The 57,671-nt window shown below is 39.3% G+C and carries 39 protein-coding genes and 3 pseudogenes (1 of these 42 running past the window's edge); 21 read left to right on the top strand and 21 right to left on the bottom strand.

Annotation, left to right across the window (positions count from 1 at the left end):
- Both EXE09_RS08285 and EXE09_RS08280 read left to right on the top strand, forming a co-directional pair.
- Window positions 1–1,100, top strand: partial view of a GTPase gene (locus EXE09_RS08285; RefSeq protein WP_130116953.1) — the 3' portion only. 160 nt of this gene lie to the left of the window's left edge; only the last 1,100 of its 1,260 coding nucleotides appear in the window; the start codon falls outside the window, past its left edge; the stop codon is at window positions 1,098–1,100.
- Window positions 1,097–2,647, top strand: a complete 1,551-nt coding sequence (locus EXE09_RS08280) for a dynamin family protein (protein WP_171478623.1) — start codon at window positions 1,097–1,099, stop codon at window positions 2,645–2,647. The genes EXE09_RS08285 and EXE09_RS08280 overlap by 4 nt, the downstream gene beginning before the upstream one ends.
- 79 nt (window positions 2,648–2,726) lie before the next feature.
- On the opposite strand, the gene catM is transcribed toward EXE09_RS08280, so the two are convergent.
- Entirely contained in the window at window positions 2,727–3,644 is a 918-nt protein-coding gene (catM, locus tag EXE09_RS08275; RefSeq protein ID WP_130116951.1) for a cis,cis-muconate-binding transcription regulator CatM, read from the bottom strand.
- Between the two features lie 116 nt (window positions 3,645–3,760).
- Here catM and EXE09_RS08270 point away from each other — a divergent pair, with 116 nt between their 5' ends.
- The 6 genes from EXE09_RS08270 to pcaD all read left to right on the top strand — a co-directional run bounded on the left by EXE09_RS08270 (window position 3,761) and on the right by pcaD (window position 8,938).
- Complete coding sequence (locus tag EXE09_RS08270; RefSeq protein WP_130116950.1) at window positions 3,761–4,870, top strand: muconate/chloromuconate family cycloisomerase; 1,110 nt, start codon at window positions 3,761–3,763, stop codon at window positions 4,868–4,870.
- 14 nt (window positions 4,871–4,884) lie between these two features.
- Complete coding sequence (catC, locus tag EXE09_RS08265) at window positions 4,885–5,175, top strand: muconolactone Delta-isomerase (RefSeq protein WP_065992825.1); 291 nt, start codon at window positions 4,885–4,887, stop codon at window positions 5,173–5,175.
- Window positions 5,176–5,376: 201 nt separating this feature from the next.
- Window positions 5,377–6,060 (top strand): 3-oxoacid CoA-transferase subunit A, encoded by a 684-nt coding sequence (locus EXE09_RS08260; protein WP_130116949.1) that lies wholly within the window; start codon window positions 5,377–5,379, stop codon window positions 6,058–6,060.
- 20 nt (window positions 6,061–6,080) lie between these two features.
- A complete protein-coding gene (locus EXE09_RS08255; RefSeq protein WP_068974774.1) occupies window positions 6,081–6,731 on the top strand; it encodes a 3-oxoacid CoA-transferase subunit B in 651 nt (216 codons plus the stop codon).
- Window positions 6,732–6,899: 168 nt separating this feature from the next.
- A complete protein-coding gene (pcaF, locus tag EXE09_RS08250) occupies window positions 6,900–8,105 on the top strand; it encodes a 3-oxoadipyl-CoA thiolase (RefSeq protein WP_130116948.1) in 1,206 nt (401 codons plus the stop codon).
- 53 nt (window positions 8,106–8,158) lie between these two features.
- Entirely contained in the window at window positions 8,159–8,938 is a 780-nt protein-coding gene (gene pcaD / locus EXE09_RS08245; protein WP_130116947.1) for a 3-oxoadipate enol-lactonase, read from the top strand.
- A gap of 463 nt (window positions 8,939–9,401) precedes the next feature.
- On the opposite strand, the gene EXE09_RS08240 is transcribed toward pcaD, so the two are convergent.
- The 4 genes from EXE09_RS08240 to EXE09_RS08225 form a co-directional block, all read right to left on the bottom strand.
- A complete protein-coding gene (locus tag EXE09_RS08240) occupies window positions 9,402–10,646 on the bottom strand; it encodes a hypothetical protein (protein ID WP_130116946.1) in 1,245 nt (414 codons plus the stop codon).
- A 345-nt stretch (window positions 10,647–10,991) separates the two neighbouring features.
- Entirely contained in the window at window positions 10,992–12,218 is a 1,227-nt protein-coding gene (locus EXE09_RS08235) for a cell envelope integrity protein TolA (protein WP_130116945.1), read from the bottom strand.
- A complete protein-coding gene (locus EXE09_RS08230) occupies window positions 12,218–12,859 on the bottom strand; it encodes a hypothetical protein (RefSeq protein ID WP_068974779.1) in 642 nt (213 codons plus the stop codon). The genes EXE09_RS08235 and EXE09_RS08230 overlap by 1 nt, the downstream gene beginning before the upstream one ends.
- Before the next feature lie 353 nt (window positions 12,860–13,212).
- Entirely contained in the window at window positions 13,213–14,358 is a 1,146-nt protein-coding gene (locus tag EXE09_RS08225) for a helix-turn-helix transcriptional regulator (protein ID WP_130116944.1), read from the bottom strand.
- Window positions 14,359–14,831: 473 nt separating this feature from the next.
- On the opposite strand from EXE09_RS08225, the pseudogene EXE09_RS19060 reads away from it, so the two are divergent.
- A pseudogene (locus EXE09_RS19060) lies at window positions 14,832–14,957 on the top strand (IS5/IS1182 family transposase); the annotation flags it as partial.
- Between the two features lie 64 nt (window positions 14,958–15,021).
- On the opposite strand, the gene EXE09_RS08220 reads toward EXE09_RS19060, so the two are convergent.
- From EXE09_RS08220 to EXE09_RS08200, 5 genes and pseudogenes are all read right to left on the bottom strand, one after another.
- Window positions 15,022–15,798: an energy transducer TonB gene (locus tag EXE09_RS08220; RefSeq protein ID WP_171478622.1), complete on the bottom strand. Its 777-nt coding sequence runs from the start codon at window positions 15,796–15,798 to the stop codon at window positions 15,022–15,024.
- Window positions 15,795–16,241: a protein TolR gene (gene tolR, locus EXE09_RS08215; RefSeq protein WP_087553632.1), complete on the bottom strand. Its 447-nt coding sequence runs from the start codon at window positions 16,239–16,241 to the stop codon at window positions 15,795–15,797. The genes EXE09_RS08220 and tolR overlap by 4 nt, the downstream gene beginning before the upstream one ends.
- 12 nt (window positions 16,242–16,253) lie before the next feature.
- Window positions 16,254–16,952 (bottom strand): annotated as a pseudogene (gene tolQ / locus EXE09_RS08210) (protein TolQ).
- A 102-nt stretch (window positions 16,953–17,054) separates the two neighbouring features.
- Window positions 17,055–19,034 (bottom strand): phytase, encoded by a 1,980-nt coding sequence (locus tag EXE09_RS08205; protein WP_130116943.1) that lies wholly within the window; start codon window positions 19,032–19,034, stop codon window positions 17,055–17,057.
- A gap of 78 nt (window positions 19,035–19,112) precedes the next feature.
- Entirely contained in the window at window positions 19,113–21,599 is a 2,487-nt protein-coding gene (locus EXE09_RS08200; protein ID WP_130116942.1) for a TonB-dependent receptor, read from the bottom strand.
- 323 nt (window positions 21,600–21,922) lie between these two features.
- Here EXE09_RS08200 and EXE09_RS08195 point away from each other — a divergent pair, with 323 nt between their 5' ends.
- The 6 genes from EXE09_RS08195 to EXE09_RS08170 all read left to right on the top strand — a co-directional run bounded on the left by EXE09_RS08195 (window position 21,923) and on the right by EXE09_RS08170 (window position 28,750).
- Window positions 21,923–22,849 carry a diguanylate cyclase domain-containing protein gene (locus EXE09_RS08195; RefSeq protein WP_130116941.1) on the top strand — a complete coding sequence of 309 codons (927 nt, stop codon included), beginning with the start codon at window positions 21,923–21,925 and terminating at the stop codon, window positions 22,847–22,849.
- Complete coding sequence (locus EXE09_RS08190; RefSeq protein ID WP_130116940.1) at window positions 22,846–23,847, top strand: helix-turn-helix transcriptional regulator; 1,002 nt, start codon at window positions 22,846–22,848, stop codon at window positions 23,845–23,847. Before EXE09_RS08195 ends, EXE09_RS08190 begins: the two co-directional genes overlap by 4 nt.
- Before the next feature lie 321 nt (window positions 23,848–24,168).
- Window positions 24,169–25,584: an anthranilate 1,2-dioxygenase large subunit gene (gene antA, locus EXE09_RS08185; RefSeq protein ID WP_130116939.1), complete on the top strand. Its 1,416-nt coding sequence runs from the start codon at window positions 24,169–24,171 to the stop codon at window positions 25,582–25,584.
- A gap of 2 nt (window positions 25,585–25,586) precedes the next feature.
- A complete protein-coding gene (antB, locus tag EXE09_RS08180; protein WP_087514449.1) occupies window positions 25,587–26,078 on the top strand; it encodes an anthranilate 1,2-dioxygenase small subunit in 492 nt (163 codons plus the stop codon).
- Window positions 26,079–26,089: 11 nt separating this feature from the next.
- Complete coding sequence (gene antC / locus EXE09_RS08175; RefSeq protein ID WP_130116938.1) at window positions 26,090–27,121, top strand: anthranilate 1,2-dioxygenase electron transfer component AntC; 1,032 nt, start codon at window positions 26,090–26,092, stop codon at window positions 27,119–27,121.
- Window positions 27,122–27,691: 570 nt separating this feature from the next.
- Entirely contained in the window at window positions 27,692–28,750 is a 1,059-nt protein-coding gene (locus EXE09_RS08170) for an AraC family transcriptional regulator (RefSeq protein ID WP_130116937.1), read from the top strand.
- Between the two features lie 276 nt (window positions 28,751–29,026).
- Here the strand turns inward: EXE09_RS08170 and EXE09_RS08165 are convergent, their stop codons facing one another.
- From EXE09_RS08165 to EXE09_RS08145, 5 genes are all read right to left on the bottom strand, one after another.
- On the bottom strand, window positions 29,027–29,974 hold the full coding sequence (locus EXE09_RS08165; RefSeq protein ID WP_130116936.1) for a SphA family protein: 948 nt from the start codon (window positions 29,972–29,974) through the stop codon (window positions 29,027–29,029).
- A gap of 68 nt (window positions 29,975–30,042) precedes the next feature.
- Complete coding sequence (locus EXE09_RS08160) at window positions 30,043–30,579, bottom strand: flavin reductase family protein (RefSeq protein ID WP_394357211.1); 537 nt, start codon at window positions 30,577–30,579, stop codon at window positions 30,043–30,045.
- Between the two features lie 27 nt (window positions 30,580–30,606).
- Entirely contained in the window at window positions 30,607–31,845 is a 1,239-nt protein-coding gene (locus tag EXE09_RS08155; RefSeq protein WP_130116935.1) for a styrene monooxygenase/indole monooxygenase family protein, read from the bottom strand.
- A 54-nt stretch (window positions 31,846–31,899) separates the two neighbouring features.
- Entirely contained in the window at window positions 31,900–32,691 is a 792-nt protein-coding gene (locus EXE09_RS08150) for an SDR family oxidoreductase (protein WP_130116934.1), read from the bottom strand.
- Window positions 32,692–32,712: 21 nt separating this feature from the next.
- Complete coding sequence (locus EXE09_RS08145; protein WP_130116933.1) at window positions 32,713–33,960, bottom strand: dienelactone hydrolase family protein; 1,248 nt, start codon at window positions 33,958–33,960, stop codon at window positions 32,713–32,715.
- Between the two features lie 992 nt (window positions 33,961–34,952).
- On the opposite strand from EXE09_RS08145, the pseudogene EXE09_RS19055 reads away from it, so the two are divergent.
- Window positions 34,953–35,123, top strand: a pseudogene (locus tag EXE09_RS19055) (integrase); the annotation flags it as partial.
- A 97-nt stretch (window positions 35,124–35,220) separates the two neighbouring features.
- On the opposite strand, the gene EXE09_RS08135 reads toward EXE09_RS19055, so the two are convergent.
- From EXE09_RS08135 to EXE09_RS08120, 4 genes are read right to left on the bottom strand one after another with little or no spacing between them, the layout of a single operon-like run.
- Window positions 35,221–35,658, bottom strand: a complete 438-nt coding sequence (locus EXE09_RS08135) for a hypothetical protein (protein ID WP_130116932.1) — start codon at window positions 35,656–35,658, stop codon at window positions 35,221–35,223.
- Window positions 35,659–35,717: 59 nt separating this feature from the next.
- The gene (locus tag EXE09_RS08130; RefSeq protein WP_130114437.1) at window positions 35,718–36,158 is read right to left on the bottom strand and encodes a hypothetical protein; all 441 of its coding nucleotides are present in this window, start codon (window positions 36,156–36,158) and stop codon (window positions 35,718–35,720) included.
- Between the two features lie 3 nt (window positions 36,159–36,161).
- A complete protein-coding gene (locus EXE09_RS19050) occupies window positions 36,162–49,544 on the bottom strand; it encodes a hemagglutinin repeat-containing protein (RefSeq protein ID WP_130116931.1) in 13,383 nt (4,460 codons plus the stop codon).
- Between the two features lie 59 nt (window positions 49,545–49,603).
- Complete coding sequence (locus EXE09_RS08120) at window positions 49,604–51,349, bottom strand: ShlB/FhaC/HecB family hemolysin secretion/activation protein (RefSeq protein WP_130117022.1); 1,746 nt, start codon at window positions 51,347–51,349, stop codon at window positions 49,604–49,606.
- Between the two features lie 172 nt (window positions 51,350–51,521).
- Here EXE09_RS08120 and EXE09_RS08115 point away from each other — a divergent pair, with 172 nt between their 5' ends.
- Window positions 51,522–51,728: a hypothetical protein gene (locus EXE09_RS08115; protein WP_130116930.1), complete on the top strand. Its 207-nt coding sequence runs from the start codon at window positions 51,522–51,524 to the stop codon at window positions 51,726–51,728.
- A gap of 92 nt (window positions 51,729–51,820) precedes the next feature.
- On the opposite strand, the gene EXE09_RS08110 is transcribed toward EXE09_RS08115, so the two are convergent.
- Together EXE09_RS08110 and EXE09_RS08105 are read right to left on the bottom strand one after the other, a co-directional pair.
- Window positions 51,821–52,063: a hypothetical protein gene (locus EXE09_RS08110; RefSeq protein ID WP_228257190.1), complete on the bottom strand. Its 243-nt coding sequence runs from the start codon at window positions 52,061–52,063 to the stop codon at window positions 51,821–51,823.
- Window positions 52,060–52,398 (bottom strand): hypothetical protein, encoded by a 339-nt coding sequence (locus EXE09_RS08105; RefSeq protein WP_130116929.1) that lies wholly within the window; start codon window positions 52,396–52,398, stop codon window positions 52,060–52,062. The genes EXE09_RS08110 and EXE09_RS08105 overlap by 4 nt, the downstream gene beginning before the upstream one ends.
- Window positions 52,399–52,561: 163 nt before the next feature.
- Between EXE09_RS08105 and xseA the strand changes: the two genes are divergently transcribed.
- The 4 genes from xseA to EXE09_RS08085 form a co-directional block, all read left to right on the top strand.
- Complete coding sequence (gene xseA, locus EXE09_RS08100) at window positions 52,562–53,824, top strand: exodeoxyribonuclease VII large subunit (protein ID WP_130116928.1); 1,263 nt, start codon at window positions 52,562–52,564, stop codon at window positions 53,822–53,824.
- On the top strand, window positions 53,817–54,011 hold the full coding sequence (gene xseB, locus EXE09_RS08095; protein WP_130116927.1) for an exodeoxyribonuclease VII small subunit: 195 nt from the start codon (window positions 53,817–53,819) through the stop codon (window positions 54,009–54,011). The genes xseA and xseB overlap by 8 nt, the downstream gene beginning before the upstream one ends.
- 99 nt (window positions 54,012–54,110) lie before the next feature.
- A complete protein-coding gene (locus tag EXE09_RS08090) occupies window positions 54,111–56,846 on the top strand; it encodes a UvrD-helicase domain-containing protein (protein ID WP_130116926.1) in 2,736 nt (911 codons plus the stop codon).
- A gap of 110 nt (window positions 56,847–56,956) precedes the next feature.
- Window positions 56,957–57,671, top strand: a 715-nt coding sequence (locus EXE09_RS08085; protein ID WP_323052794.1) for a HipA family kinase, incomplete at its 3' end; no start/stop codon positions are given.

Here is a 57,671-nt window from a genome sequence, read left to right as displayed (position 1 = left end):
ATGAACTGATTGGTAACGATATTTTCTCTGTGGCAGATAAAAGAGAAACTGTAAATCTCTCTGAACATTTGCAACATAATATTCGTTGGTTAGATGCACCTGGCTTAGATGCCGATGTTGCAGCTATTGATGATCAATATGCTCAAGATGCCATGTGGAATAAAGCAGATATTCGCCTGATAATCCATTCTGTGCGTGAAGGTGAATTTGATCCTTTTGAATTACAATTATTTCAACAATTCGAGCAAGATACAGAGCAAACACAACGCCAAAGTATTTTGGTACTAACACAAATTGACCAAATCCCAGATCAAACTGTCTTAGCTCACATCATTGACAGTATTCAAAAACAAGCCCCTGCTGCAACTATTTTACCTGTATCTGCGACACGCCATCGTCAAGGTGTAGAAAACTCAAAACAGCTTTTAGTACAGCGTAGTGGTATCCCTGAGTTACAACAAAAACTCAGCAATATGGTTGATACGGTTCCAACTGTGCGCCAGTTTGAAAAAAGTAAGATTTTTGCAGATCTCAAAAAACAACTGTCACAACAACAAGAAACCACTGAAGCCAATATTCAACAACTTAACAATACGCTACAACAGCAACGCCAAGCCTTTGAACAGGATCTGAATCAGGTCTTGAATAAAGTACGTCAAGACTTACAACCCATTTTGCATATTTCTGGACAGGATGATTCATTAGAACCAGATTCATTTGCCAATATGTATAAGTTGACTGCGGGCAAGCGTGATCGTAACCGCATACAAGTGGCTTACTCCCGTGCATGTATTGAAATCAACAGTCATCTGGTGCGTTATGGTGTGGTGGGTTTACCTGATACACAAAAAAGTAATGTGCGTAGTTTAGACACGGTCATGGTTGCAGTACTGGGTATCTCCGTCAAACTTCGTAAAGACTTAAAGCTCATTTTTGAAGATGAATCAGGACGTGAACGTTTACGCCGTGAATTTGCCCATTATTTTGAATTATCCACTGATCGAATGCATCTGAAACAGCAATTACAGGATTTACAGCAACAGCTTCAACACATCATGCAAGCTCAACAGGCATCAAAGACGCTGGAGCAAACATCATGATCCATAACTCAATTCAAACTTTCATTCATGCCACCAAAGCCTTTGATCAACCTAAAAAAGATATTGTTGCACATTTAGATAAAATGCATGCTTGGCATCAACAGCTGGCGCGCAATCTCAATCATCAGCGTTTAAACAGTCATGGGCTAACTTCAGAAAGTTCTATAGCACTGGATATTGCGACACTCAATGCCCAACTTGACCGTTACCTCAACCATTGGGAAACCCAGTCAGATACCTTGCATGCTGCGCAATCCATCGCAGATCACTTTGACGACAAAATTATTTTGCTGATTTTTGGAAAGTTCAACGCCGGTAAAAGCTCTTTATGTAATGTATTGGCAGAATGTTTTCACAGACATCAGCAAAGTGTTGAGTATTTTTATCTTGAAGATGGTGAAATTGTTGAAAGCCAGGATCGTTTTAAAGAAGGTGCAACAGAAACCACCACACGTTTACAAGGTGTTTGTTTAGGTAAAAATTTAATCCTGTTAGACACCCCAGGATTGCATTCAGTAACACCTGAAAATGCAGACTTGACTCAGCGCTTTTTAGACAGTGCGGATGGTGTACTCTGGTTAAGCAGTTCATCTTCACCTGGTCAGGTCAAAGAGTTAGCCGCTCTGGGGCAAGAATTACGTCGACATAAACCTTTATTGCCTGTGATCACCCGCAGTGATTATTTTGAAGAAGATGAAGTTGATGGTGATATTTGTCAGGTTTTATGTAATAAAAGCCCTGAACAACGTCATTTACAAGAAAGTGATGTACATACCCGTGCGATGGATCAACTCATAGAAATGCACGTTGATCCAAGCCTGCTGCAATTCCCAATTTCTACATCTTCCCAGATGCTAAAAAATGCTGACTTTAATGATCAAGCGATGCAAAGTGCTAGTTTCGATCGTTTATTTAATGCATTAATGCATTTGATTCAACCTGCTTTAGCTTATAAGCAACGTAAACCCGCAGAAGCTTTACTACACCATTTGCAAGAACAGATTTTAACTCCATTACAGGTGGAAATTGTCCCTCAATTGCATCAATTACAACAAAATCTGAACCATGCTAGTGATACATTGGTGCAAAGCAAAGAGCAAATCATGACCCAAACTTGGCGCGGTATGATTGCAACGTTACCAAGTCTATTGGAACAATTTGCTGAGCAACAAGCTGTAGATGAGCTTTACAGCACTTTGACACAACAGGCGGAACAATCTCTGTCTCAACAGATTTCAGATACCTTAGTCGATTATCAACTGCAGAGTCTTCCATTTGAACCACTAAAATTTGCTAAGCATCTCACCTATGAAGTCATTTATGCTGATGATACAAAAGAAATCTTAGCCATTGGACATGACCGTTTGTACGCTGAAATCTCACAAAGCTTATGGCAAAAACTAGATGTGCATACAGATGAAGTTATTTCACAATGCCAAAAAATACTGAACAACATTCAAACGCAAATTGAGGTTATTCAGCAAGGCTTAAGCCATGATGAACAAGCCTTACAACAGATTGCTCATTGTTTAAGAATGAAGGATTAAAACGAATTTAATCACGATATAAAAGATGATCATTATTGAGTAAATATCATCATGAGCTTAATCAACTCAATGAACTGTATTAATCCTCATTGAGTTGAATTGGCATTTCATTTTCCTCAAATACTTGCTTAATACACTCTAAAATACCGGGAATATATGCACTTTGATCCATATTTCGAACCGATAAAGAAATTGGACTGTATGCTTCTAAATCGAGAATTGGGATATAAATTAAATTTTTCATTCCAATATCACTGGCACTCTCAGGAATTAAGCAAATTCCCTCCCCCGATGATACCAATCCAAGTGCTAAATGAATTTCACGGACTTCTGTAAACTTTTTCGGCACTAATCCCAATTCTGTAAAAACAGACTGAATTAATGTTGAAAAGTTCGGTTTAGGCGTAATTGGATAGGAGAATATCGACTCATCTAAAATCTGTGATAAATACAAACCTGTATCAATAGACTCTGCCAAATGATGATTTTTATGTACTGCAAGTTTGAGACGTTCTTTGCGTAAGAATAGCCGCTTAATGGATGGATCCGTTAATCTCAATCGACCAAAGCCAATATCAATTTTTCCTGCTTTTAAAGCTTCGATCTGATTTCGTGTCCCGCACTCAATAAGCTCCACATGAATGTCAGGGTGTCGCTGTCGGAATAAATAAATTATTTGGGGTAATAAGGCATAAAGCAACGAACTAACATAACCAATTCGTACCGTTTTATCTACCGTATTAATACGTCGAGCCATTGAAGTTGCTTGTGCAGTATGGGTCAATATTTGCACAGCATGTTCATAGAAGAACATCCCTGCCTCAGTAGTTTTAACTGGGCGAGAACCTCGTTCAAACAAGGTAATACCTAATTCTTCTTCTAATTTTTGAATTTGTCGACTTAAAGGCGGTTGAGCAATACACAACTTTTCTGCAGCCTTGGTAATACTTTGCTCTTCAACAACAGTAACAAAATATCGTAAATGTCGTAATTCCATGACTAGCCCTCTTTTATATACCTTATAAGTATCTAAAAATACCATTATCAGCCTAGTTAAAGATATTACATTAAATTAAGGTATATAAATAGTTAAACACTGAAGAAAAATTTGCAATGTATACATCCATAGAAACATTGCTTGTTGAGATTCCAACCATCCGTCCGCACAAGATGGCGGTTGCAACAATGCAAACACAAACCTTAGTACTGGTCAAAGTAAGCACGGAAGATGGCTTTATCGGCTGGGGTGAAGCGACCACAATCGGTGGCTTAGGCTATGGTGAAGAAAGTCCAGAAAGTGTTAAAACCAATATTGAAACTTATTTTGCGCCCTTATTAAAAAGCTTAAACGGCTTAAATGTCGCACAAACGATGCAAATGATTAACCGCAATATCAACGGCAATCGTTTTGCAAAATGCGCAATTCAAACAGCACTACTCGATATCCAATCACAACGATTAGGTCTACCTTTAAGCGAAGTCTTAGGCGGACGTTTGCGTGACAGCATTTCAGTTCTTTGGGTTCTTGCATCTGGCAATACTGAAAAAGACATTGCTGAAGCGCAAAAAATGATTGAAAGCAAACGTCATAATGTCTTCAAACTAAAAATCGGCTCTCGCCCTGTAGAACAAGATATTGAACATGTTTTAGCGATAAAAAAAGCATTGGGCGATGACATTTCAATTCGTGTCGATGTCAATCGTGCTTGGTCTGAGTTAACAGCGATTAAAGGCATTCAAATGCTCCAAGACGGTGGCATTGATCTAATTGAACAACCTTGTGCCATTAACAATATCGATGCAATGGAACGACTGACGCGTAAGTTTGATATTGCCATTATGGCTGATGAATCTTTAATGGGGCCACAAAGCGCTTATGAACTGGCTAAACGTAATGCTGCTTCTGTTTTTGCAGTTAAAGTCGCACAGTCTGGCGGTTTAATTGAAGGCTGCGAAGTTGGAAAAATTGCCAATTTAGCAGGAATCGACCTCTATGGTGGCACCATGCTTGAAGGTCCAGTCGGAACAATTGCATCGGCTCACGTATTTTCTACATTCAGCAACTTAGCTTATGGCACTGAACTTTTTGGTCCGTTACTACTCACTGAACAAATTTTAAAAACACCTCTTCAATATGAAAACTTTGAGCTCAAAATCCCAACAGGTTTAGGCTTAGGTATTGAATTGGATGAAGACAAAATCGACAACCTACGTCGCCAATAATTGAAGGAGTCGTCATGCTTTTCCAAGTAAAAATGGATGTTCATATCCCACTCGATATGCCAACAGAAAAAGCCAATGAAATTAAAGCTGTTGAAAAAGCATATTCTCAAGATTTGCAACGTCAAGGGAAATGGCGTCACATTTGGCGCATAACGGGTCAGTATTCCAATATCAGTATTTTTGATGTTGAAAGTAATGAAGAGTTACACAATATCTTACAAGGCTTACCCCTCTACCCTTATATGGATATTCAAGTGACTGCTTTAAATCGTCACCCGTCTTCTATTCGTGAAGATGATACCTGATCAGAAATCAAGCCACTCTAACATCTTAGGGTGGCTTGAACCCCCTTTAGAACGTAACGTCAGTTGAGTGATTCAATAACAATGCTTCCGATTTAAGGCTTAATTTCTAAAGTTATCGCAACACCACAATTTCTACGCATAACTATTCAGAAGCGATATTTATGCATAGAAATTCATGAAAATGCAGATAAGGTTAATCACATGATTGATAAAAGCACACTTGCACTTAAGCAAGTTCTCTCGCAGATTAAAGATGGTTCCACCATCATGATTGGTGGATTTGGCACAGCAGGACAACCCGCTGAACTGATTGATGGCTTGATCGAGCTAGGTGTGAAAGACCTTGTCATTATCAATAACAACGCAGGTAATGGAGATTACGGTTTAGCTAAACTTCTAAAAGCAGATGCAGTTCGTAAAATTATTTGTTCGTTCCCGCGTCAGTCAGACTCTTGGGTCTTTGATGAATTGTATCGTGCAGGAAAAATCGAACTCGAACTTGTACCACAAGGTAATTTGGCTTGTCGTATCCAAGCTGCAGGCATGGGCTTAGGACCAATTTATACACCTACAGGTTTTGGAACAATGCTTGCTGAAGGCAAGCCGACCTTAAATTATGAAGGCAAAGATTTCGTTTTAGAAAATCCAATCAAAGCTGATTTTGCTTTAATCAAAGCGCATCAAGGTGATCGTTGGGGCAATTTAGTCTATAACAAATCTGCACGTAACTTCGGTCCAATCATGGCAATGGCAGCAGATGTGACGATTGCACAAGTGTCAGAAGTGGTTGAACTCGGTGCACTAGATCCTGAACATATCATTACCCCAGGGATTTTTGTTCAACACGTTGTCGCTGTCGGTTCTACTGACAATAACGCACAGTAATTAGATACGGAGAATTTAAAATGAGTTATACAAAATTAAGCCGTGACCAAATTGCTGAACGTGTAGCGCAAGACATTCCAGATGGTGCTTATGTCAATCTAGGCATTGGCTTACCGACCAAAATTTCAAATTACCTACCATCGGATAAAGACGTATTTTTACATTCTGAAAATGGTTTATTAGCGTTTGGTCCACCACCTGCGGAAGAAGATCGTGATCCTGAATTAATTAATGCAGGTAAAGAATTCGTTACCATGCTGACGGGTGGTTGCTTTTTCCATCATGGTGATTCATTTGCCATGATGCGTGGTGGACACTTAGATATTGCTGTTTTGGGTGCATTCCAAATTGCTGAAAATGGCGATTTGGCGAATTGGCATACAGGTGCACCAGATGCAATTCCTGCTGTCGGTGGCGCGATGGATTTAGCTGTAGGTGCGAAAAAAGTTTTCATTACCACCGACCATGTGACCAAAAAAGGCGAACCGAAAATCGTCGCAGAACTGTCTTATCCTGCGACAGGTTTGAAATGTGTAGACCGTATTTATACAGACCTTTGCGTGATTGATGTGACTGCGGAAGGCATGAAAGTCATTGAAAAAGTGGATGGTTTAAGCTTTGACGAATTGCAGTCGATGACGGGTGCTAAGTTAATTGATGCAACTGCTTAAGGCTCTTTAGAAATATATAGAATCTCCTTTTTCAAAGGTAGACTTCAAAGCATAAATCTCCCCTAACCCCTCTTTGAAAAAGAGGGGGACTTTGACCAATAAATATTTATTTTTCATTGGAAAGTCTCCCTCCTTTCAGGAGGATTAAGGGAGGTAAAGGATTTAAAAATGAAAAACGCATATATTATCGATGCCATCCGTACACCTTTTGGACGCTATGCAGGCGGTTTAGCACCAGTCCGTGCAGATGATCTTGGCGCATTACCCATCCAAGCTTTAATTGAACGTAATCCATCGGTAAATTGGGAATTGGTTGACGATGTGATCTACGGCTGTGCCAACCAAGCAGGCGAAGATAACCGTAATGTCGGACGTATGTCTGCACTTTTGGCAGGTGTGCCCTACCAAGTGCCTGCAACCACAGTCAACCGTTTATGTGGTTCATCGCTGGATGCTGTGGCAATGGCAGCCCGTGCAATCAAAGCAGGTGAAGCCGATTTGATCATTGCAGGCGGTGTAGAAAGCATGTCACGTGCTCCTCTTGTCATGGATAAATCTGACAGTGCATACGGTCGTAGCCAAAAACTTGAAGACACCACGATGGGTTGGCGTTTTATCAATCCAAAGCTGAAAGAAATGTATGGTGTTGAAACCATGCCACAAACGGCTGAAAATGTGGCTGAACAATTTAATATCAATCGTGCCGATCAAGACAGATTTGCATTAACCAGTCAGCAACGTACTGCGGCTGCACAAGCTAACGGTTTCTTTGCTAAAGAAATCATTGCCGTGACCATTCCACAGCGTAAAGGTGATGCGATTGTGGTAGATACCGATGAACATCCACGTGCATCGACCACGATTGAAGGTTTAACCAAACTTAAACCCGTGGTCAAAGCCGATGGTACTGTCACTGCGGGCAATGCTTCAGGGATTAATGATGGTGCTGCTGCATTATTGATTGCTTCCGATGAAGCCATTGAAAAGTACAATTTAAAAGCTCGCGCTAAAATTATTGGTGCAACTACTGTTGGTGTTGAACCCCGCATCATGGGCTTTGGTCCTGCACCTGCAATTAAAAAGTTATTGGCTCAAACAGGTCTAAGTTTAGAGCAAATGGATGTGATTGAGCTGAATGAAGCGTTTGCCGCTCAAGCTTTAGCAGTCACTCGTGATTTGGGTTTAGAAGATGGTGCAACACACGTCAATCCAAATGGTGGTGCGATTGCGATAGGTCATCCGCTCGGTGCATCAGGTGCACGTCTAGTCACAACGGCACTGAATCAACTTGAAGCTATTGGTGGCAAATATGCCCTATGTTCAATGTGTATCGGTGTAGGTCAAGGCATCGCTTTGATTATTGAACGAGTTTAAAACAATTAATAATCCCCTCCCTTTTATAAAGGGAGGTCGGGAGGGATTTATACATGCCAAAATTTACATCCAACGATGCCGAAATCAATTACCAAACATTTGGTGATGCGAATCACCCTGCGATTGTATTTTCAAATTCGCTAGGTACGAAATACAGTATGTGGCAAGTGCAAATTGAGCATTTTCAAAAAGATCATTTTGTAATTTGTTATGACACACGTGGTCATGGACAATCTTCTGCTCCACAAGGTCCATATACCATCGATCAATTAGGGCAAGATATGGTGAATCTTTTAGATCACCTCAACATTCAAAAAGCAGACTTTTGCGGAATTTCAATGGGTGGCGTAACTGGACAATGGTTAGCGATTCATCATTCTGCACGATTTAACCATGTGATCGTCTGCAACACGGCTGCAAAAATTGGTCAGGAACAAGCATGGTTAGACCGTGCCAAACTTGTTCGTGAACAAGGCTTAAAACCAATTGCAGAAACAGCAGCATTACGTTGGTTTACAGAACGCTTTATCCAAAGCCAATCAACAATTGTAGAATCCATGAGTAACGACCTCGCAGCTGGCAGTGCAGAGGGTTATGCAATTTGTTGTGAGGCTTTGGCTAAGGCGGATTTACGTGAAGATTTAAAGAGTATCAGCGTGCCTGTTTTGGTGATTGCAGGTCAACAAGATCCTGTAACCACAGTTGCTGATGGACAATTCATGGTCGATCGTATTGCCAATGCAGAGCTATTTGAAATAGATGCTTCTCATATTTCCAATGTAGAAAAGCCTCAAGAATTTAACCAAGCTTTGGAAAAATTCTTAGCTAGATAGTCTCTATCCGTTCACGCTGTACAATAAATGTAAGGTACTGAATTGTACTTAAAAGGCTTATTCATAACTCTCTATGAATAAGCCTTTTACATTATTTTCTCTTATTGAAATTAAAAATGTATTTACAGAATCGTTTTAGATGAAAGTTGTCCGCAAAATCTATATGAATTTTTATTATAAATCTTAAATAACAATCATTTCCGAAACAGTCATTCACAACTTAAATCTATCAATAACCGCTTAAGCCTATAAAACAGTCCCAAAACTTTAAAATTAAGTTTTCAAATTTCTCTTTTATATTTATACGATGAATGGCCATTTCAAAAAAAAGGCCACATTGAGGATTAAATGTAGCCAAAAGCACATCTTAAGTTTTAATTAAAGATTCAGAATACGATCAATGATGTATCCTGAGCCTGATTAAAATTTATTTGGAAATACAAAGAATAAACTTCCTCAAAATTTAGAAAGTATAGCCTGCATTAACTGTAAAACCTCTTAAATCTTTGTCTGCATAGGTATAAGTAAAACCGAAACGATATTCATCAATCCAAGCTTTTGGCTTCTTATTTTTAAACCCTATAGAGCCAGAAAAATCATGTGACAATTCAGAAAATAGTTGATCTCCGCTAAAATCAGTACGTGCATATGCAAGTTTTGCAATCAATGGACTACCTGCAACTGACTTATGCAAAACATGACTATATTCTACGCCATTACGCAAAATGGTATTCTGCAAATCATATCCACTGTCAAAATCACCGACCTTGATTGAATCTGTTTTATAATAAGACACCATATTGATGATTGAAACTGCTGAATTTTCATTTAAAGGGAATTGAGCATTACTACTTAAACCACCACCGTAAATTAATGCCGCTGTTCCAAAATCTTCAGAACCAGTTACACCACCTCTAATTTGTGGCATAAGGTACCAGTTTACTGATTCAGTTGATGCTAATTTAAAATTTAAACCAACACCAAGATTTAAACTTCCTGATAATGCCCCATCCGATGTTTTAGAAACAGTAATCGGTAAATCTAAAACTAAACCTGTTTTATTTGATTCAAACCAATGTGAATAAGTCAGTGGCAAGTTATAAACATTAATATCATGTCCTTGCTGAGTATAACGTCCGAAACGAGGCATCATGCCGAAATTTGATGAAGAGTTTTCTTTTAGTCCATACATTTGATCAGATGCCATATCCGATAAATTATCGGTCATTGAACCTACCATCATAGAAAGTAAACTGGTTGGGTTGCCTGCAACTGGATCAATCGGTGAGTTTTTCACCCATTCTGCAGTAAGTTTCTTTAATAATTCTTTATCTTCGCCTTTTAACGCATCAAGGAACATGTCCTTACTTTCTTCACGCGTCGCACCGGTATAAGTACGTTCAATACCAAGTGAGGGTATTTTAAATGTTAAGGTCGAAGAGTTTTGTGCATAGCTTAAATTCACAGGTACATCACGTAAATTGACTTTTGCATTTACAAATGAAGTTTCTGTATATGTTGGGAACATAGCTTTCATATTGTATGAATCATACTGATCAGCCACGTCAGAAATACTGCTATAACCAAGCACCTGTGATTGGTTATCGACTTGGATTTCAGATGTAAATACATCTTTTGCATATAAATTCATTGAGCTAAACGTAACTAAAGCCATCCCCAATTTAATGATTAATTGTTTTGTATTCATTTACTTGTTTCCATTGTTTGTTCATTATTTCTTGTTTGTAATTTTATATTTATTTTTGTAATTAAAATATTCCTCAGATGAGGAGTTGACTTTTATAAAGTTTTATTTATTAAAGTTTAATCAAAAAAGTTTCAATTCGTTATAAATAAAAAGCGCGAGTCTCACTACTAGAAATTTATTCAAATAAAAACCGCAATATGCTTATTAAATTAAACTTATTGCGGTAAATTTCAAGTATCTAAAGGCTTATGACACAACCTCTTTTTTAAGATATTTAGTGAAAACTGTTCTCGTATAACACTTGTTTTATCATATCTCCCCCCCTAAACTTTTAGGACTAAATTTTTAACGGGTTGGTCTTACATCTGTGACTTCAACTGTCATATCCTTAGCTTCACAAGTCAAAACATCTTTAGGAATTTCTGCCCCCTCATTAGGGTTTGTATCACCACCGAAACATCCTGTGGTCATCCCGATAAAATTTCTAGAAACCCCATTATAACGACCACCACCAGGACAAGATGCTTGGTAATGAACATTAATACCTGAAACATGTTTTGAAAAACCTAGACCTTTGGGAATCTGACCTACAGCAAAGTTATTACCATAGCAACTCACAGCTTTAAGCCGTAAACTATTTTTCACATTCATCAGGTAATTATTTTTCTCCTGTTCCTCACGTTGTTTCTGTGCCAATTGTTCACGCTCTTTGCGTTCTTTTTCAGCCTTTCGATCCGCTTCACGTTTTTCTTTGGCAAGTTGTAATTCACGTTGCTTTTCTTCAGCTGCAACTTGTTGTTGATGTTTTTTCTCCGCTTGCTCTTGAAGTTTTTGCTTTTGTACATCATCTGATTTAAGAGCTTGTGTTTTGTCTAACTTTGACTGCGTTGTTTTTTTCACATTTTGATCATTGTTAAGAGTAGTGCTTTGCTTGCTATTTGAACTACGAGTATTAGACGCAGTTGTTGTACTCGAAGAACTATTTTTAGCAGGAGATGGTTTCGTCGTAGAGCTTGCTGATGATCGAGTTACACTTGTAGATGAGTAACTCCGTACTGGGGGTGTACTCGCCTTTTGAACCATACCAGACATACGCTGATAATCCTGTATCATCTGTTGGTTCATCCCCGTAATTGATGCCGCGAGCTGCTGTTCAGCCGCAGCTCTACTACGTGCGCGCTCACGCCTTTCCTCAGCTTCAGCACGCTCATATTCATCTTGCTTTTCACGTTCCTCCTTCAATTCTTTAGCTCGTTTTTGATTGGTAAATGCCATACTAGCCTCAGAACGGTTCTGATCTAAACGATCTATACGCTCACCCAATCGAAACTCACAAGCACCTTTTAACCATTCCGTTGTATAAACTCCAGTCATATATTTCGTACGACACTGTCCTTTCCCATCTGGAACACCGTTTTTTAACTTTCCATTAAACCAAAAAGTACTATATTTATAATAACCATCGTCATCTTTTTTCTTTTCCTGAAGCGGGAATGCAGGAATTCCTGGTGGTGTTGTCGTACACCCTGTGAACAATACAAATAGCGAAATTACAATCAAATTCTGTTGCATTATTTAGCTCCCTTCGTTAACTCAGCCATGAGACTACGTACTCGAATTTGCGCAGCAGTTTTTGCATGCGTTGCATATAAACTGCCACGTTGTAAATATTGAGGAATAAGCAACCAACCACTATTCCATGTTTGATGTTCTATGTTTACATTGCTCTGTGTAACTTCTATCCCATTTTCAAATAGAGTTTGCTTACAAAATGCGCCTCCAGTCTCAGAATATGGAATAATAAATGCTGAAAGTAATGCGGTCATAAAAACGATTAACCCATCCTCATCTGGATATGTAGTCTGTCTTTCACAAGCAACACGTATAAAATAACCATGATTTGAAGGCTGATCGAGCTTGGTTCGGGTCACCGAAGAAAATAACTGCGTAGATTGCCACGCTTCAATATCTGCATCTGCCTGACTCAAATAAGACATGCTATCAAAGTAGATTTCTAAAGGCTGTCCTCGAACAATATTCAAATTTTGGGGTGTAATTCTCTTCCATTCTGAAGGCCAAATACCTGTTGTAACCGCACAGCCTGTCAAAACGCTAAAAAAACCACAAATTGTAAAAATACGGATAATGTACTGTCTTAAAAGTTTATTTTTGAACTTTTGAATATAATTCCCAACATCTGATTTTTTATTCATATTACGTTCCTTTAAATAGTTATTTTCAAATCCATCATTGATATTTTTAAAAACAGTATTAATTAAAATATATATTTATATCAGAAAGATATAACTTTATTCCAATTCCAAAAATGGAATTATGAACTACCTTTTTCATTGATTTTTGTAGTGTTGCGGAATATCACAAGTATATTCACCATGCAAATTCTCAGACACTCCCAAATGGGAATGTCATGCATAAAAAAACATTGCTACAGTACTTAAGACTAAATTCTTTTAGTTAAGCAGTATGCTATTCAGCATTTCCCCCACATGAATACATACTGCGCTTAATATCAAAGCTTTAAGGAAAATAATAAAATGAGAAAAGGTTAAATATGCTCAAAATCAAGTGTAAGTCCCATGAGCAACTGCATCAGTTCAGTCTGAGAACTACATGCTGTTTTGGCGAAAATATTTTTAATATACATTCTAACCGTGCCATAGGTAATATTCATTTGAAGACTGATTTGCTCAAGATCCATACCATTGACAAATAAATAGCAGACTTCTATTTCCCTTTTCGCCAGTTTATATTTTTGTTGTAAATAGTCTTCTGCCAAACGTTGTGGTTGATCTGTTTGTGTTATAAAAATAATCACTTTTTTAGGATGATGACTGATATTTATTTCCGAAAACGGCAATATACTCAACATTAATGACGCTGTATTATTATGATCATAAAGTGCCAAAACACCACCAGACTCATGAGTTACATCGCCTATTTCGAATAATGAACTACGAATCAAATCAGCCAATTTTTGTTGAAATTCTAAGCACGTTTTTAAATGATTCTTTTGATCAAGCTGTAATAAGCTTGAACGTTCCAAAATTTTTCGAGCAATGGCATTACTATAACTTAGACCATAATCTTGATTTAGCAGAATCACGCCTACTTTAAAATGATCTAAGACATGGTAAATATTATCTCGATCATCTTTCAAAAACGTCATTTGACGATAAATCTGCAATGCACGTCGCATGTGGATACCTAATCTCTTAAGAATCAGGTCTTCTGTTTCACTATATTCTTTTAATTGTGGCGCACGATGTACAGCCAATACAGCCCAACTGTATACGCTACGCTCTAAAAGTACTGCAGCTACATGACTGACATTGGTCGGTTTGGCACATTTCTCATAAAAAAGAAACTCATCTGTCCCCACTGGCATATTTGCATAGCGCGCAAAGGAGTTCAGCACCGTATCCCCTAACGCTTTTTCTGCCCAATACGGTGCATGTAAACGCATGTCCAATACTTTCACTTGTTCGTCTTGATACGCATGCATGCTTTCAATAGGTATATTATGTGTAAAAACAAAGTCATAATTTGGACTGAGCTGATCCGTTGCAGTAAATATAGCCGTCGTACTTTTTGTAAAATCTGCAATTTCAGACAAGACATCTTGCCACAACATCGGATTAAGCGCGGCATCGTAAATCATGCCGATGATTTTATTCTCATGTTCTGCCAACATTTGCATTTCCCCACAAAATTGCAAAGTTATTGGCTTATATTATCGAAATTGTATAGCTTGCACATATCCCCATATGGGGAGGGGTTTTTAGTTTTTTATGCTTTTAAGGGCCATTAAATTTAATTGTACTAAGCATATGGGACATGAAGTCTTCTAAAAGACTATATCTACAGACGATAAATATAAGGATAAATATACAGAAATTGTTTGAGCGTTTTTTAGATTTTAAGAAATGAAATTTGGGGGCGTCATTTTGGGCAAGAGGTTATTTTTGTGTTACCTTGGGTATAGTACAAAAGAGATGATAAAGAATTATTTTGGGCCTAAAGGGGATGATAATTTTTGGACGGAATAACCTGACAGACGTTTGCCCCGTATCCAAACTTTAGTTCTTGTTTCACCCCACCTGTTTTAGAAACAAAAGCTAATATTCCAAAAAATCACATAATAAACATATAGTTTGGCATTTATAAAAAATCAGACACTTAGTTAAAAATGCATTTTGTGGGTTGAAGCAATTCAGAGGAATTGCTACTAGATATGATAAGCTAAAATATAGTTATAAAGGGGGCTGTTGCATTAGCAACATTTTTATTTGACTCATTTTCACGGGTAAATTCTATACTTAAAATATCAACACCCCTAAATATTCATTCAATAGAACTAACTCTCAATACGGTACTGGAAGGTATTTTTAACATTCGATACGCTGGTCGGTTTACCATCGACTAAACGAGGCTGATATTTAAAAGCGAGCGCAGCCTGAATCGAAGGTCGTACAAACATCGGATGGCAGTCACCTTGCGCCTTTGGATTTTCTACCCGCCCTTTTTCATTCACACTGTACACCACTGTACAATCCCCCTCCAGCTTGCGATCCAGTGCCGATTCAGGATATGCAGGCGCAATTTTTGAAACAGGTTGATAATTTTTAACATCAAATGATTCAGATTGAGTTTGTACTTTAGGTTCTACTGTTTTCTGGGTTTTCGTCTGAGTGATCGTTTCTGTCTTTGCCTGACTTTCAACAACTTTCTTTGTTTCCGTCGTTGTACTTTGCTCTTCCGTCACAACTTGCTGTGATTGTTTTTTGGCTGTCTTTGTGGCTGAAGTGACACTTTTGTTGCTCTGCGACTCTACAAATTTTTTTTGGGTTTTCTGCTGGGCTTCGGCAGGTATTTCTTTCTGTTTTTTGGGGACAGGCTTATTTACAACTTTTTCTTCGACTATCGGTTCAGGCTTTTCAGGTTCAGGTAGTTGTTTGGCAGGAGGTGGTATTTGCACAAATTGCAATTGAATGGTTTTCGGCTTGGGTTCCGCCAATGTTTCATGCATCTCAACCGTACATAACCATGCAATTAACGCAATATGCAATCCAGCCGTGACCGAAAGTGCCAGACCTTGATCGAGGAACCTGATTCTGGAGATGGTTGCCATCATGATTGTGGTTCCTCTGTCACCAGCCCTAGGTTCGTTACACCACTTTTTTGCAAGGATGCAATCGCCTGAGCAACCAGTTGATAATCGGCATCCTGATCAGCGCGTATATAAAACTGCAGGCTTTTATCTTTTTGAATCATTGGAATCAGCTTTTGTTGCATACTGGCTAAATCAATGGCTTGATCTGTGACTTTCTCGGTGTTCACTTCTGTACCAATATTCCAGTAATACTGACCATTGGCCTGGATCGACAATGTCACGATACGCTGCTGTTGTGACGCAGGCATGACACTGGCGTCAACTTTAGGTAAGTCAATCTGAATACCTTGTGTCAGCATTGGTGCAGTCACCATAAAAATCACTAACAGCACCAACATGACATCTATATAAGGAACGACATTCATTTCGGCATTGAGTTTTAATTTTTGAGGACGCTTAATCATGGCTTTTGCTCCTTAACGCGAAGTGCGCTCAGTGTGCCCCAACAAACGATAAATACGTGTCTGCAACTCGTTGGCAAAACCGTAATAACGACTGGAAAGCTTGTCAGCACGTGCCGAAAAACGGTTATACGCCACCACCGCAGGAATAGCGGCAAATAAACCAATGGCTGTTGCAATCAGCGCTTCTGCAATCCCTGGTGCAACTGTATTTAAAGTTGCCTGTTCAACACCAGACAGTCCAATGAAAGCATTCATAATGCCCCAGACTGTTCCAAACAGACCAATATAAGGACTGACTGAACCCACTGTTGCAAGAAAGGTCAGATTCTGCTGAAGCTTTTCTTCTTCTTCACTGATGCTGCTGAGTAAGCGTCGTTCTACCCCATCAATCACGTCACTTGTGGTGAGTTGTTCATCTTTGATCAATTGGTTGTACTCATCCAGACCATGATGAAAAATGCTGACAACACCTTTTTGCTGTTCAGGCTGCTGATAGTCCTGATGTAAAAGATTAAGATCTTTTTGCTGTCTAAAATTTTTCAAAAAGCGGTTCCAAAGCTGTTCCTGTCCACGAAGTAACATGCCGTGACGCACGATCAGATACTAGCTTACAACTGAGGATAAAACCAAAATCAACATCACCACTTTAACCAATACACTGGCATGGCTGATCAGCATCCAGACTGACATTTGATCCATTGTTGCTTGCATAACGCACTCCAATTTTTTACTGCATTGTGCAGCACATATATTTTTAAAATGGGCTGAGATTCTTTAACAGCCCATGTACTCACCCAGGTACTGAAGCGTTATTCAGTCCAGGTTCAGGGCTTGAGCGATTTTGTCCCACGGCACATATTTGAAGTTCTGATTGGTTTCAGGCATCCGTTTACGTCCATCCTGTACCACCAACATGCCTTGCTTCCATTTGCCGCCAAAGTTCTGTGAACTTACATCCAGCCCATCTGTTTCAGACACAGCGTCAATGCCTTTGTCAGTATTAATCCCGATACGAAATACACCGCGAACTGTATAAGGCGCATCAACATCCATCACCACAAAGCTGTCATTGCCCTGGCTTGAAACCACCAGATAACTTTGCTTTTTGCCGTGGTAAAGCCCCATGCCTTCAATGTCATCATGCATCACGTCTCCGACGCCAATCACCTGCTGCATAGGAAGCTGAGTTTTTGGATTGAGATCTTTTACCCACACCGCGACATCTTCTTCACCCAAGAAAATGCGTCCTGTAGCATCATCTACAACACAGCCTTCCGGTTGGGTTTTCACTGAAAAGCGTTGCACTTCTTCAGCGCTTAATTTTTGTTGTGTTGCCGTAATATGGTACTGAATGAAAGTCCCGTTTTTATCGTTTGGAATCGCATAGATTTCACCCTGAGCATCGCGGTACATGCAAATGCCATAGATATCTTCCAAAGTGGTTGGAAGCTCGCCAAGCACAGACACCTTGCCCGTTTTCGGTTGAATCGCAAAGACATGCAAGCTGTTATGATCTCGGTTCGATGCCACCGCCAGATCGACGGTTTGATTGCCCCATTTAAAACCGTGGCGTACATCAACATTATTCAAGCGCCCTACTGGCAAATACTGAACAGTTTTACCCTCTAAATCACTCACCTGTAAGCCACCTTGTTTATCTGTGGCTAAAATGCGTGATTGACTCGGCTGTGCTGCGTTATGCCAGATCGCAGGATCATCAGCTGCATCACCTGTACTTGGCACACCTTCTGTCTGCACTTCCGCAGGAATGGTGATGATATTTTTAGACTTCGTATTTGCCTGTGTTTCCCACTCTGCCTCTGTCACTTTTACAGTTTTATCATCTAAAATCAGCAAGGATTTATTGCCAAAATTACCTCGGATACTGAGCGTCTCTGCTTTTTTTAAATGATCCAGTTGCAAAGGTGCTAAGGCTTTCCAGTGCTGATCTTGCTTTTGATAACGGTAAAGCAAAGGTTTTTCTGCATCCAGTACTGCGATCTGATTATCTGTGATTGCAATTGCAGACGGTGAACCCTGAATCGAACCGAAGGGTTGCACGAGATCCACGGCTTGACGCACCATGTCTGCTTCAGAATGCGCTGGATATGCCCAGACGCCTGTATTCTCTTCATTAATGAACAGTTCCGCAGTGGCATCATTCACTTTGCACACAGTACTGGCAGGTGGAAAACTGAGACGGCGTACCAACTGTGGTTGAGCCAGAACTTTTTCCTGCTTTGCCACAAGCCACTGTTCTCCAATGCCTTCTTCACCCACCAGAAAAGCAAAACTCAGCCCCTGAGCATCGGTATACAGACAGACATCTTCAGACTTAAATGAGCGTTTTGGGATGAAGCCTGGTTTATCCCATGCTTTATTTTTTAAATTCATGCTCATCAGTTGAATTTGCTGTTGTTGCAAATCCGATGCAGCAATCAATAAATGCTCCGAACCGATCCGATAATCAAAGCGTCCGAACTGACCCTGAATCTGATGGAGTACATTCTGTTCACTATCTAAAAACTGTAGTCCTTTGTTCTTACTACTCAGTAAAACTGAAACTTCTGGCCATGCACTCAAGTTCAACCATTGCACATCCTCAGTTTTCGCCCCATCCGTGTCGAATTCACGTAATTGCAGTTTAGGTTCGCTCGGCAGGTCAATCTGCACTTCCGCGGATGTGAGCGGATGACTGCTCTGTGTAGCTTGAGACATATTGTGTTGACAACATGCAGCCAACAGCAGCAAACAACTGCTTAAAATAGACAGTTTAAACAATGAAACATTCATAGAGATACTCAAAATCTGGCAAAAAACCTCAAGGCTTTCTGCTGGAGAGAAAACCTGAGTACTAAAATTTAATTCGGTTTAAAAGTGGGTATAAGTCAGTGCCAGTTTGTAGGCTGGACCATACTCTTCGTATTGCGAGTTATGAGCTTTAGAACCCGCATAGTTGTAATAGCGTTCATCCGTGATATTTTGCACATCAAACTTGAGCTGTAAGTTTTTCGATAAATTCACATGGCTACTCAAATCGAGGAATACCTGATCATCGGTATAGATGTCTTTTTCAGGTGTATCAATGTCACCCAGTTCATATAAATAATTTGATTTATAGTTTGCTGAAAGACGGACACCAAAGCGTTCATTTTCCCAGCCAATCATGGCATTGCCCACAATATCTGATTGATTTGGCATATGAATGCGACGGCTCAACAACTCACCATCTTTCATTGAATCAATATCTGCTTCTGACTTACTGAATGTCGTATTGAAACCTAACAGAAGACCATTCCATGGTGCGCTTAAATGCTCAAACTTTTGCGAGTAAGCAAACTCCATTCCATACAGTTTGGCTTGATTACCATTTTTATAGGTAATTGCTTCATCAAAGTCAGCCCACTGCCCCGTGCCTGCAATATTGGTACTGTAAATAAAGTGATCAATATCTTTATAAAATGCATAGAAGCTCACCATACTGGCTTTGCCAAAATACTTTTCTACCCCTAAGTCAAAATTGGAGGACTCAAGTGGTTTCAGCATTGGATTACCAAACTCAGCTTCATCACCATCTATATAAACACCTGGCGCACTTTGTGCGAAATTTGGTCGCACGACACTGTTTGTCCATGCCGCACGAAGATAGGCGTTATCTGCCAGCTGATAGCGTAAATGTAAGCTTGGCAACCAATGATCATAGTCATTTTCATATTTGGTTGCGGTAATCACATCATCATTAAACTCAAACCCACGTGCTTCAAAACTGGTGTTTTCATAACGCAAACCCGCAATTACGCGCAGTTGATCAAAATCAACCGTATTCATGACATAAGCTGCCTGAATGTCTTCATTTGACTTAAAATCGTTAATGATTGAGCCGTCTGCAACAACATAGTCGTTTGGATTTAATCCGCTGATTTTGTCTTTGATGGCATTTTCATTGATCGTGGGACCAAACTGCCCCAGTTCATAATGACTGTTGTGATTAAAGCCTGAACTGGATGTACTTAGATCTTCATACTCCCACTCATCAGTATTACTGGTTTTTTCACGCTGACTGATCTTGCCACCAAACTTCAATGCAGCAGCATAATTTCCCAGCATATAGTCTTTTAAAAAGTCTAATTTACCGTTGTATTCTTTATCGGTGGTTTTAGACTTTTCCCACGACACCGAATCCAGCTCATAGTTGGTAGCATCATAGAAATCCCGATCCGCGGTAATAACAGGTTTTTGGGTATTGTTAAAACCGACATTGCTGAATTCACCTTTATATTTTGCTCCAGAAATACCACCAGGATTTTCTTCCGATGCTTCGCTATAACCAAGCTGACCTTCTACCGTCCAGGTGCCGAAACCCTGTTTGCCGCCTAGAACAAAAGACTGTATTTCCTGCGTTTCGACACGGCTTTTTAAAGCACGAGCGGCTTCGGCATCACCCTGTTGCCCTGCAAGTTGTGGATCGGCAAATTCAGCAGACACTTCCTGACGCGATTCTGTATCTTTAAAACGGCTGTATAATGTTCTTAAATAGTATTCGCCGGTATCATTCGGGCGGTAGTCAAAGTTTAAACCCGCACCGATACGTTCACGCTCAATGTCATACTGACGCATTGCAGTTTCTTCAAGTTCATCACCATCCCAGGCACCACCTGTCTCGACATTATCTGAGCCGAATTTTCGGTTTTGATAACTGAGCGCCAGTGCGACCCCAAGATTATCTTTTCCCTCACCGATACTGAAACGGTTACTGATGGCACCAGATGCTTTCGGGCTATATTTTTCCCGTTTTTCATCATAACCACCTTCAACCGTACCCGTGTAAAACAAACCGTCATGGTCAAAGGCCGATAAACTTTCAACCTGAACCGTGCCACCTAATGAGTTGGCATCCATATCTGGTGTCAGCGTTTTCACCACAGCCAAAGACTGCACCAGCTCTGAAGGTAAAACATCCAGTGCCACGCCACGGCGGTCACTTTCAGGCGCAGGAACCAAAGTACCATTGATGGTCACTGCATTCAGGTCTGCCCCTAAACCACGAACTGAAACAAAACGTCCTTCACCCTGATCACGCTCTGTAGAAACCCCTGGTATCCGTTGCAGAGCTTCTGCTGCATTGTCATCAGGTAACTGTCCAATGCCATCAGCATGAACCACACTGCTGATCTGGTCAGCACGTTTCTGTTCTTTGAGTGCTTTATCCATACTTGCAGCTTGACCAATGACCTGTACATATTCCACCGCGTTATCGTCGGCATACAGTTGAGTCATGCTGAGCATTGACAGGACCAATGTGCTGAGCTGGAAAGCCGCACGTTTATTTCTCACTGAACGGTTATTCGCATTTTTCATTTTGTGTATCCCCTCAAGCCAAAGTGGCATGGTTTGGAGGCACAATAAAAACTGAATGTGAACATGATGTGACAGTCAAAATTTAAACCCTTCAATTTGCAGGTTTTAGAGGCTTTCTTCTGAATAAATGAGCTGATTTGATCTGTACAGAGAAAAATTTGAGCTGACTGAATGCTGCATATTTACCGTAAAGGCAGGGTTTTTCAGTATTTCTCTCGACCAGAATTAAAAATAGTCTGATCTGTTTTGACTCCAGCCCTTGCCATGAAACTGTCATCTGAATCTGTTTAGCTTGGGCGAAAATAAATCATTTCCCAAATGCTATGCCTAAATACTTTGCTTACTACCGCTGGCCTCTATGTTGTATGGCGATTGCCTGTAGCTTATCGCTATGGCTATTTATCCTGCTTGGTCAGGTCAAATCATTCGCAGAATGGAACTGGGTCGATATTTTAGGTGAAGGAGGGGCAACTGTTTTTATTGGCATCTGGATTTTCTTTATTATTAAAAGCCGTCCTTTGGGTCGTGTAACTAATTATATCTTTTATGGACTCTGTTTTATTTTTTTCCATATGTGGATGGACAGTTTAGATGAATTTATTCGCATGCCCAAAGAAATCATGTGGGATGCATGGCTTGAGTCCATTCCTTTTCCAATTGGACTGTGTCTGTTTACCCTTGGGATTTATTTCTGGCATCAGGAAGAACTGGCAATTTCCAGACACATGCAAAAACGGGAACGCATCTATCGGGATCACCGTTTATTCGATGCACTCACTCCTTTGGCAGATGCACATTATTTTAAAACCCAGCTCAAAGTGGCAATCGAACAAAATCTGCATGAACCAGGCGATATGTCAGTTGTACTGCTGGATATGCATAATTTTAATCAGATTAATCAAACATATGGATTTGAGGAAGGCACATCTATTTTACAGCACGTTTCACAATTGATCAGTCTGAACTTACGCCCACATGATCTGCTCTGTCGCTTCGCTGGGGATCGTTTCATTATGCTTTTACCGGAGACCAGCCTTCAGCAAGCTGAAAAAATTGCTACACAGCTTGAGCGCATGCTGATGGTCAGTGCTTATTATCAGCGGGATTTATCGGTACAGATTCCCTTAAAAGCGATCACAACCTGTTGTTCAGTCGAGCAATATCAGTCTGTTCAGCAATTGTTAAGTACCTTAAATCAGCAATTGATCCAGAAGAAACAATACTATTCACCTAAGCGAGCGATGGTATGAACTTCGAATGCGACTACAGCTACATTCCTGCACATCATCAATTATCTATTTTAATTGATTTAGCAGCCAGCCATGAAGTCGATCATCATATTCTACTCAGCGGTAGTGGTATTTTCCTGGAAGATATATTTTCAGGACAAAAGCTGATCAATCAGCAACAGTTACAGCAGGTTTTAAAAAATGCGGAACTGCATTTCCGCAATCAGGACATCAGTTTTTTATTCGGTCAGCGTAGCTTAACTACACCCTTTAATGATGCGATTAAGTCCATGCTTTATGCATCGACCTTTGATGAAGCACTCAGCCGTTATTTAACATTTTCCGCATCCGTTTCGCCGTGGCTATGCCCCCGAATCATGTATAGCCAAGACTATGTTCATATTTACTGGTTAGATGAAAATAAATTTGAAAATCGCTTTTCAATCGAAAGCGCAATGAGTGCAATACAGGCGTTTAGCCGTCAACTGTACCAGGCCAGGTTAGCGTGGAAATTTGAATTTAACTTTTCTGAACCGGATTATATTGAACAATACTGGACGCATTTAGGCAGTACATTAGAGTTTAATCGCCCGATCAATATGATGAGCCTTCCCCGTGACATCATCCATGAAAAACTTCCCAATGCTTCTTCTACCTTAGCTGCAATCAGTTATCAACACGCGCTGAAAGAAATGACAGCCCAGAATATCCAGCAGAGTTTTTTGCTCAGTCTGCATCAATACTTAATGCAGAATATCCAGAATAATATTCAGCTCGAACAAACCGCCGACTATTTTCAGATGAGTTCAGCCACCTTAAAGCGCAAACTGAAAAAGCATCAGACCCATTTCCAGGCTCAGCTCGATCAAAGCCGTTTGCATACCGCCATCATTTTATATCGTGTGCATGGTTTTAAAACGGAACAGATTTCTCAGCATTTACAAATTAACGATGCCACCAATTTTCGACGTGCGTTTAAACGCTGGAGTGGTTTAACAGTACAAGCGGCACAGTCCTAATTACTTATTCTGAAGTTCCTCAATCACTTAATTTCTCAATATATATCCAGATTAAAACAATTCAAATTAGAGAATCTGGCAATTTACTCACACAGGTTATAACAGCACTTATTCAGGATTACGCTTAACCCTAAAAAACCATAAACAATTGAATTATATTAAATTTAAATCAAAAAACTCAAAAAATATAAGCCCCTTATTTTACAACTTGGCTGTAACAAACTGCATAAAGTGGATAAAGACACGGAAAATCTGGATAGAGCCCTTCTCAGATTCGCGGTTCAATCAGATAAAAGCACTGATTGGATAGAGGAAGATCCCATGACTGCACGTAACCTCGCCGAATGGCAAAATTTTGTACAGGGTTGTCTCGATTTCCGCCCAAATGATGGAGTCTATCGAATTGCTCGCGATATGTTTACCGAGCCAGAATTATTCGAACTCGAAATGGAACTCATTTTTGAAAAAGTCTGGATTTATGCCTGTCATGAAAGTGAAATTCCAGATCCTCATGACTTCGTCACCGTACAGATCGGTCGTCAACCTATCATTGTGAGCCGTGATGCTAAAGGTGAATTACATGCAATGGTCAATGCCTGTGAACATCGTGGTGCAACACTGACACGTGTTGCCAAAGGCAATCAGTCGGTATTTACCTGCCCATTCCATGCATGGTGCTATAAATCTGATGGTCGTTTAGTCAAAGTTAAAGCCCCTGGTGAATACTGTGAAGATTTTGACAAATCAAGCCGTGGCTTAAAACAAGCCCGAATCAGCAGCTATCGTGGATTTGTATTTGTTAGTCTGGATACTCAGGCTACAGATTTACTTGAAGACTTTTTAGGTGATGCCAAAGTATTTCTGGATCTGATGGTCGATCAGTCTCCGACAGGTGAACTTGAGGTTTTACAAGGTAAATCTGCGTACACCTTTGCAGGTAACTGGAAACTGCAAAATGAAAATGGTCTGGATGGCTACCACGTCAGCACAGTGCATTATAACTATGTATCGACAGTACAGCACCGTCAGCAAGTGAATGCTGCCAAGGGCGATGAACTTGATACACTGGATTACAGTAAACTCGGTGCAGGCGATGCCGAAACCGATGATGGCTGGTTCAGCTTTAAAAATGGTCATAGCGTATTGTTCAGCGATATGCCAAATCCAACCGTGCGTCCAGGCTATGATGTGGTTATGCCTTACCTAGTGGAAAGGTTTGGTGAGAAACGTGCTGAATGGGCAATGCACCGCTTACGCAACTTAAATTTATACCCAAGCCTGTTCTTTATGGATCAGATCAGCTCGCAACTACGGATTATTCGCCCAGTCGCTTGGAATAAAACTGAAGTCATCAGTCAGTGTATTGGTGTTAAAGGTGAGTCAAGAGAAGCACGTCGTAACCGTATTCGCCAGTTTGAAGACTTTTTCAATGTGTCTGGTTTAGGCACACCTGACGATCTGGTTGAATTCCGTGAGCAGCAAAAAGGCTTTCAGGGACGTCTGGAGCGCTGGAGTGATATCTCCCGTGGCTATCATCAATGGACATATGGTCCAACACAAAACTCGCAGGATCTGGGTATTCAGCCCGTCATTACAGGTCGTGAATTTACTCATGAAGGACTGTATGTCAATCAGCATGGACAATGGCAACGTCTTATTTTAGATGGGTTGAATAAGAAAATGCTCAAAATGCACGATGTTACTTTTGACAATCAATCTGTTACGGATGAGGTGTAATTATGTCTCTTGAACTTCATTTTGCAGTTTCACAGTTCCTCTATAAAAAAGCTGAACTATGCGATAACTACGATTGGGATGCTTACATCAACCTATACGATGAGGACAGTGTATACCACATCCCACAATGGATTGATGATCACAATTATGTTCAGGATCCAGATCAGGGTTTATCTTACGTTTATTATGAGGACCGTTCTGGTCTTGAAGACCGTGTATTCCGTATCCGTACCGGTAAAGCAGCTTCAGCAACTCCTTTGCCACGTACACAACACAATATTCATAATGTGCAGGTAAAAACACTGGATGATGGTTTGGTTGAAGCCAGAGTCAGCTGGCGAACGCTGTATAACCGTCAGGGACTGGAAGGTTGTTTTTATGGACGCGCAACCTATTTATTACGTCCAACAGAAGACAGTTTCCGTATCCGCCGTCAGCACAGTGTACTGTTGAATGACAGGATTGATTCCGTTCTTGATTTCTATCACGTTTAAGGGGAGTCAATATGGATCATTCTGTTGCACTCAACTTTGCTGATGGCAAAACTTTTTTTATTTCTGTCCAGCAAGACGAATTGTTACTTGATGCAGCAGTTCGTCAGGGCATTAATCTACCTTTAGACTGTCGTGAAGGCGTTTGTGGAACCTGTCAGGGGAAATGTGAAACGGGTGTTTATGAACAGGAATACGTGGATGAAGATGCATTAAGTGAACGTGATCTGTCCGAGCGCAAAATGCTGGCGTGTCAGACCCGTGTCAAATCCAATGCCGCTTTTTATTTTGATCACAGCTCTACCATTTGTAATACTGGTGAGACTTTAAAAATTGCGACCATTGTGACGGGTGTAGAACTCGTTTCAGAAACTACTGCTATTCTATATTTAGATGCCCGTAGTCACGCCAGACAACTGGACTTTTTACCAGGTCAGTATGCGCGTTTACAGATTCCAGAGACAGATGACTGGCGTTCTTATTCATTTGCCAATCGTCCAAATGCCAGCAATCAGCTTCAGTTTTTAATTCGCCTCCTCCCGAATGGTGTGATGAGCAATTATTTGAGAGAACATTGTCAGATTGGGCAAACTTTGATGATGGAAGCACCTTTAGGCAGTTTTTATCTTCGTGAAGCGGAACGTCCTTTGGTATTTATTGCAGGTGGTACTGGGTTATCCGCATTTTTAGGTATGCTGGATAATATTGCAGAACAACCATGTCAGCCGCCGGTTCGCTTGTATTATGGTGTAAATACAGAAGCTGATTTATGTGAACAGAACCGCTTAACTGCCTATGCCGAACGGATTAAAGACTTCAGTTATCATCCGATTATTTCCAAGGCATCGGAACAATGGCAAGGCAAATCAGGCTTCATTCATGAACATTTAGACAAAAATCAACTGACTGAACAAAGCTTTGATATGTACTTATGTGGTCCACCGCCCATGATTGAAGCAGTCAAAACATGGCTGGATGAACAAGCGATTGAAGACTGTCACATTTACAGTGAAAAATTCTTACAAAGTAACACAGCAAAAACTTAATCCCCCTTACTGGCTCAATGTCATATTCTAAGATATGACATTGACTGTCACCCTGCGCTGATACATTCGCTATTTAAGTCATATATGCATAAATAAACATAACTGATAAAAACGACACCCGCTCATTTTTCTGAAACTCAGTATGTCTTTCAACATATTTTATATAATTGATTCAATCTGTTTTTTCTGTATAAAAAAATTACAATTTAATATAAATAATGCAATAAATTTCAATTACTTAAAAAATACCATATAGCTGAAATTAATTGATCATTTTAGTCAGATTTGCTATATATTAAAGACTGATCTTAAGGAATAAGGTCATATAAAGAGCTCAAGGTATGATCATGTTTTTCTCTTTAATTTGAAATAAAAACTTCTCATTTTTAATTTGATTGATCATGTCCTGACAGGCTTAAAAATAGTATTAAAAGTATTTTAACTGGTCTATTTTTTGCTTAATTCTTTATGTTATTGCGAGCCACTTAAATGTTTAAGTATTACTGACAGTATTTCAATCTGGTTGACACAGTTGCGATATTTTCAGTGAGCCAGCCAAAAGGAATATGAATGAGTCAGGTCAATCCCACTATTGAATTAAATGGACGTCATCTACAGCAATGTTCCATTTTTTCATCACAAAACTTAGTGTTCCAGCATCAGGATCTGGGTGAAACCTGCAAAAGTGTGGGACAAATCTTTAAACCACACCTGTTAAAAATCGTGCAGCAACGTAACGATTTTTACTCGTCCATGCACCATCTGACGGCTGGGCGTTTATCCATCAGTCGTCTTGAATACGGCGCTGATGTTTATATTGAACCTGATCATCTGGATAATTTTTATCTGATTCAAATTCCAACGCAGGGCTATGCTGAAATTGAAATTAATCAGCAAAAATTTATTTCTTATACACAAGTTGCATCGCTCATTTCCCCAGATCAGTCGTTTAAAATGCGCTGGCATGCAAACTCTCCGCAACTCATTCTAAAAATAGATAAAGAGGATTTACTCCAGCATTGTCGTCAGCATCTTCCAGATGTTCCCCATCACTTACCGTTATTTGAACCAAAACTTGATTTTTCGACACAAGGTGGTGGTTACTTTTTACAGCTTATGCGTACCCTGACCGATGCTTTAGCTTGCGAACGACATCCATTACATCACCCAATGGCTTTTAAACAGTTTGAATCCAGTCTGTTCAACGCACTGATTTATGGTCAGCAAAATACGTTATTACAACGTATTGAACAAACCAAAGAACAGGCTATTTCACCTTATTTCATCAAACGTACCGAAGCATTTATGCGCGAAAATCTGCATGCGTCGCTCACCATTGAACAATTGGCCGAACATGCTGGCGTCAGTGTACGCACCCTGTTTGCAGGATTTAAAAGCTTTTTGAATACTACGCCAATGTCATACTTAAGAGAGCTACGTTTTGAACAGGCTCATATTGAATTGTTACGTAACGAGCATATTTCAGTTACGGATGTCGCATTCAAATGGGGCTTTACACATCTGGGACGTTTTTCTCAGGAATATAAACGCCGCTATGGTGAATTACCATCCTGTACTCGCCGTACGTCTATAGAACATCAAGATATTGGCTTAAAAGCATATTCATAATCGGGCTAAAATATTTCAAGACATAAAACTAAGTTATATGTGAGGGATTCTTTTTGATTAGAAGAATGGTCTTATCTTAAGCATATTCTCTATAGCCCCCGTTTTAAATTATGTTGTCCAGATTTTAGATCTCTTCATTACTGAAACATGATCAAGATATTGCGCTTATTTCTATCAAAAGCTTGTTCAATTTTAAGACAATAATAAAAAACCTATTCAGAATAACTCTAAATAGGCAAAAGAAAGTCATTATCAAACATGGTTGGAAGCAATTAATCAGAAATGATGGATATAACGTACCTGTAAACGTGTGCCTTCAGGTCGATTTTTAGCATCCTGTTCAAAATAAGCATTGGCAACTACATGGTCATTTTTTGAAAAACTGTACATGCCACCAGGTCCAATCGCCCAGATTTGCTCACGTGCATCTTTAACTTTCTCACCATTGACTTCATTATCAGTCACTTGCTTGAGCCAGTAGCCATTTACGCCTAAGCGCAGTTGAGGCGTCACTGCATAATCAGTTGCAAAGTTGGCATGAATCGCCTGCCCTGCCTGAATGTCATCCGCAACGCCATAGGTATAGTTAGGGTCATCATTTTTAAAGTTATATAAATAATGAATGCGGGTCGATGCTGTCCATTTCGGATTAAACCAGTACGTGGCTGCCCAGTATGGATCCAGTGACACGGCGTTGTTTCCTGGATTGATATTTTTGTCGCGATCATAGCGACCTGTTGGCAAGTTGACCTGGAATTCAACACGCTGTACAAATTTTGGACCATCAGTTCCCATAACTGGATCAAACTGGATAAATGGACCAATCATCAGATCACCAAAGCCACTCTGTGCTTTGATCGCTGCATTATTTAAGCCATCATCCATATCCATTTTACTTACAAATGGAACCAGAAAATTCAGCCCCAGTGCCGCATGCTCACCCACACGGACATTGGACATATAACTGATTTGCTGTACCAATACCTGATAGTTCAAATCAGTTTTAGGTAAAGGGAGCTTATCCCCTTCATTGTCCATAAATTTATTTGAATCATAATTTTGGAAATACGTTTGTGAATACCAGCCTGGTCCAGCAGGTAATCCTCCATCCATAAAACTGGTCATGCCCAGATTGACAGTTGGCAGATCGTAAGCATGTACTGCAATGGAAGTCAGGACTACTGTTCCAGCCAGAAAACCTCTTTTTATGACATTATTTTTCATCTTGTATCCTCAAGAAAATCACGACCATAACTCATCGTGATGTCTCTCGTTAAAGGTATTGTGAATGATTAAAGACTAAGCTCTGGATGTTCAGCCGCGATACGATATTTACCCGCATGAAAAACCAGTGGCTCACCAGCGCGTTGTTGATAATGCTCAATCTCACCAATAAAAATCAGATGATCACCACCTTCATACTGGTTGATGTTTTTACAAATCAGAGTCGCGAGTACATCTTCAAGTAAAGGCAGACCACGCTCGCATTCACGATGTGCAATACTAGCGAATTTATCCTCTGAACCACGTGCGAAATGTCCAGAAAGTGAATGATGCTCCTGAGCCAGCATGTGAATGGCGAAATATTCAGCCTCGGTAAAATCTGGCAAACTTGGTGCAGTTTTCGACAAACTCCACAAAATCAGTGGCGGTTCAAGCGACAATGATGAAAATGAATTGGCTGTCATTCCAATTTTCCGTCCATCACGACCACGTGTAGTGATCACAGTCACGCCTGTTGCAAACTGCCCAAGTAAATTACGGATTTCTCTTGGATTTTCTATATCAATCGGTTTTAAACCGAGCTCATGCGATGTATTGATATTCATGACATTCACCCTTTACTTTCCTTGTGTTTAAGCCACTTTCTGACAGCTTTTAGATTCGATAAAACGCTGAGTCTGCTCTGGTTCAAACCACCACGGAGAGAAGTTGCGTGGATCGTCAAAGTTATTGGCAATCGTTGAGGCAATTGCATGGTTTTGACTTGCTGCAGCTAATACTTCAATCATCTGCGGCTGCGGTGGAACCAGTAAACTGTTCGTCCAAGCCACAACTTTTTCAGCATAAGACCAGTAACGTTCAAAGGTTTGCTGCATCCACTCAGGGGTAAATGCCTGAGAGTCCTGCGCTAAAATGGCATCAAAGTAAATTTTGCTGCACTTGGCTGCATTGTTTGAACCTTGACCCGTGATCGGATCATTCACGACCAGTGCATCCGCCATACCAAACACCTGACGACCCGATGGTAAAGTCAACACAGGCTTGCGTACACTTGGTGGGAAGCGTCCTGCTAGATATCCTCCGGCATCAGTCAGCTCGATATTTTCACAACGCGCAGCTTCCCAAGGCAGATATTTGTTGAGAATGTCTTTACTCACCTGCAGATGCTGTTCAGGTGTTTTTGCATCTTGCCAACAGTCCATTGGACCACCTGGGATACCTTCAAATACCATAATTTCACAAGGGCCTGTCACGGTTAATGCAGGGAAACAAAAGTATTCCCCCACCCCTGGAATCACATTAAAGGCAACCCGCGAATACGGCGACATCGGTTTCATGCCTGTGACATAAGTCAAAGCAAGCGCACGCTGCGGTTTATCGAATGTGCTGCGTTCATCGTCGCGCACAAACTGTTTCACCACTTCACCCTTACCTGCTGCCAACAGCACCAGTTCATATTCGGCAGTCAGTTGTTCCAGTTCATCAATCCCGACATCCTGAATGATCAGTTTGCCACCACGGCGTTCAAACTCTTCAATCCAGTAAGGCATTTTTACCCGCTGATCGACCGATTGAGCATAGCGCTCCAGTCGTGCGCTCCACGAAAATGCAGGCTCTCCAGTTTCAGGGCTGACCAGTGTAAAACCAATACCTTCCACAGCAGGACATTGCTCTTCCCAAAAGTTGAGTCCAACATCACGCTCAGTCTGCAAGGCAGTATGAAACATACACTGGCTTGACATGACCTTACCCTGACGGATTTCATCTGCGGTACGGTTAGTCAGAATTGTGACATCATAACCTGTGTCCAGCAGGCTCAAACCGAGCTGTAATCCAGACTGACCCGCTCCAACAATTGCTATACGACGCATCATGGTTCTCCCATATTTTTTTAAATTCTTTAAGGTTTAAATATTGATTTGCTATCACGCTTCATCTGCTAAGCGTGGAATAGCAGGTTGATTCCCTTCTGGTCCCATGACGGAGTAACCGCCATCGACGGCATAATCAGCACCTGTCACAAAACTTGCGGCTGGCGAGAGTAAAAACAGAACAACATTTGCAACTTCTTCTGGATTGCCCAAACGACCCAGTAAGTGATAATCAGCTGCCACGGCATCTGCTTTGGCTCGGTTATTGCCACTGACTTCTGCAATGACACGTGACCATGTCCAGCCTGGTGATACGGAATTAACGCGAATACCATCAGGTGCAAAATCCATTGCCATTGATTGAGTAAGCTGACGCATCGCCGCTTTTGAAACGGGATACAACCACCGTCCCGTTTGAACAGCTTTGGCAGAGATCGATGTGAAATTCACAATCGCACCCTGATTAGCTTTTAAATCTTCATAAAAAGCACGGGTCAGTTCGACAGCTGACACCAGATTGACATCCAGTGCCTGCAACCAGTCTCCACGTGAGGATTTAAAGCCATCATCTAAATAGGTACAGGCCAGATTGACCAGGTAATCGACTTTTCCAAATGTTTCATGAATGGTCTTTACTGCGCTGGCAATGGCGGCATCATTACGTAAATCGGTTTGAATAAATTGTGCCTGCCCTTTCATGGCATCAGCGACCTGCTGCCCCTGCTCAGCAATATCGAGAATGACGACTTTTGCACCTGCATTCACCAAAGCCTGTACCACTGCCAGACCAATCAGAGTTGCACCGCCACTCACTACAGCAATTTTTTGATTTAATTCAATATTCATATTCTGCTCCTGAAGATCCGTTTAAATCGGCTTAGCTTCGCTGCTCGACCAGGACGGCATTAAAGTGTTGGATGGCATATCTTCATCCAGCAGTTTTTTGGCAGTTTCAACACCTGCAACAGGCAAACCTTCAGGATTCAATAATCCGATCTGCACCAGAACAGAAGCCTGATCCCAATAGATATGTTCATGACACAACTTTGGACCACGGAACTGAATCACGCCCAGCATCGGGATTTCGACATATTTTCCAGTTGGAGCAACCCCTGGCAGCAACCAGTCAATCTCGCTGTCATGGGTAAAACTCATAATGAACTCATCCACCACCTGTGTTGAACCGACGGTACGTGAGATCGAAGTAATCTTCATATCCTGAGGATTCTGATGGACAAAATGATATTGATAGAAACGTGCAAGCTGGCTATACCCCACACCACCTGTGAGCGTTGGAATATGGTTGACATAAGGCTGAGCAACCATCGTCGCCATCGTGGCAGGCACATCACGCGTATCAAATTCATGACGGATGTGCTCTTCCCAGAGTGCAACTAGGTCATAAACAGGCCCAATGGTTTGATGTAGTGCAGTAACACTTCGCTCATGAGCAAAACGTGCAGATGGCTTGTGATAATGTTCACTGTTTGGACGGGCAAAGGCATGATCCACGCCTTCATAAACATAAGCATTGACGTTCTTATATTGTGCAGCAGCATCCAGAATCTGTTGCCGTGCTTCTGGCGGGGTAAATTTATCCAATTCGGCTATATGTAAAACCATTCGGCCTTTAACGTTTGCAAGCTCATGCAATGCTTTTTCGATTCCCACACCGTAATAACCGACTGCACAAGCCACTTCAGGAATACGGCAACCGGACAGATAAGCCACTTTCCCCCCCAGACAATACCCAACAACCCCCAAACCAGCACCTGCATCACAAACTGCAAGTGTTTTTAAATGGTTCAAGCTATCCTGAATATCTTCCACCCCCAGGTCTTCATCGTAATTTTGATAAAGTTCAAACGCTTTTTGAAAATCCTGTTCGGTATAACCGAGTTCAATACGCGGTGCAGTACGCCAGAATAGATCTGGCACGATGACTGTATATCCCTCTTCTGCCAGAAAATCTGCTTTGGCACGCATTGCAGCGTTAATACCAAAAATCTCCTGACACAGTACGACTCCTGGACCTTTTCCACCTTCGGCAATTGCTAAATACGCAGCAAATGACTTCCCTGTTTGTGTTTTTACGTCAATATATTGACCTGCCATTTCACTGACTCCAGACCTAACTCTTGCAGTTATCATGTCTGTGAAAGGAGAGTAGCGTCTGTCCAGAATCTGCGAATATTATCCAGCTTCTGCGAAATGTTGCGTCAAACTGCAAAAAAACTTCCCTGAATCAGTCTTTTTGTTCTGATCTCATCAAAGTTAAATCAGGTGGAAAATATGGATGAAGATATAGGCTTATCGGATAGTGGCTTACGGTAAAAAAAGCTTTAATCAAAGCATATTAGAAAACCACCGCTCTTTTAATCCAGCTTAGAACAAAGTTTAGAAAACTCTCAGAATAAATTCCATGGTTCTAGACTAGTAAAATTTCACTTAATTTTATGTAATTAGGTTCCAAAGCTCTTCAGCTAGCTCAGCAAGTTTAATGTCCAATCTGAGTTTATAAGCATCCAACAAGTATGCTTCTATCCAAATTTTTATGTGGGGGTAAAAGTACACAGATAAAAAAGCCGTAATAAATATCTTACTGCTTTTTTAATACTTTATAACGACCAATTGTCACGGTCTAACAAACCATAACACAAAGTATTTTCTAATTTTAATATTGAAACTGATCATGTTTCTAGTATAGAAAAACTCAGGCAATAAAAAAGCCCTTGTAAATACAAGGGCTTTTTTAAATATTTGGCGGAAGCGGTGACAGTCACATTACAATCATAAGTTATTGAATTTAAAAATATAGATGATTATTAATTTAATTTTTTACTACTATTTTTACTACATCATGTTTTCTTTGTTTCTAGTTGTTTCGACATTTCATCCCAAATATTTAAACATCTTAAAGTTCGATTCCCTATTTATAAAAAGCCTGTCTTTCGAACTCCCACTACCACAATAAGATGGAAATTAAGACTACTATACCGTGTCTTAACCGACATTAAAACGAAATGAATATTAAAAAAGGGGCTTAGGAAGTAAACATATCTAAATTATATGGTAACTTCCTAAGCCCCTAAAAAAATACCAATACAGAGAAAGAACATTGTGTTCCACTCTCAGAACCAGCCATTGAATTATTAAAATCTATTCAAACTGATACACAATCAAAAGGCTACATTTTCCCAGCACCTCATGGTGGTAGCATGCTTTCTGATATGTCATTAACTGCTTTGATTAAACGCATGAATGAGCAAAAACTTAAATAAAATGGCATAGGCTATATTGACCCGAAGCAAAATCGAGTGATCACAATAAAAAGCCTTGAGACAAAAACTCTAGGCTTTTATAAAAAACCTTTTCTTACTTATTCTGTTCTTTTAACTTCACATATTCTTTCCAGTCTTCTAATGGAATGTTATATGTATCCAACTCATCTTCGTTTAACTCACTTACGCCTTTCATATACAATCCAGGCCAATAATCATCTTTTGGTATATATGCAAATGTAAAATCAATTTTACCCTCTTCCGTTAAAGAAATTTTAAAATGTGTCCATTTTTCTGTAAAGATTTCTAACTCCCTTAACTCTTCCATTAAAGATATTATTTTATCTCCAATTTCACTTGGCATTTTATCAAAATCAAATGATTTGCTTTTACCATCTTGAGTGAGCCATCTAAAACTATATGAATTAAGATCTAAATAAATCATACCTGTACAAAAAATAATAGTTGCTTCTTCTGCCATTATTGACCATAGAAGCTCACCTATTTTTTGATATATTTCCTGATCTTTCATTACCTATTTTCCGTAAATAAAAAGCCCTGAGACAAAACTCAAGGCTTTAAAAAACCGCTCTATAATTTATTCTGTTTTTTCAGTTCTACTCGTTTTTCCCACTCTTCCAATGGTATATTATTTTCATCCAATTCTTCTCGTTTTAAATCACTTACTCCTTTCATATATAAATTTACCCAATCATCACTTTCAGGAATATAAGCAAAATCTATATTGAATTTTCCTTGTTCAGTTAAAGAAATTTTATAATGATTCCATTTATCCTTAAACAAATCATGATTTATTAAATCGCCCATTAAATCTCGAATTTGCCATTCTATTTCAGTAGGTTCCTGGCCAAAATCGAATGAGCTTGTAATACCATTTTTTAGAGTAAAGTCAACCCCCCATCCTCGATAAGTAGAATAAAGCTTCCCAGTAAAATAAATTATTTTAGCTTCTTGGGGCATTATTGACCATAAAAGCTCCCCTATTTTTTGGTAGATAGCCTGATCATTCATAAGTTACTTTCCTGTTGCTGAATTTTTTAGCTCTAATGACTTCTGTTTAACACCATTAATACTTTGATTAACTATAAAAGAAGTAGGACGTTTGCTAGTATCCGAATAAATCGGTTGAATTGATACCTTAACTTCTTTATTTTGTTTCAATGCATCTTGCCATGTTTTTTCAAGCTGTCCCCACTCTCCACCACCACCATTAAACTTCTTATCCATCGGAACGATATTAATGCCTTCACCTGGACCTTTAAACATAGAAGCAATTAAGTGACCACCATGATCACCTGGAAGCCTACCATTATTTTTACCTGAATTTTTCTGCTGATAATTATTCCGATCATTAGCTTCCAATTTCAAATTGGCTTCTACATTATTTACACGACCATTTGCATCTGTTTTATAAGTATAACCATTATCAAGCTTATAAATTGTGTTTGCTTCGGGCTTATTGGCAATTTTATTCCAATCACCTTTCTGCCCAGATTTCAAATTCACATATCTAGCATCTATTTTTGTAATCGTAGATGGTGTTTGGGTAGATGGTTTAACTGGGCTATTTGGTACTTTAATTTCACAACAATTCGCATTATGAACCCAAGTACCAAGCCTACCTACATGGTAGGTATGGAATCCATCAACTTCGATATTATAAACAGTTTCAACTTTATTGGGGATCAATACTTGGCTAACAATTGTTAACTCGTCATTATTCCGATCTAATAAAGTCATACCAGATTGAAGTAATGAAGCCTTTAACCAACCAAAATTCTTAATCCAGAACGGGTGTTCAGCTGTTGTTTCAAGTGTTTCTTGTTGACCTGTTTTATTTTGGATAACAACTTCAAATATCGCTTGCTCTGCTGTTACTTTTGTTGCAATCACAGGACGATAGCCATATTCTAAAGTAACATCATTCCTTGCCCAAACTAGCTCACCACCCTCAAATTTCTCTACAGCTTTCAGTCCTTCACTCGTTTCAATCAGAGTACCTGCTGTAAAACATGCTCCTCCAGTACATGCTTTTACTGCATCATTCATTGCTGCTTTCATTCCAGCAACATCACCAGCTTTTTCGGCAATATCGTAAGCTTTTTGTGCTTTATGGTAAGACTTAGCCGCATCTCCAACTATAGGAATCAAACCTACACTAGCAAAGAAATAGTCTCCAAAATCTTGTGCTTCATGAAATCCCTTGATATCTCCAATAATAGGAATGAAATCTAAAGTTAGACTCCCTCCACCTTTTAAAAATTCTTGACGCTCTTTATACATTTGTGCTGAACAAGCTGTTGCTGTTAGCCCTGCACAATTTTTCTGTTTATATTGCTTGTTTTGTTCATTAACAAAGTCTTCTGCTTTTTGGGCTAATGTCTTACCTTCTGCCCTTGCTAAAGCAATGTCTTGAATACTATTATTCTCTACCGCATTCTGCCCAACTACACCTGCAAGTTGTGCATTAAATGCAGAATCCCCTACCGTTCCACCTGCTACTGCACCAATCGCTGCTGTCAAATCTCGGATTTGAGTTTTCACATCTTCAGGTAACAGATTCGGAATAAACTCTCCTTTCTCATTTTGATAGCGTGGGTCATCTTTATATTGATTTGCAAAGTAGTTCGCTGCTGCTTCGCTCGCAACTGCAGCCGTTCCTCCTGCTGCTGGGTTACCACCATTCACATAGGCTAGCGTTGCACCTAAGATCGCATGACTGACCATTTGCGCTGTGGTGTTCTTGTCCTCACCATGCCCAAACTTTTCGCCAATCACTTGCGCAGCATATGGCGCAAGCGCATTACTTACTACTTGTAGGTCAGTTTGTCCACCTAATGCACCAGTAATCGCAATTGTCACCGCATTAACAGCTCGACTCTTATCCCCACCCATTCCCCAATCTTTATTTGACTGGCTTGCTAAAGCGTAATCAGGAGAATATTGATTTAAATATTCCTCTTGGTGTACGGCATCTAAACTTTGATAATAATTTAAAGCAACTTCATTTTTGCTTATTTCATCAATAACCTTTTGCTTCTCAACATTTTTTTGTTGTTCAGCCTCTTTTTGTTGATTTTGATTATAGGTTCTTGTCGCTGCTACAATCGTCGACGTTGCATCTGCTACATTTTTTTGCTGATCCAATATATCCTGCAAGTTTGGCAAGGTATCAACTTTACGATTTGCTGTTGCGATATTACTGTGGATGCCAAGTTCTTCAACTGTCGTTTGTTTACCACCAATCGTGATATTACCCGCACTCAATGTGGCATAAGTCGTACTCTTGTCTTTGTCTGACTCATACTGAGGTAAGCTTGGACTAAATGTAGTGCTATTGCGCCAATTTTCATTACTGGTCGGTTGTGGTGCTTGGCCATTTCCATTGTTTTGTCCAACTTTTGTTCCTCCTGAGAGGGCAACAGAAGTTGCATCGTAGGCACTTTGATTTTCGATATTGCTAAATGTTAAACGATTGGCTGTGAGATCATTTTTGTCTTTACTTGCAGTAGAAACAATCGCACCACCTTTTAGGTCTACGCTATCCGCCTTAACATGGTAACCGCCTTCCCCTGCAAATAAGCCTGATTGCTGGTTGACACTATTCGATTTGCCGTTGGCTTCACTGTTGCTATAGTTCCCTGAAACTTGCCATGCGGTACCCAATGAAGCCTGTACTCGCCCACCTACACCAGTCTGGTCTATGCTTTGATCAATATTATCTTGAGTACTGATGACACTCAGTTTACCCCCCACATCTGCATCAATACGATCTGCTTTCGCTTGCGCACCATTTAACGTGGTATCACCTTTACTTTTCAGAATCAATTTATCTGACTCAAGTGTGGTCAAATTGTGTGTATTGTTATCAGTATGGTTACTGCCTTTGCCATAGCCAGCCTCACCATAGATATACACACCTGTTTGAGCACCAACTGATGCACCATAACCAACACTCAAACCTGCATTACTATTAGAACCTTTGGCTTTTTCTTGACTTTGTCCTGACTCTAAAAGAATGTCTTTGGCTGAATCTAACTGAATTGTATCGCCTGCTTTAACCTGCGTATTCTGTAAATGAATATTGCCCTCTGTACTGGTCAGGTTTACATTGCCACCTGCATTAATCTTGTTTTGTTGCGAGCTTGCATAGCTACTTGTTTGCTGATTTTCACTGGTACTAAAACCAATGCCTGCTTCCGCTTTAATTACAGCCCCACCTTTTATGTCGCTATAACTTTGGTAGGCCTGCGCACCTGTAGCTAATCCTTGTAACGCCTGTGTACGGTCATCGCCTTTACTCTTAGCAACTTTATCTCCAGCACCAAGTAAGTCTAAAATTGGTGAGCTGATACGTTTAAAGACGCCTATTTTCAAATCATCTGATGAGCTGCTTGATTGACCAGTATTGTGATCTTCTAATACATTTATTTGTTTCGCATCGATATTTATATCTTTTTTCGCAATAATATCTGCAACTTGTTGATTGTAGTTATTCCCTGCATGAATATTCACATTGCCTTCAAGACTTCCGACCTGACTGCGTTGTTGTTCTATACCATTACTACTGCTCTGGCTCTGACCTTTCATATAGCCATAGAATTGCTCCGTATCTGAAATTTGCGCACTTCCAATTCCTTTATTGGAGCTACTTTCAATTTGGCTTTGGCTATTCTGGGTAGACTTAATATTGACGTCACGAGCAGCATTAATATTGACATCACCTGTTGCAGCTACAGAACTGCCTAATATATTAATATCACCTGTTTCTGTTTGTAATGTAGTTTTTCCACCTGAAGACAATTGGGTGCCTGTGACTTTATCAATATTACCGTTGCCTTGGTTTTTATTGTTATAGACACCAGCTGGAGCAAACTTATTTCGGTTATCAAGACTAAAGCCGCTTTGCTGACTATTCGCTGTTTGTTGTTCTTGATCTGTCGCATAACTCAAATTGATATTATCTTTTGCATGCAGTAGAGCATCACCTTCTGCTGAAAGTTGTGCACCTTGGCTATTAATATTGCCTTCAGTTGCAATGATATTTAAATTACCCTGAGCTGAGGCTTGCGTAACAACAGCACTTGTCTTGGCATAATCACTCGTTTGATTAGACTTATGACTCCCTGCTGTTACTACAATAGGTGTGGTCGCTGCCTGTATTGCCTTGTCTATCGCATCTGCTCGAGACATGACTTTCCCAACAGCACTATCCGAATACTGGTCACTTTCAGCATTCTTTTTATACGTTGACGCGGCTGCTGCAATCGGTGAATAGGTCACACCTACAGAAATCCCAGAACTCTTACTCTGGCTTTCTGAGTGCTGATTTGTCGTTTCATAGCCAGCATTTAAGTTAACATTTGCACCTTGCAGATTTAGATCTTTACCCGCACCTAAAATTGCGGCTTCTGCTGTTAGATCTTTTCCAGCAAGTATGTTTGTATTGCCTTGTAGACTTACGATCTGACTCTGGGTAAGCGTTGTAGATTTATTATTCTGCTTATTTTGATTGCTCGACTTGCCATATCCGACACTTACAACACCGTCAGAGAAACTAGAAGTGAAACCTGATGTTTTTTTACTACGCTCCAACTCATTTACATAGTGATTTTCAGCCGCACTAATATTTATGTTTTCTTTTGCCTGAATCTGAGTTAGATCATCCGATACAATATTAGTGCCTCGGATATCTATATTGTTAGCACTAAGGATGACATTTTTACCATCAATACTACTTGCAATAGCTTCGTCACTCATATTACGCACACGACCTTTCTCTGTAGTCGTGCTGAATGTACTCTTGTCTTTTGTTTTATAAGCGGTTTCTGCATCTGAAATTTTTCTACCCTCAGATATATCAATTTTTTGTTGTGCAGATAAAATTGTTGAACCTTGTTCACTCGAAATTTGTGAACCTTTCACTGTGATATTTTCAGCCTGTAGACGCGTATCACCTTTACTTTGAATGACAGAACCTACATCCTGTTGCTGTTTGTTATAATTATAATTGTCCTGATTACCATAACTACGATTATTGACCGAAGTGTTTACCCCTCCAATTTTTAAGTCACCTTGCGTTTTAATGATTGATGAACCATTGCTATTAATAATTTCACTACCTTTGAGTGTGGTATTACCAGCAACATCGACAATTAATGTTGTGCTTAAATTTTCTGTATTTATTGGTGAACCAACAACATAGAGCCCAGCTTTTCTGTCAAATCCTTCACGAGTAAATTCACTGTCCCCAACTTTGTTTGCTGTTTTCTGCGTTGTACTACTTTGGTTGAAATTGCCACCAACAGTTAACTTGGCTGATTCAATCGCTGTGATCGTACCACCAATATTATTCAAATCTTTAGTTGTGGTTAAATCAACTCGATTGGCTTGCATACGCCCACCCAATTGATTAATGCTATCCGCTGAAATCTTTAACGCCTCACGCCCAGCAATGGTGGCACTGTTTAAAACATTACCATCAACCTGTAACTGAACCTGACTACCACTCAATAATGAACCATCACCTTTTAAGTCACCCTGACGTGCTTTAACATAGACTTGTGGTACCAAGGCTTTTGTCGTTGTGCCATCAGCAAGTTTGACGGTTTTTTCTTCTAACCACACAATATCTGTTGTCAGTTGAGCAATTTGAGCTGCTGTTAATGCAATACCAGGGCGTAAATTATAGAGGTTTGCAAAGGTCAATCCATTATTCATTAAGGCTTTATATTGATCTTCATCATTGGCATACCCTTGTAAGAAACGGAATCCTGTCAACTGTGCAATCTGATCTTGAACCAAACGTTGTTCATAATAGCCATCACCCATACGCTTCTGTTTCAAAGCAGGATCTATATTCATTGCATCCAACATATAGTCAGATGACAACCAGTTTTTATAATTGATAAATGCAGGATCTGTCTCAACGAGATATTTTGCTTGGCTATCTTGATTGGTACTAAATAAAGCATTACTTGGTAAATTCAACGTCTCCATAGACACTGAACGAATTTCGATTTCCCCCTGAGCTTTAGTCGCGGAAGTATTGGTATCACCCGCTTGAAGATTTTTTGCTGAATCAACAGATTGTGCTTGTTGCTGCTGGCTTTCAACATCTGAATCTACTTGTGCTTTTACATCTAATTGATCAGGTGTCTGAGGTACTTTTGCTTGCTGCCCTTGTGCTGATATCGCTTGTCCAGCATCAGTATTCACACTGTTTTGTTGACTTTGCTGTTGACGATCTTGTTGTTGGTCAGGTGTATCTACTGAACTATTAACGACAACATTTTGACTCATTGTTGTCGCTGTAATATTTTGATTAGATGTATGGTTTTGAATATTACCCAAGAATTGATTGATCGGAAGATCAATTTCTTTGATTTCATCAGATGGGTTATAAGGTTGGCTTTTATTATATTTACGTTCATGGTAGCGTTTGAACCCACCACGCCAGTTTGAATAAGTATAGGTACTTTCCCCTATTCGTTTAATGATCTGTTGACCTTTTCCATCAATACTCACAAGGTCATTTTTCAGCTCAGCATTTAATTTCCCACCAGCTAATACGACACTCTTATCATTGGTAAATGTGTCTGCAAATAAATTGATATTTCCACCAGCTACAATTTCAGCAGGTGCTGAGACTGTCACTTTACTTTCTGATTTTGTTTCTTTGACATCATACTGCGTCCAAGCTTTAATTTCGGTATTACCAAACTTTAAATTATATGCTTGAATTGCCTCATCTAACTTTTGATAAGCAGACTCATCTGACTCACTCCAAGCATCTAAGTCCTTTTTATATTGAAGTTGCGCCTGATCATAAGCTTGTTTATCTTTTTCATATTGAGTATATGCTGTTTGATACGCTGTACATGCTGTTGCATCATAACCCACACCTACCTCACAACTCGCTTGCCCTGTTGGTGGCACTGGTTCTACAAGTGTTGGTGCTTCAGGTGCATCTTGTGTTGGTGGTGTGATATTAAAATATGCCCAGACAGGATCCGCTTTTTTATAGTTCACATTACAACTTTCATCGTCCCCTGTACCCACACAATTGATAGATTCAACATTCGGGATGGGTGTTTCACCTAGTTTAATGTTTTCAGGCAAAACATTAGGGGTTGTATCATAACGATACAAACCAGCACGACTCCAATTTTTCCAATATAAGTTTTCGACCGGTATGAGAGTGGTTTTATCTTTAGGCTGAATATAAACTTTTTCCTCAACACCACCAATTTGCACAATATCAGTCTGGAAGTTTTGGTTAATATTATTAATATTTTTCGCCGTCAGCGTCATATCTCCTAATGACTCAATGCGAGCACTTAGGTTATTGATCGTGTTTGCTTGTCCATTTGCATTTAAATTCCCATCCAAACTTCCACCAACATTTAAATTCCCCGCACTAAAAATCCAAGCATTATCGCGTGCACTTTCCTTAACCACACCACCTGATTGGTTATTGAGCGTTCCAATGCCTAGATCCATATCCCCACGAGACGCAATCACTGCACCTGTGCCAGCAGTGTTAGATTTGTTGTCCAAGGTATTGGCCTGAATCGCAACATGTGTACCATAAATACGTGCACCATCATTCCACACACGATCCGCTTGAATATGTGTCAACTCACCATTGATTAAACCTTGGTTATGCACAGTATCTTGCGCTGTCAAATGGGTTTCATTCGATGAAATCGTAGCACCTACTTCATTTTTAATATTTTTAGCACTTAATTCTAGCTTCTGACCCGCTGTTAACTCTGACTGGTTGATCAAATCATTGTCAGTATTTAACTTCAATGTACCATTGGCGGCAATTTGATCGTCTTTGGTGTGGGTATAGCTTTGTTTCAGGTCAATATCAATATTACCTTCGCTGATAATTTTACCTTTGTTAATCAGTTCATTGGCTTTCAGATTCAATTGATTTTTAGCGAGTAATTCACCGCCAGTATTGTTTACATTCAGTGTCTTATCCGCTGTACCAATACTTAGAGTATCTAAACTGCTGATTGATCCAGCTTGGTTATTCAGTTGGTTGCTTAGGTTTAAATTGGCTTGATCCGTCGCACGAATTGCACCTGATTGGTTATTCAATTCTGCTGCATTGATCTCAATATTTTTGGCGTCAATTCCACCCAGTGTGGTCGCATCTTTGGTTTGGCTATTGATCAGCTGTGTGGTATTGGTAGTCAGTTTTTCCCCTGCAACCAAATGACTACCTACACCACTGTTATTGATCGTATCTGCCTTCAAGTTAACATTGTGTTGGGCTTGGATTTGTCCCGCCACATTGTCGATACGACCGCCCGTTGTAAGCTGTTGGATGTTTAAATCTGCTTGGCTATTGATTTGACCTTTGTTGTTATTCAGATTTTGTGCAGTGATGTTAGTTGAGCCTACTGCTGCAATATAGCCACTGATATTATCCAGCTGTGAAACATTTGCGATTTCAAGGCTGCCTTGACTCAGAATGCCTGCTTGGTCACCTGAATTATTATTTAACAAGGCATGATTGTGAGTATCAACTTTAACGGATTGTTCACCTTGGATTAAACCTGCTTGGTTGTCCAATGTTCCCGTTTTCAAATCGACAACTTTGGAAATGATTTTACCGCTTTGGTTGCTGAGTTGCTTTTGCTGGGTGTCAATATTGAGTTGATTTTGTGAAGCAATTTGCCCTGCATTATTGATTAAACTTTGTGTATTTAAGTTAGCATTTTGTCCTGCATAAATATCACCTTGTTGGTTAATCAATTGTCCTTGAGTATTGAGCGTTAAATCTGCTTTTTCTGAGCGTAGGGTACCTTCTGTATTATCTAAGTTTTGACTTTGCACATTAAGATTTTGCCCTGCAACGATGACACCTTTTTGGTTTTGAACATCACCTTGAACCGTAACATTGGCCGAACCTTCCGAATACACTTGTCCTTGTTGGTTATTTAATTGCCCTGCTTTTAAATCAAGCTGATTTTTAGCGTAAATCGTGCCTTGTTGATTGTTCAGCGTGGTTGCATTGATATTGGCATTAGTGCCTGCAAATATTTCACCTGATTGGTTATCCAAGGTTTGCTGTACATTTAAATCGAGTTGATTTTGTTCCGAACGTATTTTGCCCGCATTGTTGTTTAAACTGTTGGCTTGAATCTGTACTTGTTGGTTGGCCGCAATCGTACCTGACTGGTTATTAAGACGATCTGCAACATTCAGGTTGAGTTGATCTTTGGCGTAAATCGTACCTGTATTATTATCAATCTGCTGTGTGGTTGCTTTGAGTGATGACCCTGCAATCACTTTCCCGTTTTGGTTATTGAGCAACTTATTTGCAGTCAGTTCAATCGCTTTTTCTGCTGAAATTTCACCTGCCAAATTGCTTAATTCATTTTGTACATTGAGCTTTAATTGGTCTTGTTGCGAACGGATTTGTCCCGCATCATTCATCACTGAACCAGCTTTTAGGTCAGCCAATTGTTCTGCAGCCACCACACCTTTGCTATTGTTCAGCTCACCAGTAGCATTCAGTTGTAATTGTTCTGCTGCATAGATCACACCTTCGCTGTTGTCTATGCTATTAACTTGAACTGTGGCATTGGCACCTGATTGTAATTTGCCTTTTTGCGAATGAACATTTTGCGCGTTCAGTGTTAAATCTTTGTCTGCTGAAATTAAGCCTGTGTTATTGCTAATGTCCTGCGTCACATTCAGTACGGTATCAGCATTTTCTGAACGGATTTGTCCTGCATCATTCAACAATTGTTGTGCATTTAAATTCAGGTTTTGCTCTGCGGCAATCGTTCCTGCACTGTTGTCTGCTGTACCCGATACAGTCACATCGAGTTGTTTTTTAGAATAAATCGTACCTGCTTGGTTATTCAATTGGGCTACATTGATTTGACTCTCTGTACCTGAAACCAATTGTCCATTTTTATTTTCTAGATGTGGACTTTGGATATTCAATGCTTGTGCAGATTGAATACTGCCAGACTGATTATTAATGCTTTGTGTGAGGTTTAAATGAACATCACTTTGTTCAGATTGGATTTGTCCATTTTGGTTGTTTAGATTTTGCCCTTTGATGCTCAATGCTTGTTGTGATGCGATTAAGCCTTGTTGGTTGTAAATATCTTGTGTTGCTTGAAGATCTAATTTTCCATCAGCATAAACTGTACCTTGATCATTGTTCAGTTCACTGACTTGTAAATTGGCATCACGTCCAGCAATGATTTTGCCTGACTGGTTGTCGAGTTTTTGGCTCGTGATCTTTAGGTCTTTGTCCGCTAGGGTTTGAATCACGCCTTGTTGATTGTTTAAATCAGCAGTGTTGAGTGTGGCTTGACCTGCGGCACTGATCACGCCCGAGGTATTATCCAAGGCTTGCGCAACATTGACATTCAACTGTCCATTGACACCACTTTGGATCAATTGTCCTTGTTTATGGCTGAGAGTCGTTGCATTGAGGTTAATATTTTGTGCCGTCGTTGTAGCATTGTCTAAATGAGCTGTACCCAATTCAAGTTGTAAATTCTGATTACTTTGAATTTTTCCTTGTTGCCCTTGTAGATTTTGTGCAGTGACTTTAAGTTGTTGATCACCTGCATGGAGAATCTCACCTGCAACTGAGCTTAAATTTGCAGTTTTAATCTCAGTATTATTGGCATTACTGATGATCTTGCCCGCATTGTTATCAATACGATTTGCCACATTCAGGATAAAATCATTTTGTCCTGTATGTTGAATCAGACCTTGGTCATTGTTCAGTTGTGCCGTATCAATATTGACTTGCACTGCACTGTATTGACCTTGTTGGTTATTGATACTTTGCTTGCCTGTCACATCTAGTTGTTGATCTGCAATGATTTTGGCATTCGACGTATTGAGTTCTTGCGTACTGATCTTAATATTTTTTGCTTGCGTAGCACTTTGACTGAGATCAGTATTTTGTGTTGCATGAATAGCAATCGTTTCACCCGACAAAACGGTACCCGCGATTTGCGCTTGTTGTGCATCAATATTTAAAGTCGCGTCACTTTGACTGAGTTTGCCTTCCGAATCTAAACCTGCTGCCCAAATTGCGTTTTTGTTGCTCGTGATATTGTCAGACTGTACTTTGATTTTATTCAGTGCTGCCAATTGACCATCTTGCTGTAATTGTTTCACTGTTAAATCAGCAGTATCACCTGCATAGATTTGTCCTGTGCTATTCAGCTGTTGTGCGGTAATGCTAAGATTTTTGTTAGCCGTGAAATTTCCTGCGGCATCTTGCGCACGACCATTATCAATCTGGTCAACTTTTAGGGCTAAATCACCCGTTTTGGCTTGAATGGAGCCTTGTTGGTTATTTAATGTTTGCCCAGTGAGTTGTACATTTTGTGCTGAAATTTCACCTTTATTATTGTTCAGTGCTTTGATATTCAGCTGTACATCACTATTGACCGAGCCAATGACACCCTCAGTATTGTTGGTCTGCTCTGAACCCAGTGTCAAGTTATCAGTCGCTAGAATTTGTCCTTTGCTATTATCGATTTGCGCTGATGTCACATTGAGTGCTTTAGCACTTTGTAAGCGACCTTCATCGTTTTTAAGTTGTTGTGCATTTAAATCAAAGCTTTCAGTCGCATCAATTAAGCCTTTTTGGTTATCGGCATTTTGTGCAGTGATATTGATCACTTTAGCGGTCAATTTACCTGCTTGGTTTTCAAAGTTTTGTCCATTGAACTGTAGTTCAGGGAGCTGTATCTCACCCCCATTGTTTTTAATGCTGTCCTGTACATTTAAGCTAATGTCAGCATTATTCGCAATTTGACCTGCAATGTTTTGAATATCTTGCGCAATCTGAATATTGCCTGCTGCAAAAGTTTTTGGGACTGATGATTCTGTAGGAGCAACTGTAACTGTACTGGCATCTTGTGCTGATGAGTTTTGTTCAGGATCTGTCACCGTTGGCGTTGTGGTTCCACCTGTGCTTGAGCCTGTTCCTGCACTATTTTCTTGAGTCGCTTGTCCAATCAAGCCCTGTGTATTATCTAAGTTTTTCGCGGTAATATTAAGTTGCTGTTGTCCTGTTTGTTCAATTTTACCCGTGTTATTACTTAAGCTTTGTGCCGTTAAATCAAGGCGTCCTGCATTGATCACCCCATTATTGTTATTGATGTTGCCTTGAGCATTCAGTTTAAGTTCATCACTGGTGGCAATTAAACCACTATTTTGAATATCCGTTGCATCAAGTTGTATTTTGCTTTGGGTACTACTGATATTCCCGCTGTTCTGAACATTTTGAGCTTGAATCGCAATTTGATCTTTATTGGCAATGATATTACCTGTATTGCTTAAATCACCGTTCGCATTCAGGGTCATGCTGCCTGAAGTTGCATTGATCGATCCCGCGTTGCGCACACCGAGTCCATTTTCTGTCCCGATCAGGTAAATCTTACCTGCATACATCCCACCCAATTGCCCAACATCTAATGCATAGCTTGGTTGAGGCGGTGTTTGAGTTATTGCTGTACTACTTGTCGTTGCTTTGGTAACTTGAGGTGCAGATGGGTCTTGAAGATTAATATCATTTTGGCCCAATACGGTTTTTAACTCATTGGCATATAAGCCTGCATTGACGTTTAAGGCACGTGCATAGATATCTGTATAAGGCGTGAGGCTTCCATTTAAGCCTTTGCCCTCAATGGTCACTTGTCCTTCACGCACTCGGAATGATTCGAGGTAGCCTTGGTTCACCACTGCTTGTCCTGTGGTGAGGGTAAAGCGATCTGCATTAATCACACCACAGCCATCACAAACTAAACCCGATGGGTTGGCAATCACCACTTGGGCTTGTTTGCCTGCAACTTCTAAATAACCTTTGAGTTGACTTGGGTTACTACTGTTGACTTCATTGAGAATAACCTTTGCTTCGCCTTTGGCAAGCCACGGGTTACCTTGTACCCATCCACCCAATTGGGTTTGGGTATTGTTACGGGCATTGTTAAGAACTGCACCTTCTTGTCCAACATCAAATTGGGTATAGGTATTACGTGATACACCGCCTGCGCTTGGTGTTTGGATATTGACTTGAGTCAATCCATTGCTGGTATTCAGAATTGTCGCTTGTTGTGAGTTGGGTGCTGATTTATCTGCAACAATCTGACTGCCTGCAATGCTTGCCATCGGCAAGGTATAGATCGCAGCACCGAGTAAGCTAATCACAGCAAAGTTGATTGGATTGAGTCTTTTATAAGTATTCAACGTCAATGATGCTGTTGGTTCTGAATCGCCATCACCTGCAAGTATGGTTTGTCCTGCTGCTTTGGTTTTACTTTTGACAATTTCAGCAACTGCGATAAACATACCACGAGCTTGGCTAAATATAATGCGATAGCGATTCTTATTCATAATGATCGACCTTAATTTTTAAATATTTTAAATACTGGGTAATGTGATAAATATTGAGATTAATACATCCAATTCAGACTAAAACCTGATGTCAGGTTGTCTGTTTTATAGTGATCTGGTTTCTTCAGCGGTGTTCCAACAAAGACGTCATAGCTGACCGATTTCAACACTTGACCTCGCAATCCTGCAACTGCACCCATTAAACTGGTGCCTAGAAGTGGATTTGGTTCATGTGCAGTTTTTCCACCGACTTCGCCATAATCAATTCCGCTGTACCACTGCATTGGGAGTTTGGCGATAGAACCACTGATTTCATTACGAACTAAGAAACCATTATCTGCCATCAAGGTTTGTTCACCATCAAAACCGCGCACGGTATAACGGTTACCTATTGAGAAGCGATCTTGTGGGGTGAGTGGTTTTTTACTGTATTGGCTGCGCCATTCTGCAAGATATTGTAAATTTTGTTGTCCTACTTTAAATGGAACTTGCAGGCTGGCATTGGCTTGTAATATACCCACATGGGTAAAAGCTTCACCATATTCTTCTTCAGGTGCATACATAGCATTGAACGCGCCTGTTCCACGTTTATAGGTGAAATTTCCTGTCAATGTAGCATTAGATAGATATTCTGTATGGTCTAAGCTGGCTTTCCAACCTGCTGTTTTTCGTCGTTGAACTTCAACTTCGGTATCATTGATGAAGTTCTGGGATTCACGATACCACCCACCCACAGTTACTGTGGTCTTACGTTTGGCATCACGATACAGTACACGAGATAAATCTGCACCAATCAACTTACTTTCACCGCTGTATAAGTAGTTTTCACTGGCACCCGCGACAGTCTGATTATAATTCGATTTACTATAATTGCTACTCAATAACCAATAACCCATTGGAATGGTATAACTCAGGTAATAACCATCTGTACCACGTTTGCCATCATCGCCACCGCCTAAATCATGGTTATAACTACCGTAAAACAGGTCATTGGCCGTGAGTAAGTTATCGAGTGATAGCGTAGCTGTCCCTTGATATTTGCCTGTTGAATCTGAACCTGCATCATCTACACCTAAATGAATCCGATAAGGCTTAGATTGCTGCCATGCCAATTCTAAATCACTGTAGCCTGGTTCATTATGTTGTTCCGCTGGTTTGATTTTAAAATCAGCTTCTACTGTCGGGACACGTTTAAAGTTTTCTAAGCCTTGTTCAATATCACGGATATTCAGTATGTCACCTGTTTTGACAGGCAGCGCATTGAATTTATGTGCACGTTTTGAAGTATTTGCTGCAAATTTGATTTGATCAACTTTACCTGCGATCACTTGTAAATGAATCACACCAGAAGCAATGTTTTGTTGTGGTAGCAAAATTCGTGTGGTGACATAACCATGGCTAATAATGCTGTTTTGAATAAGATCTAATGCCTGATTCAATCCTTGAACCCCAATGCATCGACCAATAACATTGTATTCGCCTTGAGTCACTGGACGCATGGCAAAGGTGAAATCTCGGGCATTATCACCCTGCAAAACAAATTTTTTAATCTCAAAACACACATCTTCACTGTGTGATTTTAAGTATTGTAGTTGTGGTTGTGTCTGTAAGCTTTGAGCTAAGCCTGTTTGAACATTGGGTGTCGGTTGTAATTGCTTTTGGAGTGCTTCATCTCGTTGTTGTTGACGTATTGTTGCATCCGTTTCAAACTCTGGACGAGGTTGTGGTTCTGCTGCTTTAACTGTTGTACCCAAGATTGCTAAAAATATAGCTAAACTGACCTTATTATGTCTTAAATTTCGCATGATGTTAGTAATTGTGATTGATTCCACATTTAATTGTTTCAAATTTATTAAGTTTTGTAAATAGCATAAAACATGAACAATACTCTTTTTAAAATGATAACTTATGATTGAACTTTAAAATAATCGGTAAAATATCAAAACTCAAATGATTGCTCGGTTTAGTTAGACTTTTATGAATGAATCTTCAATTCAATGTATTGGTGGTGTTCTGTTTGGTTTAAGACATTCATCTTATGTCGATGAGTTTATTTATTCCGATCCAAACAGCAGAAAATACACCCAATACACAAAAAAAATTATGCATGGGCAGGTGTTTTTTGTGGCTGAAGGCATTGACTCTAAATTTGCTGAACAATTGGCGTTACAATTACTAAAATAATTATTGACTGCAATCCACATCTAACTTTTGTTTGTAATAATTCAAAGTAATATTCATTTCTTTTCGTAACTCTTGCTCAGTGTAATTCGATGCTAATTTGAGAAATGCAGGTGTGTATTCTTCCTTATACACTTTTGGATAATCTTCACAAATAATTTTTTACTTTGCTCTTTAGATGTTTTTGGGGCATCTAAAACATTGAGATAGTCATCAAGCGTATTATCAGCCTGATCAAATTGCTGAACCACTTTCTGGTCAACTTTGAGTTCAGGTTGTTCTTTTTGACAAGCTGTCAGTATCGAAAGAAAAATCAGACTTAAAGTTATTTTTTTCATTTTCTGATCTCTAATGGTTTGGTGTAAATCCCATTTCTTTTTTTACAAACATCCTGCCACTTATAATTGAAATTTCTTACAGTTTCTCCAATATCACTATAATCAACGATTTTTGCACTGCGCGCATCTTTGTCCATCTCTTGATAGTAGTCGACAATATAGGGGGCATATTCCATCCTTGATTCCAAGACCTCTGTCGTATCATCATGTCCATGTTGTATTAAGGACATCATAAATTCAGCAGAATAACCAATGACTTCACATTGGAACACATCTAATTTTTGAGCAGCATTCACTTGAGTAGTAAAACAAAGTAATAGTAATATTTTTTTCATTTTATCAATAAATTATAGTTTGACTAAATTTTAACAAGACTTAGAGTGAAATACCATATTTCTAAAATATTCAAACATGTTGATCAAACAGCAAAAAATATGTCAGTACAGTACATTTTCTTTGGTAAACTTTTAAAAATAGATATCAACTCTTTTAGCCCAAATGTCCGATTTTAAGTTAAGCCTTAGTGAATACCTTGCAACAGTTCAAGAAGTTATTCAGATGACTTTTGAGGAAGCTGTCTGGGTGAAAGCTGAGATCCGTAATTTAAGTATTAAAGGAGGGCATTACTATTTAGAGTTGGCTGAAAAAGAACAAGATTCTGATAAAGTGATTGCCAGTTGTCGTGCCACCATTTGGAAATTTACGGCACAAAAAATCGTATTAAAATTTGAACGTGAAAGCGGGATTGAACTTTCGCGTGACTTAAATGTGTTAATAAAAGTTAAGGCACGTTTTGATCCTCAGTATGGTTTTTCCATCAATATTGAAGAAATTGACTCCTCTTTTACACTGGGTGACTTAGCTCGGCGTTATCAAAAAATCGTCGAAAAATTAACACTCGAAGGTTTAATTAATAAAAACAAACAACTGTCTACACCTTTTGATATTCATAATGTACTTGTCATTACTCCGGCTAATGCGGCTGGTCTTGGTGATTTTAAACGGGATGCTGATATTCTAGAAAAATCGGGTGTGTGTAATTTTGTTTATCATACAGCAACCTTTCAAGGTAATACAGCTGTAGCAAGTATTATTGAAAGTCTATCGAATAGTTTAAAGCAATGGGCATCTCTATCTAAAATTCCACCTGATCTAATTGTGATTATTCGAGGGGGTGGTTCAGTCAATGACTTAGCTTATCTGAATGACTATGATCTCGCAGCCTTGCTCTGTAAAAGAAGTGTACCCATTTGGGTAGGCATAGGACATGAAAAAGATCGTACAATTTTAGATGAAGTCGCACATCGTTCTTTTGATACACCAAGTAAAGTGATTGCGGGTATTCGTAATTTAATCGTAGAGCGAGCTCAAGAAGCTACAAACTTTATTCATTCGATCAAGTTATTATCACAACATCAAATTTCAGCATACCAAAGTCAAAATGAACAACTCATCAAGTTGATTCAAACTTTTGCTCAAACCCAGTTAAATACTACTTCTGCATCCCTTGCCCAAATTAAAGAACACACCCAATATTTAGCCAATCAGCAGTTAAAATTTGCATCAAATCAAATTGAAGGCTTGTTACGAGAAACCTTATTACAAAATCCCAAACAAGTGATGTCTAAAGGCTATGCTGTCGTGCGTTCAGGGGGAAAAGCTATTCGTTCAATACAGCAATTACAATCACCGCATTTTTCCGTTGAAATGCAAGATGGTATCATTGAAGCTCAAGTAGTACAGGTAAAATCACATGAATGATGAAACTCTAAGTTTTAAGCAAGGTTATGAAATTTTGAAGCGCAATGCAGAATTGCTGGAATTGCAAGAAGAACCTGATATTGATAATTTAATGAAACTTGTTGATGAATCTATGAATGCTTTTAAAGCATGTAAATCAAGAGTTGATGCCGTCCAACAGGCATTGAATGAAACTTTTAAAGAATAGTTGGTTATAGAATCAATAATTATGACTGATTAAAACAGCTTTAAACTTTATAATTAAACACAAAGCTTTCATTATTTTAATAATATTTTTTAGGGCATTATGGAAATTCGACCAAGTTTACTTAGCTATATTTTTGCAGGCTCAACTCAATGGCGCATAAACTATGAATTTCCTGAGCTTATCCTTGAGCTTGATGGTACACGTGCAACACTTAATCCTGAACAAGTTTTAGAAGCAAATATTCGTAAAGGATGGATGTGGTCTACTGTCACTCTGAAAACATTGGATCAAAATTATCAGTTCAAAGGTTTATTCAATGCACAAGCTGAAAAACTTCAGACTGACATTTACAATGATGCTGAATTTCTAAGAAATCAAAGAAATGCTGAAAAAATTAAAACAGCACTACTCCCCTATTTATTCGAATACCAAGATTTCATTCAACAGAACCGCTATCTGTCTCATCATTTTACGCAATTGTTCAAATCAGATATTACCCAACGATCTAAAACTGAAGTCGAATGCTTCAGCAGTCTTATTCAAAGAGATCGGTCATTTGCTTTTGAATCACAACAACAGAATCTATTTGAACAACTCAAACAGTTTGTCGAATTACCTATCCAAGCCAACTATGCTATTGATACCAAGAATAAACGTTTTATTGAAAGTGAATTAATTGTATTTAAAGATTTTTTTGATCAAGTCGAAAGTACACCTCTCACTGAGGAACAGCGTATATCTTCAATCATTTTTGAAGATCGTAACTTATTGGTGGCTGCGGCAGGTTCAGGTAAAACCTCGACCATTGTCGGAAAAGTCGGTTATGCGCTTTTGACAGGGCTTTATAAGCCTGAAGAAATCTTGGTCTTAGCATTCAACAGAAATGCGGGTGAAGAACTTAACGAGCGAATCAATTTAAGATTGAAAAGCATTCTTGATAAATTTAGTACAAAAATCGAAGCGTTAAATTTTCATCAACTAGGGGTTCGAGTCATTGGCAAAGCCACGGGCAAAAGCCCAACTGTGTCGGATCATGCAGGCAAAACTCAACCGCTGCTCAATCAAATCATTCAGCAGTTGAATGATACTGACCCTGATTTTCAGGAAAAGTATCTTTTATTTAAAACAGCTTATTTAAAGCAACCACTCTCACCATTCGCATACAAAACTAAAGCTGAATGGGACAAAGCTCAAATCCAATCTTTTGACCGTTTTAAAGACGGTTTTGTCACCTATCAAGGTGAAGTCGTCAAATCTCACGGTGAAAAGGCTATTGCTAACTGGCTATACAGTCAAGGGATTCCGTACGAGTATGAACGCAATTATGAGCATGACACTGCGGATGAAAATCATCGCCAATATAAACCTGACTTTTATTTCCCTGATATCAATCTGTATTTAGAACATTATGCTGTCGATCAAAATGGCAGACCACCTGCTCATTTTGGGCAAAAGTATCTAGATGAAATGAAGTGGAAGACAGTAATCCACCAAAAGTATAAAACGGATTTAATTAGTACCACCTTTCATGAATTTATTACAGGCACGATATTTAAAAAACTTGAAGTTGAGCTTCAAACACGTAGACAAATATTCCAGCCACGCAGCCTAAATGAAATTAATACCAAAGCATACGCCATTTATGAACCAAATGCTGATGACCTTTATGGTACTTTTTTAAGTCACTATAAATCGAATCAAGCTAATGTATCTACGCTGCTGGCAGACCCTTCACTCACATTACGTCAAAGCTTGTTCCTTGAATTATTTTCAAAGGTTTATACAAAATACGAAGAAGCTTTAAATACTAACAAAGAATGTGATTTCGATGACCTGCTAATCGAGTCTGCTAGACTAGTCAATGAGAATCAATATAAAAGCCCTTTCAAGCTAATTATTGTGGATGAATTTCAGGATACATCTCAGTCAAGAGCACGATTTATTCAGGCGTTATTGAAACAAGTTCCTGAAGCTAAATTGTTTTGTGTTGGGGATGACTGGCAAGCGATCTACCGTTTTGCAGGTTCTGACATCAATATTTTTACACAGTTTGAAAAGGTCTTTGGTTATACCAAACAAACACAACTTACCCAGACCTTCCGCTCCAATCAAGGTATCGCCAATGTTGCCAGTAGTTTTATCCAAAAAAATAAAGCACAAATGCAAAAAGTAGTCAAAGCAATTGACCCAACTATCAACAGAGTCATTGAAATAAACTTTTCAACAAAAAATAAAGATATAAACAATTATCTGGTTAATACCATTTTGAAAATCAACGAAGAAAATGTTGGTAATGCTAAGAAAAAAACGATTTATATTTTAGGGCGCTATAACAAAGACAAGCCAAATTTAACTACTATCCTACCTTTTTTGGGAAATTGTACTGTTCAATTTAAAACGATTCATTCATCTAAGGGATTACAGGCAGATTATGTAATTTTGCTAGGCTTGAACAAAGGCAATAGCGCATTCCCTTCTGAAAAAGAAGATGATCCACTTTTAAATTTAGTCTTACCACAACCTGAAACACATGCCTTTGCTGAAGAACGACGCTTGTTTTATGTTGCGCTGACTCGTGCTAAGGAAAAGGTTTATTTAATTGGTGAACGTGATTCAGTATTTTTAGGAGAAATTACCAAAGACCCGGATTTCAAAGACTTCATTAATATTCCGCAAGATGAACATAAACCCATGAACAGTGCCATACCGCATGAATGGTTGTGTCCAAAATGTGGGCAAGGTAGGCTTTGGAAAAAAAATGGAAAATTTGGTGATTTTATGGCTTGCAGTAACCGTGCTTCTTGTGGCTATACAAGAAGCTTAAAGCAATTTTAAAATTATTTCATAACCTTAAGTTTTAAAAGTTAGGGATGAATAAAAAAACTAATAATTAAATCTTTATCTTTCTGATAAAAATGATAATAATGAAATAAATGAGGGAAAAAATGACAGATTCTCAACCTACTTTAAAAATTAGAACAGCCACTGTTCCAAGAAGAACCTACATGCATTTTGATCATGCTTACCAAGGAGTTAATCCTATTTGGAAAGGATATGTTGTAACTTCTGATAATATAATGGAACAGGCATATGTAAAAAAAGTTAATAATATTAATGAATTGTATAAAGAAGTTGTTTGTTCCTTACTAGGTCGAGCAATTGGAATTAATACACCTGAACCTTTAATAGTATATGTTGATAAAGAACACCCTCAAATTAATAGTAATCCAAATGAATTGTTTTTCGGAACGATTGATTGTGAAAGTAATTCTTTTGCTCGTTATATAGAAGATAATGAATTCCACGAGGATGAAATTTTAACATACCAAGATTTACACAAAATTATTAGCTTCGATGAACTAGTAGCAAACGCAGATCGTCATAGTAAAAATATATTATTTAATGGAACTACATATTTTTTTATAGATCATGGAGAAACATTTATTCCTGCACTTGATTACAATCAACCGTTAATTCAACATAAATGGGGGCGTAATATTTTGGCAGAAAATTTTAAAACTAAATTTGGTAATGATTTAACTAAAACAAAACAGTTCCTAAGAAAAGTTGAAAGCTTTATTTCAAGCTTTGTTGATGAAGATAAAATTTTAAATATTGATAATCTTTCTGATATAAATCAAAAAGATTTGAACAATCACC

The sequence above is a fragment of the Acinetobacter sp. WCHAc060025 genome (genome assembly GCF_004209355.1).
Taxonomy (GTDB): Bacteria; Pseudomonadota; Gammaproteobacteria; order Pseudomonadales; family Moraxellaceae; genus Acinetobacter; species Acinetobacter wuhouensis.
The sequence above is the reverse complement of the archived record's forward strand: the minus strand, read 5'-3'. Positions and strand labels throughout refer to the sequence as shown.

Coding starts and splice junctions, on each gene's coding strand:
- EXE09_RS08280 (WP_171478623.1), top strand. CDS start 1,097: ATGATCCATAACTCAATTCAAACTTTCATTCATGCCACCAAAGCCTTT.
- catM (WP_130116951.1), bottom strand. CDS start 3,644: ATGGAATTACGACATTTACGATATTTTGTTACTGTTGTTGAAGAGCAA.
- EXE09_RS08270 (WP_130116950.1), top strand. CDS start 3,761: ATGTATACATCCATAGAAACATTGCTTGTTGAGATTCCAACCATCCGT.
- catC (WP_065992825.1), top strand. CDS start 4,885: ATGCTTTTCCAAGTAAAAATGGATGTTCATATCCCACTCGATATGCCA.
- EXE09_RS08260 (WP_130116949.1), top strand. CDS start 5,377: ATGATTGATAAAAGCACACTTGCACTTAAGCAAGTTCTCTCGCAGATT.
- EXE09_RS08255 (WP_068974774.1), top strand. CDS start 6,081: ATGAGTTATACAAAATTAAGCCGTGACCAAATTGCTGAACGTGTAGCG.
- pcaF (WP_130116948.1), top strand. CDS start 6,900: ATGAAAAACGCATATATTATCGATGCCATCCGTACACCTTTTGGACGC.
- pcaD (WP_130116947.1), top strand. CDS start 8,159: ATGCCAAAATTTACATCCAACGATGCCGAAATCAATTACCAAACATTT.
- EXE09_RS08240 (WP_130116946.1), bottom strand. CDS start 10,646: ATGAATACAAAACAATTAATCATTAAATTGGGGATGGCTTTAGTTACG.
- EXE09_RS08235 (WP_130116945.1), bottom strand. CDS start 12,218: ATGCAACAGAATTTGATTGTAATTTCGCTATTTGTATTGTTCACAGGG.
- EXE09_RS08230 (WP_068974779.1), bottom strand. CDS start 12,859: ATGAATAAAAAATCAGATGTTGGGAATTATATTCAAAAGTTCAAAAAT.
- EXE09_RS08225 (WP_130116944.1), bottom strand. CDS start 14,358: ATGTTGGCAGAACATGAGAATAAAATCATCGGCATGATTTACGATGCC.
- EXE09_RS08220 (WP_171478622.1), bottom strand. CDS start 15,798: ATGATGGCAACCATCTCCAGAATCAGGTTCCTCGATCAAGGTCTGGCA.
- tolR (WP_087553632.1), bottom strand. CDS start 16,241: ATGATTAAGCGTCCTCAAAAATTAAAACTCAATGCCGAAATGAATGTC.
- EXE09_RS08205 (WP_130116943.1), bottom strand. CDS start 19,034: ATGAATGTTTCATTGTTTAAACTGTCTATTTTAAGCAGTTGTTTGCTG.
- EXE09_RS08200 (WP_130116942.1), bottom strand. CDS start 21,599: ATGAAAAATGCGAATAACCGTTCAGTGAGAAATAAACGTGCGGCTTTC.
- EXE09_RS08195 (WP_130116941.1), top strand. CDS start 21,923: ATGCCTAAATACTTTGCTTACTACCGCTGGCCTCTATGTTGTATGGCG.
- EXE09_RS08190 (WP_130116940.1), top strand. CDS start 22,846: ATGAACTTCGAATGCGACTACAGCTACATTCCTGCACATCATCAATTA.
- antA (WP_130116939.1), top strand. CDS start 24,169: ATGACTGCACGTAACCTCGCCGAATGGCAAAATTTTGTACAGGGTTGT.
- antB (WP_087514449.1), top strand. CDS start 25,587: ATGTCTCTTGAACTTCATTTTGCAGTTTCACAGTTCCTCTATAAAAAA.
- antC (WP_130116938.1), top strand. CDS start 26,090: ATGGATCATTCTGTTGCACTCAACTTTGCTGATGGCAAAACTTTTTTT.
- EXE09_RS08170 (WP_130116937.1), top strand. CDS start 27,692: ATGAGTCAGGTCAATCCCACTATTGAATTAAATGGACGTCATCTACAG.
- EXE09_RS08165 (WP_130116936.1), bottom strand. CDS start 29,974: ATGAAAAATAATGTCATAAAAAGAGGTTTTCTGGCTGGAACAGTAGTC.
- EXE09_RS08160 (WP_394357211.1), bottom strand. CDS start 30,579: ATGAATATCAATACATCGCATGAGCTCGGTTTAAAACCGATTGATATA.
- EXE09_RS08155 (WP_130116935.1), bottom strand. CDS start 31,845: ATGCGTCGTATAGCAATTGTTGGAGCGGGTCAGTCTGGATTACAGCTC.
- EXE09_RS08150 (WP_130116934.1), bottom strand. CDS start 32,691: ATGAATATTGAATTAAATCAAAAAATTGCTGTAGTGAGTGGCGGTGCA.
- EXE09_RS08145 (WP_130116933.1), bottom strand. CDS start 33,960: ATGGCAGGTCAATATATTGACGTAAAAACACAAACAGGGAAGTCATTT.
- EXE09_RS08135 (WP_130116932.1), bottom strand. CDS start 35,658: ATGAAAGATCAGGAAATATATCAAAAAATAGGTGAGCTTCTATGGTCA.
- EXE09_RS08130 (WP_130114437.1), bottom strand. CDS start 36,158: ATGAATGATCAGGCTATCTACCAAAAAATAGGGGAGCTTTTATGGTCA.
- EXE09_RS19050 (WP_130116931.1), bottom strand. CDS start 49,544: ATGAATAAGAATCGCTATCGCATTATATTTAGCCAAGCTCGTGGTATG.
- EXE09_RS08120 (WP_130117022.1), bottom strand. CDS start 51,349: ATGCGAAATTTAAGACATAATAAGGTCAGTTTAGCTATATTTTTAGCA.
- EXE09_RS08115 (WP_130116930.1), top strand. CDS start 51,522: ATGAATGAATCTTCAATTCAATGTATTGGTGGTGTTCTGTTTGGTTTA.
- EXE09_RS08110 (WP_228257190.1), bottom strand. CDS start 52,063: ATGAAAAAAATAACTTTAAGTCTGATTTTTCTTTCGATACTGACAGCT.
- EXE09_RS08105 (WP_130116929.1), bottom strand. CDS start 52,398: ATGAAAAAAATATTACTATTACTTTGTTTTACTACTCAAGTGAATGCT.
- xseA (WP_130116928.1), top strand. CDS start 52,562: ATGTCCGATTTTAAGTTAAGCCTTAGTGAATACCTTGCAACAGTTCAA.
- xseB (WP_130116927.1), top strand. CDS start 53,817: ATGAATGATGAAACTCTAAGTTTTAAGCAAGGTTATGAAATTTTGAAG.
- EXE09_RS08090 (WP_130116926.1), top strand. CDS start 54,111: ATGGAAATTCGACCAAGTTTACTTAGCTATATTTTTGCAGGCTCAACT.